Annotated in this window: 55 protein-coding genes, 2 pseudogenes and 1 other annotated feature (2 of these 58 cut by a window edge); of the genes and pseudogenes, 20 read left to right on the top strand and 37 right to left on the bottom strand. The window is 62.1% G+C overall.

Translation table 11 applies throughout. The annotated features are described in order from the left end of the window. The 3 genes from KZ686_RS24720 to KZ686_RS25540 all read right to left on the bottom strand — a co-directional run. Window positions 1–64 carry the 5' portion of a DUF411 domain-containing protein gene (locus KZ686_RS24720; protein WP_053823085.1) on the bottom strand. It extends 353 nt beyond the left edge of the window, so the window shows 64 of its 417 coding nt (coding positions 1–64); its start codon is at window positions 62–64; the stop codon falls past the left edge of the window. A 64-nt stretch (window positions 65–128) separates the two neighbouring features. Further along, entirely contained in the window at window positions 129–2570 is a 2442-nt protein-coding gene (locus KZ686_RS24715; protein WP_082371460.1) for a heavy metal translocating P-type ATPase, read from the bottom strand. A 13-nt stretch (window positions 2571–2583) separates the two neighbouring features. Continuing rightward, window positions 2584–2730, bottom strand: a complete 147-nt coding sequence (locus tag KZ686_RS25540; protein ID WP_240805082.1) for a DUF2933 domain-containing protein — start codon at window positions 2728–2730, stop codon at window positions 2584–2586. Between the two features lie 304 nt (window positions 2731–3034). Here KZ686_RS25540 and KZ686_RS24710 point away from each other — a divergent pair, with 304 nt between their 5' ends. Next, entirely contained in the window at window positions 3035–4300 is a 1266-nt protein-coding gene (locus KZ686_RS24710; RefSeq protein ID WP_053823084.1) for a hypothetical protein, read from the top strand. On the opposite strand, the gene KZ686_RS24705 is transcribed toward KZ686_RS24710, so the two are convergent. From KZ686_RS24705 to KZ686_RS24675, 7 genes are all read right to left on the bottom strand, one after another. Beyond that, the gene (locus KZ686_RS24705; RefSeq protein WP_082371458.1) at window positions 4265–5077 is read right to left on the bottom strand and encodes a phosphatase PAP2 family protein; all 813 of its coding nucleotides are present in this window, start codon (window positions 5075–5077) and stop codon (window positions 4265–4267) included. The genes KZ686_RS24710 and KZ686_RS24705 overlap by 36 nt on opposite strands. 7 nt (window positions 5078–5084) lie before the next feature. Beyond that, entirely contained in the window at window positions 5085–6821 is a 1737-nt protein-coding gene (locus tag KZ686_RS24700) for a phosphoethanolamine transferase (RefSeq protein ID WP_115737204.1), read from the bottom strand. Window positions 6822–7122: 301 nt separating this feature from the next. Further along, complete coding sequence (locus KZ686_RS24695) at window positions 7123–7359, bottom strand: hypothetical protein (protein ID WP_252251971.1); 237 nt, start codon at window positions 7357–7359, stop codon at window positions 7123–7125. A gap of 129 nt (window positions 7360–7488) precedes the next feature. Beyond that, complete coding sequence (locus KZ686_RS24690; RefSeq protein WP_082371626.1) at window positions 7489–7974, bottom strand: CzcE family metal-binding protein; 486 nt, start codon at window positions 7972–7974, stop codon at window positions 7489–7491. Window positions 7975–8309: 335 nt separating this feature from the next. After that, window positions 8310–9077, bottom strand: a complete 768-nt coding sequence (locus tag KZ686_RS24685) for a class I SAM-dependent methyltransferase (protein ID WP_227311959.1) — start codon at window positions 9075–9077, stop codon at window positions 8310–8312. Window positions 9078–9370: 293 nt separating this feature from the next. Then, window positions 9371–9769 (bottom strand): hypothetical protein, encoded by a 399-nt coding sequence (locus KZ686_RS24680; protein ID WP_144200244.1) that lies wholly within the window; start codon window positions 9767–9769, stop codon window positions 9371–9373. Between the two features lie 179 nt (window positions 9770–9948). Beyond that, window positions 9949–10251 (bottom strand): hypothetical protein, encoded by a 303-nt coding sequence (locus KZ686_RS24675; protein WP_035862553.1) that lies wholly within the window; start codon window positions 10249–10251, stop codon window positions 9949–9951. A gap of 974 nt (window positions 10252–11225) precedes the next feature. On the opposite strand from KZ686_RS24675, the gene KZ686_RS24670 reads away from it, so the two are divergent. The 7 genes from KZ686_RS24670 (at window position 11226) to KZ686_RS24640 (ending at window position 19250) form a co-directional block, all read left to right on the top strand. After that, window positions 11226–11444 carry a hypothetical protein gene (locus KZ686_RS24670; RefSeq protein ID WP_116359815.1) on the top strand — a complete coding sequence of 73 codons (219 nt, stop codon included), beginning with the start codon at window positions 11226–11228 and terminating at the stop codon, window positions 11442–11444. Window positions 11445–12045: 601 nt separating this feature from the next. After that, a complete protein-coding gene (locus KZ686_RS24665) occupies window positions 12046–12243 on the top strand; it encodes a hypothetical protein (RefSeq protein ID WP_053821766.1) in 198 nt (65 codons plus the stop codon). Window positions 12244–12403: 160 nt separating this feature from the next. Then, entirely contained in the window at window positions 12404–12802 is a 399-nt protein-coding gene (locus KZ686_RS24660; RefSeq protein ID WP_116359814.1) for a copper resistance protein, read from the top strand. A gap of 73 nt (window positions 12803–12875) precedes the next feature. Then, on the top strand, window positions 12876–14183 hold the full coding sequence (locus KZ686_RS24655) for a TolC family protein (RefSeq protein ID WP_116359813.1): 1308 nt from the start codon (window positions 12876–12878) through the stop codon (window positions 14181–14183). Beyond that, window positions 14180–15748 carry an efflux RND transporter periplasmic adaptor subunit gene (locus KZ686_RS24650; RefSeq protein ID WP_053821765.1) on the top strand — a complete coding sequence of 523 codons (1569 nt, stop codon included), beginning with the start codon at window positions 14180–14182 and terminating at the stop codon, window positions 15746–15748. Before KZ686_RS24655 ends, KZ686_RS24650 begins: the two co-directional genes overlap by 4 nt. After that, window positions 15745–18915: an efflux RND transporter permease subunit gene (locus KZ686_RS24645; protein ID WP_053821764.1), complete on the top strand. Its 3171-nt coding sequence runs from the start codon at window positions 15745–15747 to the stop codon at window positions 18913–18915. Before KZ686_RS24650 ends, KZ686_RS24645 begins: the two co-directional genes overlap by 4 nt. Next, entirely contained in the window at window positions 18912–19250 is a 339-nt protein-coding gene (locus tag KZ686_RS24640) for a copper-binding protein (RefSeq protein WP_053821763.1), read from the top strand. The genes KZ686_RS24645 and KZ686_RS24640 overlap by 4 nt, the downstream gene beginning before the upstream one ends. A gap of 711 nt (window positions 19251–19961) precedes the next feature. Here the strand turns inward: KZ686_RS24640 and tnpC (KZ686_RS24635) are convergent. Both tnpC (KZ686_RS24635) and tnpB (KZ686_RS24630) read right to left on the bottom strand, forming a co-directional pair. Then, window positions 19962–21551 carry an IS66 family transposase gene (tnpC, locus tag KZ686_RS24635; protein ID WP_034021473.1) on the bottom strand — a complete coding sequence of 530 codons (1590 nt, stop codon included), beginning with the start codon at window positions 21549–21551 and terminating at the stop codon, window positions 19962–19964. A 31-nt stretch (window positions 21552–21582) separates the two neighbouring features. Further along, window positions 21583–21801, bottom strand: a complete 219-nt coding sequence (gene tnpB / locus KZ686_RS24630; RefSeq protein ID WP_265633958.1) for an IS66 family insertion sequence element accessory protein TnpB — start codon at window positions 21799–21801, stop codon at window positions 21583–21585. A 42-nt stretch (window positions 21802–21843) separates the two neighbouring features. Between tnpB (KZ686_RS24630) and KZ686_RS24625 the strand changes: the two genes are divergently transcribed. Further along, a protein-coding gene (locus KZ686_RS24625) for an IS3-like element ISRme15 family transposase (protein ID WP_085960508.1) occupies window positions 21844–23093 on the top strand; the annotation gives its coding sequence in 2 pieces (ribosomal slippage) (window positions 21844–22138 and window positions 22138–23093; 1251 coding nt in all). Continuing rightward, window positions 22137–22253: a sequence feature (AL1L pseudoknot), on the top strand. (Overlaps the previous gene by 117 nt.) A 30-nt stretch (window positions 23094–23123) precedes the next feature. Here the strand turns inward: KZ686_RS24625 and tnpB (KZ686_RS24620) are convergent. From tnpB (KZ686_RS24620) to KZ686_RS24575, 10 genes and pseudogenes are all read right to left on the bottom strand, one after another. Then, window positions 23124–23261 carry an IS66 family insertion sequence element accessory protein TnpB gene (tnpB, locus tag KZ686_RS24620; RefSeq protein WP_265633957.1) on the bottom strand — a complete coding sequence of 46 codons (138 nt, stop codon included), beginning with the start codon at window positions 23259–23261 and terminating at the stop codon, window positions 23124–23126. Next, window positions 23261–23725 (bottom strand): IS66-like element accessory protein TnpA, encoded by a 465-nt coding sequence (gene tnpA / locus KZ686_RS24615; protein ID WP_017514071.1) that lies wholly within the window; start codon window positions 23723–23725, stop codon window positions 23261–23263. The genes tnpB (KZ686_RS24620) and tnpA overlap by 1 nt, the downstream gene beginning before the upstream one ends. Window positions 23726–24148: 423 nt before the next feature. After that, complete coding sequence (tnpC, locus tag KZ686_RS24610) at window positions 24149–24493, bottom strand: Tn3 family transposase post-transcriptional regulator TnpC (protein WP_053821762.1); 345 nt, start codon at window positions 24491–24493, stop codon at window positions 24149–24151. Continuing rightward, window positions 24486–27485: a Tn3 family transposase gene (locus KZ686_RS24605; RefSeq protein ID WP_053821761.1), complete on the bottom strand. Its 3000-nt coding sequence runs from the start codon at window positions 27483–27485 to the stop codon at window positions 24486–24488. Before KZ686_RS24605 ends, tnpC (KZ686_RS24610) begins: the two co-directional genes overlap by 8 nt. Window positions 27486–27626: 141 nt before the next feature. Then, window positions 27627–28343, bottom strand: a pseudogene (locus KZ686_RS24600) (DUF4158 domain-containing protein); the annotation flags it as partial. 90 nt (window positions 28344–28433) lie between these two features. Continuing rightward, window positions 28434–28998 (bottom strand): annotated as a pseudogene (locus KZ686_RS24595) (recombinase family protein). A gap of 255 nt (window positions 28999–29253) precedes the next feature. Next, window positions 29254–30048, bottom strand: a complete 795-nt coding sequence (locus tag KZ686_RS24590; protein ID WP_053821759.1) for a sulfite exporter TauE/SafE family protein — start codon at window positions 30046–30048, stop codon at window positions 29254–29256. 11 nt (window positions 30049–30059) lie between these two features. Further along, a complete protein-coding gene (locus KZ686_RS24585) occupies window positions 30060–30497 on the bottom strand; it encodes a DUF6691 family protein (protein ID WP_053821758.1) in 438 nt (145 codons plus the stop codon). Between the two features lie 10 nt (window positions 30498–30507). Next, a complete protein-coding gene (locus tag KZ686_RS24580) occupies window positions 30508–30939 on the bottom strand; it encodes a YeeE/YedE family protein (protein WP_053821757.1) in 432 nt (143 codons plus the stop codon). Window positions 30940–30951: 12 nt separating this feature from the next. After that, entirely contained in the window at window positions 30952–31260 is a 309-nt protein-coding gene (locus tag KZ686_RS24575; protein WP_053821756.1) for an ArsR/SmtB family transcription factor, read from the bottom strand. 124 nt (window positions 31261–31384) lie between these two features. Here KZ686_RS24575 and KZ686_RS24570 point away from each other — a divergent pair, with 124 nt between their 5' ends. From KZ686_RS24570 to KZ686_RS24555, 4 genes are all read left to right on the top strand, one after another. After that, window positions 31385–32134, top strand: coding sequence for an MBL fold metallo-hydrolase (locus KZ686_RS24570; protein ID WP_053821755.1), 750 nt, complete (start codon window positions 31385–31387; stop codon window positions 32132–32134). A gap of 28 nt (window positions 32135–32162) precedes the next feature. After that, the gene (locus KZ686_RS24565; protein WP_053821754.1) at window positions 32163–32591 is read left to right on the top strand and encodes a beta-lactamase hydrolase domain-containing protein; all 429 of its coding nucleotides are present in this window, start codon (window positions 32163–32165) and stop codon (window positions 32589–32591) included. A gap of 201 nt (window positions 32592–32792) precedes the next feature. Continuing rightward, entirely contained in the window at window positions 32793–33467 is a 675-nt protein-coding gene (locus tag KZ686_RS24560; protein WP_226994866.1) for a TlpA family protein disulfide reductase, read from the top strand. Between the two features lie 562 nt (window positions 33468–34029). After that, a complete protein-coding gene (locus KZ686_RS24555; RefSeq protein ID WP_144425790.1) occupies window positions 34030–34485 on the top strand; it encodes a hypothetical protein in 456 nt (151 codons plus the stop codon). Between the two features lie 71 nt (window positions 34486–34556). On the opposite strand, the gene KZ686_RS24550 is transcribed toward KZ686_RS24555, so the two are convergent. Together KZ686_RS24550 and KZ686_RS24545 are read right to left on the bottom strand one after the other, a co-directional pair. After that, window positions 34557–35471 (bottom strand): prepilin peptidase, encoded by a 915-nt coding sequence (locus KZ686_RS24550; RefSeq protein WP_053821752.1) that lies wholly within the window; start codon window positions 35469–35471, stop codon window positions 34557–34559. Between the two features lie 336 nt (window positions 35472–35807). Next, window positions 35808–36095, bottom strand: a complete 288-nt coding sequence (locus KZ686_RS24545; RefSeq protein WP_265633955.1) for a hypothetical protein — start codon at window positions 36093–36095, stop codon at window positions 35808–35810. A gap of 119 nt (window positions 36096–36214) precedes the next feature. Between KZ686_RS24545 and KZ686_RS24540 the strand changes: the two genes are divergently transcribed. Beyond that, a protein-coding gene (locus tag KZ686_RS24540) for an IS3 family transposase (protein ID WP_390885778.1) occupies window positions 36215–37404 on the top strand; the annotation gives its coding sequence in 2 pieces (ribosomal slippage) (window positions 36215–36503 and window positions 36503–37404; 1191 coding nt in all). Here the strand turns inward: KZ686_RS24540 and KZ686_RS24535 are convergent. The 9 genes from KZ686_RS24535 to merT form a co-directional block, all read right to left on the bottom strand. Continuing rightward, window positions 37390–37563 (bottom strand): hypothetical protein, encoded by a 174-nt coding sequence (locus KZ686_RS24535; protein ID WP_265633954.1) that lies wholly within the window; start codon window positions 37561–37563, stop codon window positions 37390–37392. The genes KZ686_RS24540 and KZ686_RS24535 overlap by 15 nt on opposite strands. Window positions 37564–37582: 19 nt before the next feature. Continuing rightward, the gene (gene traW / locus KZ686_RS24530; RefSeq protein WP_208579254.1) at window positions 37583–38680 is read right to left on the bottom strand and encodes a conjugal transfer protein TraW; all 1098 of its coding nucleotides are present in this window, start codon (window positions 38678–38680) and stop codon (window positions 37583–37585) included. 299 nt (window positions 38681–38979) lie between these two features. Further along, window positions 38980–40458 carry a SulP family inorganic anion transporter gene (locus tag KZ686_RS24525; RefSeq protein ID WP_238512085.1) on the bottom strand — a complete coding sequence of 493 codons (1479 nt, stop codon included), beginning with the start codon at window positions 40456–40458 and terminating at the stop codon, window positions 38980–38982. 291 nt (window positions 40459–40749) lie between these two features. Beyond that, a complete protein-coding gene (locus KZ686_RS25535; protein WP_003132006.1) occupies window positions 40750–41739 on the bottom strand; it encodes a DUF3330 domain-containing protein in 990 nt (329 codons plus the stop codon). Next, the gene (gene merE / locus KZ686_RS24510; protein WP_003132004.1) at window positions 41736–41972 is read right to left on the bottom strand and encodes a broad-spectrum mercury transporter MerE; all 237 of its coding nucleotides are present in this window, start codon (window positions 41970–41972) and stop codon (window positions 41736–41738) included. The genes KZ686_RS25535 and merE overlap by 4 nt, the downstream gene beginning before the upstream one ends. After that, window positions 41969–42334, bottom strand: coding sequence for a mercury resistance co-regulator MerD (gene merD / locus KZ686_RS24505; RefSeq protein WP_000995360.1), 366 nt, complete (start codon window positions 42332–42334; stop codon window positions 41969–41971). The genes merE and merD overlap by 4 nt, the downstream gene beginning before the upstream one ends. Window positions 42335–42351: 17 nt before the next feature. Next, window positions 42352–44037 (bottom strand): mercury(II) reductase, encoded by a 1686-nt coding sequence (gene merA, locus KZ686_RS24500; protein WP_003156770.1) that lies wholly within the window; start codon window positions 44035–44037, stop codon window positions 42352–42354. A 71-nt stretch (window positions 44038–44108) separates the two neighbouring features. Beyond that, window positions 44109–44384 carry a mercury resistance system periplasmic binding protein MerP gene (gene merP, locus KZ686_RS24495; RefSeq protein ID WP_003131987.1) on the bottom strand — a complete coding sequence of 92 codons (276 nt, stop codon included), beginning with the start codon at window positions 44382–44384 and terminating at the stop codon, window positions 44109–44111. Between the two features lie 12 nt (window positions 44385–44396). Then, on the bottom strand, window positions 44397–44747 hold the full coding sequence (merT, locus tag KZ686_RS24490) for a mercuric ion transporter MerT (RefSeq protein ID WP_003131974.1): 351 nt from the start codon (window positions 44745–44747) through the stop codon (window positions 44397–44399). Between the two features lie 71 nt (window positions 44748–44818). Here merT and KZ686_RS24485 point away from each other — a divergent pair, with 71 nt between their 5' ends. Further along, window positions 44819–45253: a mercury resistance transcriptional regulator MerR gene (locus tag KZ686_RS24485; RefSeq protein ID WP_003131969.1), complete on the top strand. Its 435-nt coding sequence runs from the start codon at window positions 44819–44821 to the stop codon at window positions 45251–45253. A gap of 465 nt (window positions 45254–45718) precedes the next feature. Continuing rightward, on the top strand, window positions 45719–45970 hold the full coding sequence (locus KZ686_RS24480; RefSeq protein WP_144425785.1) for a hypothetical protein: 252 nt from the start codon (window positions 45719–45721) through the stop codon (window positions 45968–45970). Between the two features lie 250 nt (window positions 45971–46220). On the opposite strand, the gene KZ686_RS24475 is transcribed toward KZ686_RS24480, so the two are convergent. Genes KZ686_RS24475 through KZ686_RS24465 form a run of 3 tightly spaced genes read right to left on the bottom strand, consistent with a single transcriptional unit; the run spans window position 46221 to window position 50659 of the window. Then, window positions 46221–47642 carry a hypothetical protein gene (locus KZ686_RS24475; RefSeq protein ID WP_174107778.1) on the bottom strand — a complete coding sequence of 474 codons (1422 nt, stop codon included), beginning with the start codon at window positions 47640–47642 and terminating at the stop codon, window positions 46221–46223. 2 nt (window positions 47643–47644) lie between these two features. Then, on the bottom strand, window positions 47645–48625 hold the full coding sequence (locus tag KZ686_RS24470) for an ATP-binding protein (RefSeq protein ID WP_053821748.1): 981 nt from the start codon (window positions 48623–48625) through the stop codon (window positions 47645–47647). 3 nt (window positions 48626–48628) lie between these two features. Then, entirely contained in the window at window positions 48629–50659 is a 2031-nt protein-coding gene (locus KZ686_RS24465; protein WP_174107777.1) for a hypothetical protein, read from the bottom strand. A 361-nt stretch (window positions 50660–51020) separates the two neighbouring features. On the opposite strand from KZ686_RS24465, the gene KZ686_RS24460 reads away from it, so the two are divergent. The 3 genes from KZ686_RS24460 (at window position 51021) to KZ686_RS24450 (ending at window position 53168) form a co-directional block, all read left to right on the top strand. Further along, window positions 51021–51611: a hypothetical protein gene (locus tag KZ686_RS24460; protein WP_174107776.1), complete on the top strand. Its 591-nt coding sequence runs from the start codon at window positions 51021–51023 to the stop codon at window positions 51609–51611. Between the two features lie 329 nt (window positions 51612–51940). Further along, complete coding sequence (locus KZ686_RS24455) at window positions 51941–52612, top strand: helix-turn-helix transcriptional regulator (protein ID WP_226105647.1); 672 nt, start codon at window positions 51941–51943, stop codon at window positions 52610–52612. Further along, the gene (locus tag KZ686_RS24450; protein ID WP_149320254.1) at window positions 52602–53168 is read left to right on the top strand and encodes a DUF6036 family nucleotidyltransferase; all 567 of its coding nucleotides are present in this window, start codon (window positions 52602–52604) and stop codon (window positions 53166–53168) included. The genes KZ686_RS24455 and KZ686_RS24450 overlap by 11 nt, the downstream gene beginning before the upstream one ends. Window positions 53169–53372: 204 nt before the next feature. Here the strand turns inward: KZ686_RS24450 and KZ686_RS24445 are convergent, their stop codons facing one another. Further along, on the bottom strand, window positions 53373–54842 hold the full coding sequence (locus KZ686_RS24445; protein ID WP_407648635.1) for an HdeD family acid-resistance protein: 1470 nt from the start codon (window positions 54840–54842) through the stop codon (window positions 53373–53375). Window positions 54843–55054: 212 nt separating this feature from the next. On the opposite strand from KZ686_RS24445, the gene KZ686_RS24440 reads away from it, so the two are divergent. Continuing rightward, window positions 55055–55905, top strand: the 5' portion of a protein-coding gene (locus KZ686_RS24440) for an MASE1 domain-containing protein (RefSeq protein WP_265633949.1). Its footprint extends 379 nt past the window's final position; the window shows 851 of its 1230 coding nt (coding positions 1–851); the start codon lies at window positions 55055–55057; the stop codon falls past the right edge of the window.

Below are 55905 nucleotides of genomic sequence, written 5' to 3'. Positions count from 1 at the left end.
GCGAGGCCGCTTGCGCGCCGGTGGCGGCCGCGAGCAATGCGGCAGTGGCCAAGAAATACTTCATGGATTCTCCGAAAAACATCATGTCAATAGACAAGTCAGCACCGGTCGAGTGCCTCATCGCCAGCTTAAATCTCTGCCTGCCGCAGGCGTAGCGCATTGGAGATCACCGAGGCCGAGCTCAGGCTCATTGCCAACGCGGCAATCATAGGCGAAAGCAGCAAACCGGTGAACGGGTACAGCACCCCTGCCGCTAACGGTACCCCGAGCGCGTTATAGATAAACGCGAAGCCAAGGTTTTGTTTCATGTTGCGAATGGTTGCCTCGGATAGCTCGCGTGCGCGCGCAATGCCACGCAGGTCGCCTTTGACCAACGTCACCTGCGCACTGTTCATCGCCACATCGGTGCCGGTGCCCATGGCGATGCCCACATCCGACTTGGCCAGCGCCGGGGCATCATTGATGCCGTCACCGGCCATGGCGACCACCGCTCCGCTTTGCTGCAGTTGGCTCACCAGTTGAAGCTTGTCCGCGGGCTTCACTTCGCCGTGGAACTCCGCAATGTCCAGCCTTGCGGCCACCGCCTTTGCCGTGGCCACGCCGTCGCCGGTGGCCATGACCACGCGGATGCCCTCGGCCTTCAGGGCCGCCAGCGCTTCGGGCGTTGAGCCTTTGACGGGATCCGACACCGCCAGCAGGCCGGCCAGACGGCCCTCGACGCCAAGATACATAACGCTCGCGCCTTGTGCGCGCAGCGTATCGGCTTGGGCGCGCAGCGCCTCGGTGTCGATGCCGTCGGCTTGCATCAGCGCCGTGTTCCCAATGGCGAGTGTCTTCCCACCGACCGTACCGCGCACACCGATGCCCGTGCTCGATTCAAAGTCCTGTGGCTTCTCCAGCGCCAAGCCACGAATGCGGGCCGCCTCCACCAGCGCCGCGGCCAGCGGATGTTCGCTGCCCTGGTCCAGGCTCGCCGCCAGCCGCAGGACCTCGTCGTCGGCATAGCCATTGGCGCCAATTGCACGCTCGAAGGCTGGCCGCCCCTCGGTCAGCGTACCGGTCTTGTCGACGATCAGGGTGTCGACCTTGCGCAGGTTCTCGATCGCGGCGGCATCGCGGAACAGCACGCCATTGGTGGCGCCCTTGCCGCTGGCAACCATGATCGACATCGGCGTGGCCAGCCCCAATGCACAGGGACAGGCGATAATCAAGACCGCAACTGCATTGATCAGACCGAACACCCAACTCGGCTGTGGACCGAACAGGCCCCAGGCAAAGAACGTCACCACGGCGACGCCGATGACGCCGAGCACGAACACGCCCGCGACCTTATCGGCCATGCGTTGCATCGGCGCCTTTGAGCGCTGCGCCTGCGCCACCATCTGCACGATCTGGGAGAGCACCGTTTGTGCGCCAACCTTCTCCGACCGGATGATCAGGCTGCCTGAGGTATTCATGGTGGCGCCAATAACGCGGTCGCCTTCGCGCTTGGTGACCGGCATCGGTTCACCGGTGATCATCGATTCGTCCACCGAACTGCTGCCTTCGGTCACGATGCCGTCGACGGGCACCTTTTCCCCGGGCCTGACGCGCAATAAATCGCCGACATGCACATGAGTGAGAGGCACATCCTCCTCGGCGCCATCGCGCCCGATGCGGCGCGCCGTCTTGGGCGCGAGCCCGAGCAACGATTTGATCGCCGCGGAGGTTTGCGATCGCGCCTTGAGTTCAAGCAGCTGGCCGAGCAGCGTCAACGAGATGATGACGGCCGCGGCCTCAAAGTACACGCCGATGCGGCCGTGGGCGGCAAAGGTCTGCGGGAACGCATCCGGTGCCACGGTTGCGACCACGCTATAGGCATAGGCCGCACCCGTGCCCAGACCGATCAGCGTCCACATATTGGGGCTGCGATGCAGAAACGACTGGATGCACCGCACGAAAAAGGGCCAACCCGCCCACAGCACCACCGGCGTCGACAGGACCAGTTCGACCCAGCTCTGCGTCGCCGCCTCCATCCACCCAAATCGATGCCCGAGCATGGCCAACACCGTGGTCACCACCGTCAACGGCAGCGTCCACCAAAAACGGTGCCGAAAATCCACCAGCTCCGGATTCTCGGTCTCGTCCAGGTCCGGCAACAGCGGCTCCAGCGCCATGCCGCATTTCGGACAGTTGCCGGGATGATCCTGCCGGATCTCGGGGTGCATCGGACAGGTGTAGATCGTGCCGGGAGGCCCCGATTCCGCATCGGGGGCGGCTGAAGGGGCCGCGGTAGGAGCCGCCGGAGCCGCGGCGTGCTTGGCCGGGTCCGCCTCGAACTTGCGCTGACACGATGCGCTGCAAAAATAATAAGGGTTGCCAGCGTGTTGGGTCTGGAATGCCGAGTCAGCCGACACCACCATGCCACAGACCGGATCTTTGGCCGTGCCGACACTTGACACAGGGCTCTCGTGCGGCGCACCGTGGCCATGGGAATGGTGCTGGTCAGCATGCGCGCCATGACCGGGGCTTGTTGCGTTGTCATGGTGGCCCGCTTTCGGTGGGTGGCGCTGGCTGCTGGGTTCATTCATGGAAGGCCTCCTGTTAGTCGTGGCGCTGTCCGTCCACTGGATCGCCGCCCTCTTTCGAAGGCGCGCTGCGCCCGTGGCCGCCATGGAATAGATGCATCAACGGGCACAATAACACTAGCGCAAACGGCAACCAGGAAGCAACCGCACTCCAACGCGGCATCCCGAGCGCGATGGCGGCGATCATTGCCACGGCAGCAAGGACGATCCCCCAACGCAGCGACCAGCGAAACCGACGGACTTGGCCGGCGTTGGTGCCGTGATGCGTCGATGGGGAATGACATGCTTTCATGACAGACTCTTTACTTGACCATGACGGGAAGCTGACCGGCAGTCAATCGCCGCGCCCAGCTTTCTTGTGATAACGGTAGAGCTTCCGATAATGGGAAGGTCAAGCCGGTTCGCGTCAACATTGCGCCAGGTCAAAAGGCCTCACGGTGATACACTGCCCGGCAAAAATGCACACCATGACCGACACCATCCGCATCCTCATTGAGCGCTGGAAGACCGATCCCGCCGGCGCCTATCAAACCTGGTTTCTTTGGCCGGAGCGGCTGAAGAATTTCCGCTCGATTCGGCGTGGCATCGGCGCGGTGGTCGACGAGATCCAGGCCGGTACATTCGGCAACGCGTATCGGGGGTCATCGCTCGAGACCGTGGTGTCTTCAATCGCAGAGCAACGGCAGATTTTCAAAGGCGCGGATCACGCCTTTCTGTGGAAGCCAAAACTGCGCATTCCAGACATCTATGAGCATGCCGACAATCAGCGTGCTTTTGCCAGACTGCTCCATACCTGCAACTGCTGTGACACCGAATCCGAAGTCCTTGATGCGATTCGCCAGCTGAGCAGCCTCGGCATCAAGGGTCTCGGGCCGGCGGCGGCCAACCTGCTGTATTTCATTCATCCCACGCTGGTGATGCCATTCAATACCGCGATTGTCAATGGCTATAACGCCCTGACCGGATCGGCGGTCAAGCTTGGCAAATGGGATCACTATCTGGCGATGCGCGAGGGGGTGCTCGCCCTGAATCAGCGTTATCGGGATTTGCTCTCCAATGACCTTGGCGCGATCGCGGGCCTGCTGTTTGACATCGGCATGCAGCGCTATCCGCTGCCACCGCGGCAAGCGCAGGCCCACGATGTGGCCGTCTGGCAGCAGGAACTGGCCAAGGTGCGCGAGCAGGCTGCCGCGCTTGCCAGGCAGATTCAGCTGGGGCAGGCCGAAGACGCCACCCATACCGAAGTGCAGGGATGGCTGCGCGATCTCGGCAAGTCGCTCGGCTTTGCCGTTTGGATTGCCACGAACGACCGAAGTCGGCTGTACAACGGCGAGCCCTTGAGCCAGGGCTGTCTCTCAACGTTGCCGCCGGCGCTGCTGGTGGCGGGAGGCGATACCGTTCCATGGATTGACACCGTCTGGCTAAATGCCACCACCCTTGAGGTCGAAGCCGCCTTTGAAGTCGAACATACCACCTCGATCTATTCCGGTATCGTGCGCTTGCTGGATCTGGCCCTCGGCTCCGACCCGTCCGCCCGCAAGCATCTGTTCCTGGTCGCGCCGGATGATCGCGAAGACGACGTGCGCGCGCAATTGAGCCGCCCGGCTTTTAGCCGCGTCTCGGCACTCAATATCCGCTATGTCCCCTATTCCAGCCTGCGCGAGCATCGCGAAAGCATTGCGCGCTTTGGCAGTGGCTTAAAGCCGATCGAGGCCATCGCGAGACAGTTGTGAGTCCGGTCCTGGCGGTGGTCGGCGACGGCGCGAGCAAGCTTTCGGGCCCTGGTGCGGCGCGGCGCTGCCTAGCCGCACGTCGGCCCGCAGCCCCCACGCGAGTAGCAAGCTGACCGCCCACGCCACCCAGAGGGTTGCGAGCGTGTGCGACAGGAAGTGCGCGCCCTGCGCCATGCGCGCCGCGCCAAGCGTGCCGCCCAGCAGCAGTCCGCCAGCCAGCCCAACCCACGCCCAGCGACGGCCGGCAGGACGCAATGCGATCCCCCAGACGACCCAGAGAAAGCCGGTGGCCGCATGACCGGCAGGAAAGCATTGTCCCGGCTTGACGTCTGCCGGCAGCGGATCCAGCAACCGCATATAGGGCAAGCTGCCGCCGAATTGAGCCATGTCCCAGGGACAGTGGCGTCCCGTCATGAGCTTCAGGAGCGTGACGCTCAACGGGATCACCACCATGCCCGCACCGGCAAGCAACGCATTGCGACGCGGCAGCCAAGGCAGACGCCCCCGCCAGCCCAGCCAGCAGACACCCATGGCCGCGGCTACGGCGACGTAAGTGAGCCACTTCGCGCCCTTGTGGAGCACCGCTTCAAATAGCCAGTGCTGGCGCAACGGGAAGACCGTCCGACCGACATCGTAGAAACGGCCCTCGAGCCAGAGGTCGAGTTCGGTGCGCTGGAACACGTAGGCCAGCACCAGCGCGGCCGATGCCAGCATCCACCATTGCTGGCGCAGCCAACGCTGACTGGCGGGCGTCTGAACCAACGGCATTTCTCTCATGGGGGCATTATCCGTTGCGGCAGCGTGCCGACAAATCCATGGTGGCATCCCGGGTCTGGGTGCGGATATCCAGCAGGCCCAAGACCGTGGAGAATAAGTGGTCATGCGTGGCGGGTTCGCGCGCACGCGCCCGCAGGCAGGAGACATCGAGCCGCATGCGCTGGGCGAATGAGGCGGAGAACCACATCACCATCGGTACCTCGGTCTGCTCCCGCGGAGCAATCGCGTAAGGCATGCCATGCAAGAACAGTCCGCGCTCTCCCAGCGACTCGCCATGGTCTGATACATAGATCATGGCCGTGTCATAGCGCGCCTCGAGTTGTTCGAGCCAGTCGATGGTGCGTGCGAGCACATGATCGGTGTACAGCAATGCATTGTCGTACGCGTTGCGAATTTGCTCTGGGGTACAGCGCGAGAGATCATCGGTGTCGCAAGTCGGACCGAACTGCGCGAATCGGGCCGGATACCGCCGGTAGTACGCGGGACCATGATTGCCAAGTTGGTGCAGGACCACGACCAAGCTGCCAGGTAGCTGGTGCCGCAATGCTTCCGCCCCGGCTAACAACACTTCATCCAGGCAGCGGTCGCGATCGCATAATGCCGACATAGCCTGAGGATCCGGCTGCCACGTGGGCACACCTGTACAGACGCCTTTGCATCCTGATTGATTGTCTGCCCACCCCACCTTCATTCCCGCTCGTCCGATGACGTGTAGCAAAGACTCGCTGGCCTTGATCGCATCTTCGTCGTAATTGCGCCGTCCCTGGGGCGAGAACATACAGGGCAACGAGACCTCGGTATTGGTGCCGCAACTGGTGACTTGAGCGAAATTGATCACAGCGCGCTGCGACAGGTTCGGCGTCGTGTCATGGGGCGACCTGCCACTGAGCCCCCAGTCCGCCGCTCGTGCGGTTTCTCCCACGACCACGACGAAGAGCAGGGGCTTGTTGTGCTCGCTCCAGCTAGCGCCGAGCCGGGCGTCGGTGCCAACCGGCCGGCGCGGCCGGTTCGCGGTACTGGCATCGCGTGCCAGCGCCCCGGTGAAGGCGTACACCACATTGACCGGCGCGAGCAGATAGCGGATCTCTTTATGATTGCGCATCTGGGCTGCGAAGTCCTTAAACACCAAGGACAGCGTCCCCACGCCGGCAACAATCGCCACCAAAATCGCGACCACGCGCAGGCCGACGCTTCGTGTCAGTGAGCGCTGGCGCAGCGTCACCCAGGGCAACAACAACAATGGTGGTAGTGCCAAGAGCGCGATGCTGCACATCATACGCAGCGTTAGCAACTCGCGAGCTTCCGCCACGTCGGTGCGCAGCACATTGCGGGCCATGCTGGGGTCAAGGTAGATGCCGTATTGACCCATGAAATAGCTGGCACCGGCGGCCACTACGACCAAAATTGTCAGCAACGGTTTGGCCGTCCAGCGGTTTATGAACGGCGCCAGCAGCACAAAATGCGCCGTGACCAGCGCGGTGCCCACTGCCACGCCGTAGCCCAGATCACGGAGCCCGCTCAACGTCCGTTCGGCGAATAGCGCCCGCCAGAACGGACCGTTCAGGACGAGAACAAAGTATAGGCAGAAGCCGAGTAGCAAGGTCTCGACGCCGACCTCCAGACGCCAGGGGCGACCCACCTTTGCGCGCGCGCCGCTTGGTGGTGTGTCGGGCGAAGCCGGGTCACGGCGCGACCGGTTTAGATTCGGTTCCATCATTGGCGCATGGCGCGAAAGGCGGGACATTACCAGCCCCAGGCGTTGCAGTACGCAACGCTGTGTTGAGCCAGTGGTGGACAAAAAGAATCGCGCCGAAGGCGCGATGATGACTCGCTGGGCTGGGTGCGGTCCGACCGCTGCAGCCTATGCCGTCTGCCTAGATCAGGGCCTGGTCCGACCCGAGCCGGCGCATCGGCAAGGCTGAATCTCGGCGCGTGCGCAAGCACGATAACGGGTATCGGGACAGTTTCCCCGATACCCGCCCCGCGTCAACGCACCGGCCCACCGAGCGGCCCATCGCCCCGGCGAGTCGGCGCGTTGCCGAGATTTAGGCGCCGTCGCTGAACGTGTCGCGAGGGCCTACGGCGTGGCTACCGTCTGTGAACGGGTCCCGCGTGCCCATGGCGTGACTGCCATCGGTGAACGGATCGCGCGTGCCCATGGCGTGCCCGCCGTCGGTAAAGGGGTCTCGCGGCGAATTGACGCCAGCATTCGCGATGCCCGCGACGCCACCAAGGGTTGCCACGGTCAATGCCACCAAGGCAGTCTTCTTCAATGTACGCATTCTATTTCTCCTTGTTTCGATAGTGGCTCAGTGAGCCTGCACTTGCAGTGTAGAAAGATGTACCCCACCAGGGCCTGACGACAAAATTACAAATGTGTCATGTTTTCACTCCTGGCAAACCGGCCTTTCTTAGCCACCGGTATAGAGCTTGCTGCGCTCGATATAGACGCGCACGCCTTGGGCGTTGGGCATCGCTGGGAACAGGACGCCAAGATCCACGGATTTTCCTTGAACAAGCTCGGCGAATGTCCAGGTGGCTTCCTGCGCGCCGCTGCGAAAAGTAACGGTGTCGCCGGAGGCCACATTGACAGACTTCAGGCCGGGAGCGAGCGTCACCGCGCGTGCAGCCGTGTTCGCTGGCGCCAGGCTACCGAAGAGCGTCGCCTGCGGCCCCAATGGAGTAGCAGCCTGCGCTATAGCCATCGCGCTGGGCACTGTGAGCGGTGCCGATGAGCTGGCTTGGTCGGCGGCTTGCCGCCGCACGTGCTCCGCCCAGTTGTCGCCCGCATTGGTTCTGGTCTGGTCCGCACTCCACGCCGGTGAACTGGATAGGACGGAGAGGGCCGCCAGCGCCAATGCAGTCAAAGCGGTCAAAGCGGTCTTCTTGGTGTTCATGATGCGCTCCATAACGTTTCGAGGCATAACCTCTTAGGTGTCATGGTAGGCGGCTGGGACTCACGACGACGTTACTCGCGAATTACATCCCCGTAAGCTTTCCCGCATCCATCTGCGTTGCAGAAATGGGTACGTCGTCGCGGTTAACGACCTGGATTGTCAGTCGCGAGGGCCGCGCCTGCGACGCTTGCCCTGACGGCAGCGCGAGCCAAGGCATTCCGGAAGAAGGTCCGCTCTTGCGCACAGACGAGCCTGGCGAGCGCTTGAGACGCGGCCCGCGGCGTCCTCGTCGTTGACGCTAAACGCCGCGATGGGCCCATGCGTGACTGCGCTCTCTACAAAGAACATCCCTTCTTCCTGGCCACCAGCAACAGCGAGCCGCCTGCCGGGAAACGCAAGCCGGCCCGTATTAGGTTGTGCTCGAGGGTGCAAACACACCCGAGCGTGCCGTTCATGGCCGCCCCAATGCGAAACCCGTCGTCCATGGCATCGCCGGGCGGCTTGGCGCGCTGCCACAACCGGGAGATGGCCATCGCAGGCAGCAGCAGCGTCATGAAGGAGGTGACGTCCACGATTTCGAATCCGGCCGCCTCCACTTTCTTCACCAGTTCTTGGCGGGTATAGCGCCGCTTGTGCTTGGCCGCATCGTCCATATGGCTCCACAGCGACGGATGCTGGGGCACTGTCAATACGATTCCCCCATCATTCCTGCAGGCACGGTACATCTCCGCTAGCACTTGGGCGTCGTCGTCGACGTGTTCGATGACGTCAAACGCCCCGAGGACATCGAAGGCGTCGCTGTAGGGAATTGCGCGGGCATCCATCTGCAACAACTGAGCTTTGCATTTGCGCTGCCCCTTCATCAGTGCGCGCAACGAGGCCTCGCCGCCGACCAGGCGTGCACGCGGGAAGCGGGCCTGGACTGCGCGCAGGTTCTCCGCGGTCCCGCAACCGACGTCCATGAACGAGCGCAAGGCCGGAAAGTAGCGCTGCAGTGCGTCCAGGATCAGTTTGCGGCGATAGACGAACCAGAAGTGCGTCGCTTCGAGCTTCTCATACTCGACAAAGAGCGGTTCGTGAAACCCATCATGGTCGACCATCATGGCAGGTGCCAGGCAGAGCACGCCGGCGAGAACACGGGGCTGCCAACCGCACGCGGTGCACGCCCACACGTCAATTTTGAGCGGGGCCTTACATTGATTACAGATGCGCATCGCTGTCTCCAATATCGTGCTGCGCGCGCGACCGCCAGGCGACATCGCACGCCGCACCATAATTGCCCTGCCTTGCTCTCGCACAGGGACGAGCGCAGGCAGGTTTGTTTCGTCTTCGGTCAGGCCGAAGGACGACATCTACGAAGGTGGAGGTAGCCAGCCCAGGAGTTGCGTGGGCGGCGTCAGAGATGGCGGGAAGGCGGGCGCAGCAACGTCTCAGGCGTTGTGCTGGCAAATATCCACAGAAGAGACGCAGGTAGTGCGCCGTTCATGGGCAACGCTTGGGTCCCCAAGAAGGCAAAGATGGCAAGTGGCGAGGCGGCCGAGCAGGCAGAACACGCCTGACAACCGCGCGCCTTGCCGCGCGCTTTGCTTGCTGGACAGTGATGCGACCTCGGATCGCAGTGTGCGTCGGCCTCGTCGGCGCTCGCCTCGTCAGCGACGTCGATGGTGGCAAGGGTGGCAAAGAGACCGGCGCCCTGCCGCAGCTCGGTCAGCTCGCCGCACGAAAGAGTAGCCGCTGCGCCGACGTTCTGCATCGGCAATGCAAATACAACGAGCCAAAGCAATAGGTGGCGCAACAGCCTTCTCATCCGGCGGCATCAAGCATCAATTGAGTCGGGAGTCTATACGAGCCGCCTGTCAGTAGAATGACGGGGACATGACAGACGCAGCGCTTCCCCTGACTTTTTCCAACGGACGCCGGCGTCACTACCGGCGTCGGCACGCCTGCGGGCAATCAATATGACAGGCGAGTGCGTCAGTGGCCGCGTGAACCGTGAGCGGCATTGTGCCGGCGGCGCTCAGGCTCACGTCGCCCATGTTCGATGCCGTGGCGCGGCTGGCGATGCGCCTCGCGCAGCGCAGTGCCATGCCCGTACGAGGGCTGCGCATCATGTACCACCGCAACCGCGGGCACGACGTGCACAGCGGCAGGCGCCGGCCGTGACGGGTAGAGGCCTGCCCGACCATAGCCATCATGCGTGTAGACATGCGTCTGCGCATTGGCGTAACTGAACCCGATGACCAGCGCGGTGCCGACCAGGATTGGAAGCTTTTTCATGTTTTCTCCTTTGCATGTGTAGAGGGTGGGAGCATACGACTTCTGCATTGCCGGCAGTGTTCGCGTTTCCCTACAAATGTGAGCGCTTGTAACGCTATTGCCCTGGCAATGACGCGCGAGTCGAATTTGATGACTGCCGCGTAATGCTCGGGTAATGATGGCGGCAATTTCCAAACGGAAACGCTTGCTGCCAGGCCAAGACAACACAGAAAAAATTTCCTGCACGTAATGGTCGCGTAATACGAGCTGGTCGTGAATGTCAGCCGAGGAACATCATTGGGACGAAAGCCCAACCGAACATGGATGACCAGCTTGAAATGGTTGGGTAATTGCATAGCAATCTGAAGTAAGGTCGCTGAAAGATGGCCCGCAGCGGGCCATTCTGCAAAGGCAGATCTTGGTGCAAAAGCAATCAGAACCTAGATTCACGATAACGGCATCGCCGTTTGCACACCGCTTCGCTGGTTCCCGGTCGTGTCGCGCCCTGGACCACCGCAACGGACTCCCTTCATCTAGGAGCAAAGGAGAAATTCATGCGTGTCTTATTACTCATTACCGTCATGTTGTCCGGGTGCGCGACCGTCGCTGAACGTACCGCGCACGCCGAGCGCGATATGGAGACCTCATTACGCGTTGAGGGGCCTGCTTGCGAAAAGCTCGGCTATCAGAAAGACTCGGATCCGTGGCGTGACTGCGTGTTACGCCTCAGTGCCGGAAGTGGACCGTGTATGCATCGACGGTTTTGAAACGCATGCGCCGCGAATGCCGGGGCGATTCACGGCGGGTTCGCTCTCTACACCAGCCTGACGCCTAGCGCCTGCGCATGGGTGGCGCTTACCGGTCGTCTTCAATCGACGCGCGACGCCAGCCTACGCACTGCTTGACCTTACCCCCGTGGGAAGGTCCATAGTGCAAATGAGGACGGCATCGCGGCGATCACGCCTTGGCCGAACCACGCATCCAGCGGGGAATGCATGACGACTGCAACGCCAACGTTATTTGATGACGTGTTCGCCGCGTTCCGTCTGGCATGCGCACAGCAGCAGTACGGCGTGGCCGAGCACCTCCTGGCTGCCCTGGAACAATTGGCCGGCGACAAGCATCGCATGCTCGACGAGGTCTACCTGTCGTTCGCGTCGAACTGCCCTGCGGGCAGCGCCATGTCGGACTCAACCGTGTCTCGCGCAAGATGAAGTTCCATACTCAATATGGTTCCCGCGACGGCGCTACCGCACGTCGGCTCGGAGGGGCCCAATGTGTAAGCCCATGAATCGCCTTTGGCGTCTCGTCGTGCTGCTGACCCTGGCGCTGGCTTTGCCCCTGCGGGCTCAGGCCGGGCCGTTGGACAGCTGCTGTATCGCTGGCATCGCTCAAATGCCAGCACACATACCTGCTCAAGCGGCGCAAGCCAGTGTCGAGAGCGGCAGTCCCCATGACTGCGTCAGTCAATTCAGTTGCGCCGATGACCGACATGTCAGCGGCCCATCTCGTCTTCCCTGCACGATTTCCGCTTGTGCAATCCTCGCGGGCACGCCGTTGGCCACCGCCGCCGCCACGGATGCATGGACCAGCGTGTTGGTCGCGCATCCGGAGTTCGCATATCGCTCCGTCGTTCCGCCTCGCCTCGAGCGCCCGCCCAAACGGTTCTGTCTGTAGGGCGGTCCCGCACGGCAGGGTGCCGCACTGGGTGCCATCGCACCAACGTGCTCCTGTCTGATTTCGACATTTGCAGTGTCGCCTGCCGCTCGCTGGTGGGTTTAGGCGGCGCGCTGCATACCCAGAACGAGGAACATCATGAAATTCTTTCTTCACGCGCTAGGGGGCGCCGTCGCCCTGGGGCTCTCGCTGTCAGCGGTCGCCGGTCCGGACTGGTATGTGATCGAAAAGGCTCGTAATGCCAAGCGGGCTGAGGCGCAACAACAAAAACAGCAGACGGAGGACCACGCGGCGATGATGCAAAAGTGCCGCGAAATGTTGGGGCAGCCCAAGTAACCGAGCCTGGAAACCGGCGAGCTAGTTTGCGTGGCTCGCCGGAACGCTCCCCGGATGGGCTACCCCGTCTGCATTTGATCTGCGGCAAACGGCCGCGAGGGCAAAGTGCCGAAAGCGGCCAAACGCTGCTACCATTCGGCTCAAATCGGACATCTTCAACGTGCGTACCCGTTTTCGCCGGCTTTGGCTTGCCGCCTTCCTGCTGAGTACATTCCTGACAGTTCAGCTGGCAGCGGCCGCCTACGCCTGCGCGGGCAGCCGGTATTCGATGGACGGCATGGCGGACATGGCCGGGATGACGGAGTCCTGTCCCGAGATGACGCAGAAGGCCGAAGCGCCGGCTGCCCATGATGGCTTGTGCCTGGAGCACTGCCAGCTTGGCTCCAAGTCGGCCGACCACCCCAGCCCGCAGATTCCTGCGTTCCAGCCCGTGCTTGTCAATCTGGTTGAGCCGGCGATGGTGCCGATATTCGTCAGCCAGCGAGCGGTCTACGCCGACGCGGTGCCGCGCGCGCCCCCTCGCCCCCTGCCCATTCTCCACTGCTGTTTCCGAAACTAGCCTCCGAAGCAATGCTTGCTATCGTGCCCTGAAACCATGGTGTTCAGGGTGGTCGTTGCTTAGCGGAGGCTTTATGCATTTGCGTTTTCCCTTTGCGTATGGGTGCCATCTGACGCTCGCCCTTACGCTGTTCGCCGCTGCCCATCCCGGATGGGCGCAACCCGCGGCCGCACTCTCCTTGCAGGAAGCCGTGGCGCTCGCGTCTTCCCACTCGACGGATGCCGAAACATCGCACTCGGCGGTCCAGTCCGCCATCGAGATGGCGGTGGCTGGCCGGCAGTTACCTGACCCAGTCCTGAAGGTTGGCGTCAATAACGTGCCGGCGAACGGACCCGACCGGTTTTCCCTCGGCACGGAATCGATGACGATGCGCTCGATCAGCCTGATGCAGGAGTTCACGCGATCGGCCAAGCGTGAGGCTCGCGCCCAGCGCTTCGAAGCCGAGGCGTCTTCGGCAGAGGCCCAGCGTACGGCGGCGCTGGCGACGGTGCAGCGCGGCGCCGCGACGGCCTGGCTGGACCGCTGGAACGCCGAACGTGCCTACAGCGTGCTCAATGAGCAAGCGCAATCCATCAAGCTGATGGTAGACGCGGCGCAGGCCGCCTATCGCGGCAACCGCGGCTCCCGTGCCGACATCCTGGCCGCCGAACTGGAGCTCCGTCAACTGCAAGATCGCGAAGACGAGGCCCGCGCCGCACTGGTATCAGCCCGAGCGATGCTGCGACGCTGGGTGGGCGAGGCTGCAGAACTTCCCCTGGCCGAACCCCCTGGCTTTGAGGCGCCGGCCTGGCTCAATACCTTGGATGCCGGCGGCGTGGCGCAACTGCCGGAGGTGGCGGCGGCCGAGGCACAGGTTGGCGTCGCCGAGGCGGAAAGCCGGGTCGCTCGGGAGAACAAGATCCCGGATGTGAGCGTGGAACTGATGTACAGCCAGCGCGGCCCCGCCTACTCCAACATGGTTTCGCTCAACGTCTCACTGCCGCTTCCCTGGGACCAGAAGCATCGCCAGGATCGGGAACTGGCCGCAAAGCTTGCGCAGGCCGACGCCGCGCGCGCGCAAGCCGAAGTCGTACGCCGCGGCTTGCTCGGGCAGTTGCGCGGCAAGCAGGCAGAGCTGGCGCTCAGCCAGGCGCGGCTCGAGCGCTATCGGAGCACCACGGTGCCGCTGGCCAAGGCACAGACCGAAGCGGCCCTGACTGCCTATCGAGCGGGTGCCGGCACCCTGACCGCCGTGGCCGATGCCAGCCGCAAGGCGCTCAATATTTCGCTTGAGCGCCTCAAACTTGAGGCCGCCACCGCCCGACTCTGGGCGGACCTGACCTTCCTGATGCCGTTACCCACCGCAGTCCAGCCCACGTCACTGCAAGGAGCTCAACCATGAACAAGACCACGATTGCACGGACGGTGGCAGGCCTGATGGTGGTGGCAAGCGTTGGGGCTGCCTATTACCTCGGTCAACAGCAAGGGCGCCAGCAGTCGCCCGCGTCGGCAACCTCTGGCAGCAGCGCCAGCGGTGCCGCCCTCAAGGCTGGGGACATTGACCCGAAAACTGGCAAGCGCATTCTCTACTGGCACGACCCGATGGTGCCCGGACAGCGCTTTGACAAGCCGGGCAAGTCGCCGTACATGGATATGCCGTTGTCGCCGGTGTACGAAGAAGCCAGCGGCGGCGCGGCCGTCACCATCGACAGCCGCGTGACACAGAACCTTGGCATCCGCACGATCGAGGTGAAGACCGGCCGACTCGAGGCCGCACTTCAAGTGCCGGGCAATGTCGCGTTCAATGAACGCAGCATCGAAGTGCTGCAGGCCCGCACCAGCGGATTCGTGGAGCACGCGTACGCTCGGACCACCCTCGATCCGGTCAGCAAAGGTCAAGCGTTGGCGCAAATCTATGCGCCGGAATGGGTCGCGGCGCAGGAGGAATATCTGGCCGTGAGCCGGATGGACGGCAGCCTCCAGCGCGAGCTGCGCGAGGCCGCCATTGCGCGCATGCGTCAGGTGGGCATGACCGAGAGTCATATCCGGTTGGTGCAGTCCACCGGCAAACTGCAGCCGCGGCTGACGGTCACCAGTTCGGTCGACGGCATCGTCACCGAAATCGGTGCGCGCGATGGCATGACGGTTTCGCCGGGAACGACCCTGTTTCGCATTGCGAGCCTAGCAACCGTTTGGGTGATCGCCGAGGTGCCTGAGAGTCAGGCCGCCCCGTTGCGGCCCGGCCAGACCGTGTCGGCCACCGCGGCAGCCTTGCCCGGCCAGACGCTGTCGGGCAAGGTCGACGCCATCCTGCCAGATATCAGCGCCGGTACCCGCACGGTCAAGGTGCGCATCGAATTGCAGAACAAGGCCCGTCAGCTCTTGCCCGGCATGTTTGTCTCGGTGCGCTTTGACGCCGCTCCTGGGCCGGATCGCCTGCTCGTGCCCACCGAGGCGCTGATCCGTACCGGCACACGCACGGTCGCGATGGTGGCATCCGGCCAGGGCGGGTTCAGCCCCGTGGAGGTCAAGACCGGCGCGGCTGCAGGCGGCCAAACCGAAGTCATTGAGGGCCTCAAAGCGGGCCAGAAGGTGGTCGTGTCCGGACAGTTCCTGATCGACTCGGAGGCGAGCCTGCGCGGCACCGCGCAGCGCATGACCGCGCCCACGGCCGCCTCTGCAGCCGGCGCGTCGGCGCCTGGCGCCGCTGCAGCGCCCGGGCCGGAACATCAAGGCGTCGGCCGGATCGAGACCGTCACCGAGCAGAGCATGACGATCTCCCATGGCCCCATTCCGTCGGCGCAGTGGGGCGCCATGACGATGGAGTTTGCCGCGCCGCCAGCCGGCATGCCCAAGGGATTCAAGCCAGGGGATCAGGTCCGGTTCCGCTTCGGACTGGACAAGGACGGCGTGGCGACCCTGTCCGCGGTCGAGTCGGCCGCCGCCGTTGCAGGAGCGAAGCCATGATTGCCCGGCTCATCCTCGCCTCCATCCGCAATCGCTTCCTGGTGCTGCTCGCCACGGTCATGGTGACCGCCTGGGGGCTTTGGGCGGTACAGAGTACGCCGCTTGACGCGCTGCCAGACCTGTCCGACGTGCAAGTGATCATCCGCACGCCCTTCCCTGGCCAGGCGCCGCAGATCGTGGAAAACCAGGTGACCTATCCGCTCACCACGACCATGCTATCGGTGCCCGGCGCCAAGACCGTGCGCGGCTACTCGTTCTTCGGTGACTCCTATGTCTATGTGCTGTTCGAAGACGGCACGGACCTGTACTGGGCGCGCTCGCGCGTGCTCGAGTACCTGAATCAGGTGCAGTCGCGGCTGCCGGCGGCAGCCAAGCCCGCGCTCGGTCCCGATGCAACCGGCGTCGGCTGGATCTATGAGTATGCCTTGGTGGACAAGACCGGCCAGCATGACCTCAGCCAGCTACGGGGGCTGCAGGACTGGTTCCTGCGCTTCGAGCTCAAGTCCCTGCCCAACGTCGCCGAAGTGGCCTCGCTCGGCGGCATGGTCAAGCAATACCAGATCGTGCTGATGCCGGATCGACTGCGCGCCTATAACCTATCGCAGGCCAAGGTGCTGGCAGCGCTCAAGGGCGCCAACCAGGAAACCGGCGGCTCGGTGCTGGAGTTGGGCGAAGCGGAGTACATGGTGCGGGCGACCGGCTATCTGAAAACGCTGGACGACTTTCGCCAGATTCCGCTGGTCACCAGCGACGCCGGCATCCCGGTACGGCTGGGTGACGTTGCCACTGTGCAGCTCGGCCCCGAGATGCGGCGTGGCATTGCCGAGCTGAATGGCCAGGGCGAAGTGGCCGGCGGCGTCATCGTGCTGCGCTCGGGCAAGAACGCCCTGGAGACCATTGAAGCGGTCAAGGCCAAGCTCGCCACCCTACAGAAGAGCCTGCCCAAGGGCGTCGAGATCGTTACGACGTACGACCGCTCGGCACTGATCAAGCGGGCGGTGGCCAATCTCACCACCAAGCTGATCGAGGAATTTGCGGTCGTGGCGCTGGTCTGCCTGGTGTTCCTGTTTCACCTGCGCTCGGCGCTGGTGGCCATCGTCTCGCTACCGCTGGGCGTGCTGGCCGCCTTCCTGGTGATGCGCTACCAGGGCGTCAATGCCAACATCATGTCGCTGGGTGGGATTGCCATCGCCATCGGCGCGATGGTCGATGCCGCGGTGGTCATGATCGAGAACGCGCACAAGCATCTCGAGCACTGGCATGCCGACAATCCGCAGCGCGAACTCAGCGCCCATGAACACTGGCGCGTCATCGGCAAATCTGCCGCCGAGGTTGGGCCGGCCCTGTTCTTCTCGCTGCTGATCATCACGTTGTCGTTCATTCCGGTGTTCACGCTGGAGGCGCAGGAGGGCCGGCTCTTCTCGCCGCTGGCCTTCACCAAGACCTATTCCATGGCAGCCGCTGCCGGATTGTCCGTCACCTTGGTACCGGTGCTGATGGGTTACATGATCCGCGGAAAAATTCCGTCGGAGCAGGCCAATCCGCTCAATCGCTGGCTGATTCGCGGCTACCAGCCATTGCTCGGCAAGGTGCTCACGTATCCGAAGACCACGCTGGCGATCGCCGCCGTGCTGCTGATCGCCACCGCGTGGCCCATTATGCGCATTGGCGGCGAATTCATGCCGCCCCTGGATGAAGGCGATCTGCTCTACATGCCCTCCGCGTTGCCAGGTCTCTCTGCAGGCAAGGCCTCCCAGCTCCTGCAGCAGACTGATCGGCTCATCAAGACAGTGCCAGAGGTCGCGACGGTGTACGGCAAGGCGGGCCGCGCCGATACCGCCACCGATCCGGCGCCGATCGAGATGTTCGAGACCACCGTCCAGTTCAAGCCCAAGGACCAATGGCGTGCCGGCATGACCACCGACAAGCTGGTGGAGGAGCTCGATCGGGTCGTCAGGGTGCCAGGGCTGTCCAACATCTGGGTGCCACCGATCCGCAACCGCATCGACATGCTCGCCACCGGCATCAAAAGCCCGGTGGGGATCAAGGTCGCCGGTACGGACCTGAAGGAAATCGATCGACTGGCCACGCGCATCGAGGAGGCCGTCAAGTCGGTTCCCGGAGTCACCTCCGCGCTGGCCGAGCGGCTCACTGGCGGGCGGTACATCGACGTCGATATCGACCGGGCGGCTGCGGGCCGGTATGGCCTGAACATTGACGACGTTCAGGCGATCGTCTCGTCGGCCATCGGTGGCGAAAACGTCGGCGAAGTGGTCGACGGGCTTGCGCGCTTTCCGATCAATGTCAGGTATCCGCGCGACTATCGGGACTCCATCGAGCAACTGCGCAGACTACCGATCGTGACCGACAAGGGGCTGCAAATCACGCTGGCCGACGTTGCGCGCATCCAGGTTGTGCAAGGGCCGCCCATGTTGCGCAGTGAAAATGCGCGGCTCTCCGGGTGGATCTACGTCGACATTCGCGGCAGGGACCTGCGCTCTGCCGTGCAAGACATGCAGGTGGCAGTCGCCAGAGCCGTCCCGATGCCAGCCGGGTACTCCCTGAGCTGGTCGGGACAATTCGAGTATCTCGAGCGCGCCACCGCGAAGCTGAAGGTAGTGGTCCCGTTCACCCTGCTGATCATCTTCGTCTTGCTCTACCTGGTATTCGGCCGGCTGGATGAGGCGCTGCTCATCATGGGCACTCTACCGCTGGCCTTAATCGGCGGCTTCTGGCTACTCTATCTGCTGGGATACAACCTGTCGGTGGCCGGGATTGTCGGCTTCATTGCACTGGCCGGGGTCGCTGCGGAATTCGGCGTCATCATGCTGCTCTATCTGAAGCATGCCTGGCAGGAACGGCTCGAGGATGGGCAAAACAGTCTTGCGGCCCTGCTCGATGCCATCCAGGAAGGCGCCGTGCTGCGTGTGCGCCCGAAAGCGATGACCGTAGCTGTAATTCTGGCCGGCCTGCTTCCGATCATGTGGTCGCACGGAACCGGCTCAGAAGTGATGCAGCGCATCGCTGCACCGATGGTCGGCGGCATGGTGACGGCGCCGCTGCTGTCCATGTTTGTGGTCCCGGCGGTGTATCTGCTGCTACGCCGCCGTCAGATCAAGCAGGCTTCCCTTTCCCCCAACCTCACACCTCAGGAGGAATCACAATGAAACACCTCAAGACCCTCGCCGCCGCCCTGGCCATCATTGCCGCGCCGGCCGTGTTCGCCGCGGGTTCGATGGACGGCATGGACATGAAGGCGCCCGCCGCCTCGCAACAGGCAGCTCGGCCGGTGCCCGCAGAAATCAAGAAGATTGATGCGCAAACCGGGAAGGTCACGCTCAAGCACGGCCCGATCGAGAATCTGGGCATGCCCGGCATGACCATGGTGTTCCCGGTCAAGGATCGCGCCTCGCTTGGCAAGTTCAAGGAAGGCGATGCCGTGTCGGTGACATTCGACAAGGTGGATGGCGCGCCGACGGTCGTGGATATGCAGCGCAAGTAATCGCCCCATGCGCGCACGGGTTCGCCGCCGGCGGCCGTGCGCGTCACGGCATGGCCTAGCAACGTCACGCTGGCAGCCATGGGCGCCACTGCGCAACGATCCTGGCAAGCCAACTCCGAATCGAATCAGACCGTGCGCCACAACCCTTTTGATCTGCCCCACGATGTCCTCGTCGTCGTCCTGAGCTCACTGGCCATCCTCCTTTGTATGCTCGGACTGTTTGCTTGGTATCTGCGACGACGGCACGGCCCCCGGCGAATTCGCGACCAGCATGGCACGGTCTCGCGCAAGCGCACCAGGAAGTCGAGCAGACGGAGCAAATAGCGGTCGGAAAGGGGGCGTCCACTGGTTACCTCCTTGCAATGGCTCGCACGGCTGGGGGCTTCCATTCCGGTGCCCAGGCGCCGCTACGTTGCTTACCCGGACTAGCAACAGCTCAGACCGCCCATCATGCGCTGATGCATCAAAAGCATCCCTACCACACCAAGGATGGCAATCACGCCGACGGCGGCGCACACAATCAAGATGACTTTCCAAATTGACGATTTGTTCATACTCTCGCTCCTAGCGGCCTGTGTACGCTTTCGCGCCAATTGATGTGCCGCACCTGGTGCTGATCGTCGCCCCTGATTTCCTTGACAAGGATCTTTTGTATGACTGTTTGGTAAGCGGTCTTTTGAGGGCGTCCCTTGCGGCCGCCGGCGGTATCCGCTAGGCGTCTGAGGACTTGAGCGTCCAGGGCAGCAGAGCCTCGTAGTCGTCGGCGGTCTGTGCGTGTGGCAACGCCTTGAACAAGGCAACGAGATACTGATACGGATCGACGTCGTTGGCCTTGCAGGTTTCCACCAGTGAGTAAAGACTTGCGCTGGCGTTGGCACCGGCCACGGTGTCGCAGAAGAGGAAGTTTCTCCGTCCGATCACGAATGGCCTAATCGCGTTCTCGCAGGGATTGTTCGAGATCGGCCAAGTTCCGTTCTCGATGTAGCGCACGAGCTTTGGCCACTGCCCATGCAGGTAGTGCAGCGCCTTGCCGAACAGGCTTTGCGGCAGTACGGTATGCAGGTGTTGCAGCAGCATCGTTTCGATCTCGGCCAGCAGCGGCTGGCTTTGTTCGGCGCGAACTTGCTGCCGTTGTTCCGGCCTCATCTCGAGCGTGTGGCGTTCGATGGCAAACAGCTTGCCGATGCGCTGCAGGAATCCGGTGACCGTGTGGTCGGCGCGCTTGTCCTTGGGCAAGGCTTGCTCCGCCTCGACCAGGTAGCGCCGCGCGTGCGCCCAGCATCCGAGGTGCACCAACTGATAGGTGTTTGCGACGTCGTCGTATGGTGCATAGCCGTCGGTCATCAACACCGACCCAGGCTTGATGCCGGCATAGAGAGCCGTAGCCTGCTTTGTCTCGCGTGTGGGGCTATAGGCAAACAACCGTACCGGCGGGCCCGTGCCATTCATCTGCGCCCATAGGAAGCTCTTTCTCTGGGCAGGCCTGCCGGACTCCTTGAGCACCTGTACCGTTGTCTCATCACCGTACACGACGTCTGCTTCCAGCAGATGGTCACGCAGCAGGTTGATGATTGGCTGCACCGCTTGGCCTACTCGCACTATGCTTGCGGCCAGGGTGCCGCGAGAGAGGTCCCCGCCGAAGCGATGCAGCAGCGCTGCCTGGCGGTACAGCGGCAGGCCATCCTGATACTTCGAGGTGATGCACCAGGCCAGCGCCGATTCGGTAAGGAGTCCCTTGGGAATAATGCGTGCCGGTGCCGGCGTCGTCTTGATGCCGCCGTCGCAGCATGGGCAGGCGTACTTGACCCGCTGGTGCTGGATCACGCGGACCTGTTGCGGCACGATGTCGAGCTGTTCGCTGACCTCAACGGCAATCTCGACCAGAGTCTGGCCATCGAGGGGGCAGACGCGTTCCGATTCGGGTAGTTCGTGACGAACCTCGACACGGGGCAGCGCCGGGTCGAGCGGCTTACGGCCACGCTTCTTGCGTGTGTGCCCGGCCACTTCGGTCTCGGGCGTACCTTCTTCTTCCTGCGCCGGCTGCGCGGCCGCTGCCGCCATGGCTTCGGCCTCATTGAGGAACAAGTCCTTCTGCTCCGAGCCTCGCGCCTCGCTCTTGGCGGCGAACAGCTTACGCTGGAACGCCTTGAGCTGTTCCAAGAGCAGGTCTCGCTGGACCGTCATCACACGCAGCTCGCCCTTGATTGCCTCGCGTTCCGCGAGTATTGCCTTGAGCTCGCGCTCGGCGTCTCGCAACAGTTGCAGCTCGGCGGCGGTAACGGTGACGGGCGTGGATGGCATGGCGGGTTAGACCGCTGCCGCCAAGCAGCGTTCACGCAGCGCGATGGTATTCTCGGTGCGGGTGCCGGCGCATCGCCTCGATGTCGATTCCCTCGAGCAGCCAGTGCAACTGTTCGACCGTCAGCGTGGCCACCGACGCCTCGCGTGGCCAAGCAAACCGGTCCGCCTCCAATCGCTTCAACAGTAGCCAGAAGCCGTTGCGATCCCAGCCGAGAATCTTGATGCGATCGGCCCGCTGGTTGCGGAACACTGAATCGCCCCGGGTTTTGCGGAGGCTCTCACTCTTGAGAGAATGCGAGCCATGAGCAAGAACAACGCAAACAAGTTTTCCCCGGAAGTGCGCGAGCGCGCCGTGCGCCTGGTGCAGGAGTCGCGCGGCGAGTACCCGTCGCTGTGGGTGGCGGTCGAGTCCATCGCGCCCAAGATCGGCTGCTCGGCGCAGACGCTGCTGACCTGGGTCAAGCGCCACGAAGTCGACAGCGGACAGCGCGAAGGCGTCACCACCAGCGAGCGAGAACGCATCAAGGAGTTGGAGCGGGAGAACCGAGAGCTGCGCCGCGCCAACGACATCCTGCGCACTGCCAGCGCTTTTTTCGCGCAGGCGGAGCTCGACCGCAAGCTGAAGTCGTAAACACCTACATCGACCGGCACCGGGAGGTTTACGGGGTCGAGCCGATCTGCAAGGTGTTGCAGGTTGCCTCGTCGGCCTATCGGCGCCATGCCGCACGGCTGCGTGATCCGTCACGGCGCAGCGACCGTGCGCGTCGTGATGAACGGCTCATGCCGCAAGTCCAGCGAGTGTGGCAGGAGAACCATCGCGTCTACGGCGCCGACAAGGTCTGGCGGCAACTGAACCGCGAGGGCGTGACGGTTGCCCGCTGCACGGTCGAGCGATTGATGCGCGCCCAGGGACTGCAAGGTGTGCGGCGCGGCAAGCGGCTGCGAACGACCATCGCTGACGACGCCGCCAGTCGCCCGGTGGATCGCGTCAACCGGCAGTTCCGGGCCGACCGTCCCAATCAGCTCTGGGTCTCGGACTTCACCTACGTCTCGACATGGCAGGGTTGGCTGTACGTGGCCTTCGTCGTCGACGTCTACGCCAGGCGCATCGTCGGCTGGCGCGTGAGCAAATCCATGACGACGGACTTCGTGCTCGATGCGCTGGAGCAGGCCCTATACGCTCGCCAGCCTGGCAACGACGGTTCTCTGACCCACCACTCCGATAGGGGATCGCAGTACGTCAGCATCCGCTATAGCGAACGCCTGGCCGAAGCCGGCATCGAGCCGTCGGTCGGCAGCCGTGGCGACAGTTACGACAACGCCTTGGCCGAGACGATCAATGGCTTGTACAAGGCCGAGCTGATCCATCGCCGCGCGCCTTGGAAAACCAGGGAATCCGTCGAACTGGCAACACTGGAATGGGTCGCTTGGTTCAACCATAAGCGCCTGCACTCATCCATCGGCTATATCCCGCCCGCCGAGGCTGAGGCAAACTACTACAACCAACTCGGCAAAACCGCCGACGAGGCCGTTTTACTTTAACCAAACAGCCTCCGCGAAAACCGGGGCGATTCACACAAATACAGCAGATGCAAACGGATCCAGCCCGAGCGCCTGCTCGACCAGCAGTGCCAGGCCGTTGATGTTCTTACGGAAGTCCACAGCGTCGCGATGCAGGTACACCCGCAGCCCAGCGTCGAGGCGGAACATCAATGGCCTCCATTCAGGGCTTCGATCATTGCCCTTACGAGCGCCACGTGTCGCTCGTCGCATTCGAGCTCGAGTGATACCCCGTTGGGTAGCTTCGCGCTCAAGAGTGCCAGCGGTAGCGCTCGCTGCGGTGGCGAATCGGCAGTCGCTGAGGCCGCTTCGCGGCGAGGCACCACGACCTTTGCAGGTGTCTCGATCGGCCGCGAATCCAGAACCTCCTGGACAACCGGCACGAATGCCGGCAATGCACCTCGCGCCTGCGCTGAATCTCGGTACTCCCGAATCCATTTGCGCAACTGATTAGCGTTGATGCCAGCCTTGAGAGCCGTGCCCGAAACCGATGCTCCCGATTGAAGGCAGAACTCAATCAGACGCCGCTTGGCCGCTGGCTCGTAGTCGCGCTTCCCATTGGAGCGGACTCGCACCGCCTGCAGCGGAAATAGGTCAATCTCGTCTTGGATCATGTTTGCGTCCGCAAAGTCTTTGCGGACGCAAGCCTGCCAACGTTCAGCCTTCAATACCAGACGTCGTCAATTGAGCGCTTACACTGTTTGCCTGGTATCCGCGACGCCCACAAGCCCGACCGAAGGCTGCCCAATCAATGCGGCGCCGACTCACTGGCGCGCACCAGAAAGTCAGAAAAATAGCTGCAATTTCCTACACCAACCTCGACTGTACACATCTGATGATGTCCGAGCTTGTTCGCCTGCCATGCCCGACAGGCAATGTACTGCCAGTTGATCGCATCGCTGCAAGCGGAAAAAGTGCGCCGAAGGGCCTAATGGACGCGGCTAAGTTGCTCCGGCTATCGTACTGACTTTTGTCCTGCTGCTTCGTCGGAACCGGCCTCACATGCGCCGTCTCGACGCGCAAGCGACCTAGCCGAGTCAGCTATCGTCGCGAGGGCGAAGCGGCTCCAGCGGGCGCAGCGCTTGAACGGCGCGCTTGAGCAGCAAGATCCAGTCATCCAACTCCTCTATGATGGCCTCGGTTTCGTCCACGAGGGTCGGGCCAGTGGTTGGATACGACAATGCGGCGCCGTTGATCAGAGTATGTGCCATGCCGTGCAAGCGCAGCAGATCGTCGCGCAGTCCGGCTGGCTCACAGCAACGCGCGCGGATCGCATCGAGTTGTTCCACCACGCGCAGGATGGTGGTCGTGTCGAACGTGTCCCGAAGCGCTTGCAACGCCTCAGCGTCGACCCTGCCGTAAGGTGTATCGGTATCAGGCATGGCGAGGCTTGCGGACGGAATGGGCGGGAGCGGCAAAGAGGCTGTCGCGAATCCAGGCTTCCGGCACCCGCTCCAGGTTGAGTTTATAGTCGCCGAAGCGCTTGATGTTGCTAGTGAGGTAGGGACTCAGGAAGCCGATGTCGGCCACGTCGACTTTGATCCCTTCCTTCACCATCGCGCGCAGGGCCTGCATCATGTCCGCCGTGTTCTGAAGAATCACGGCCGAGGCGATCAAGTCGTTGTAGCGCAGACGCTTCTGCTGCTCATCGGGATCGTTCTCGGCCAGCACATCGCCGCCGAACGAGAACCATTTGGCAAAGCCATTGTAGGACTCGATCTTGTTGGTGGTGGCGGTGATCTCCTGGCGCAACTCGCGGCTGCCAATCCATTCGAGCAGGAACGCCGTGCGCACGACCTTGCCGAGTTCCTGCGCCGCCAGAAACAGGCGGTTGCGGCGGCTTTCCGAGCCGAACCGGCGCAGCAGGAGCGGCGAGGAGATTGTTCCGGCCTGAATCGATAGCGCCACCTGCATCAGGTCCTTCCAGTGGAAGGCGATCAGGTCCCAGTCCACGGTGTCCGAGAACAGCCGGTCGATGTGCTTGTATTTGATGTTCGCATCGGCACGGTAAAGCTTCAGATCCTGCCAATTGCGGATGCGCGGCATCAGGTTGATGCCCAGCAGATGCGTGAAGGCGAACACCGCGGCCGACTGACCCTGGGTGTCGGCATGCACGGTATCGGCCTCGACGCTCAAGCCGGCCTTGAGCAGACCCTCGATCACGTAGATGGCTTCCCACACGCCGGGCGGAATGAAATGCCGGAACACCGCGATGTAGTTGTCGGCCACATGCCGGTAGGCCACCGCGCCCATCTTGCGGTACCGAAAGTGGTAGCCGGCCAGGAGGTTGTTGTCGTAGAAGTCGTACTGGGTGCCGTCAGCCGCGACGGTCTTGCCATCCCCCCAGTGCTTGGGCAGGTCGAGCCGCAGATACAGCTCGATCAATTCCCGCTGCGCGGTTTCGAGACGCTCCAGGCTCAGATGCCGGCGGTTGACGAACGACATCATGTGCGGCGTGACCCGTTCCCCCATATGGCGGGCCGCCTGGGTGGGTCCCAGGTTGCAGCCCATGGCGAAGATGGTCAGCAGGTAGCGCTCGGCCGCATTGCGGATCTTCGGGTCGCTGCCGGAGAGCGGGCCGAAGTGCCGTGTGAAGCGGGTCCAGTGCTCGATGTTGGCCAGCACGTCCAGCAGGTTGCGCGTCGGCATACGTCGGATCAGCGCCTGCTGCAAGGCAACGGCGCTGGCCGGAATCTCCCGGGCGACGGTGCGCTTGAGCACCGGCTCGCCATCCTGGCCGATGGTGACGTGCTGGCGCTTGTCGGGAAAACCGGCATCCAGCGTGCGCGCCGTGTCGGCGAGCCACTGGCGCAGATACACCACGAAGTCCTGCGCGTTGGCTGGCATGTCCAGCTTGGCGCAGTATTCCGGCAGGCGCCGTTCGCATTCGCGCCAGGGCAGCAGGTGCGCACGGTAATCGGCAAAGGCATCCGAACCCACCACGCACAAGTCGCCGGATCGCAGCTCGTTGACCATATGCGAGAGCACGCACAGTTCCAGGTAGCGCCGGTTGGTAGGGGCGCCCTGGTCGTGGGGGCGACGCACCAGCTTTCGCCAACGTTCCGAGGCGAAGCTCACATCGACGTCGGCGGCGATCCATTCGCGATGCAGGGATTCATTGTCCAGCACTACCGCAAGTGCCGCCAGCAGCGTGCGCGACTGGCTGGTCGACTCCCATTCCAGCACCTGCGCCAGGCGCAGCATGACGGAGCGATGCGCGCGGAAATGCCGCCATAGTAGTGGCAGGTAATTGTTGCCGCTGAAGGCCCGCACCTCGGCGCAGCTCTCGCGCAGCGGCTCCAGATCGCCGGACGGCGCGAGGAAGCGGCGCACCTGCCGGCCGATCAGCGCGTCGTCCTGGCCATCGGCGACGATATCGACCACGCCGTCGAGCAAGCTGACCAGCTTCTCCATCTGGGCGCGCTGACGGGACTGGATGCGCTCCATCTCGTCGCGCGCTCGCTTGTGGATGGAGCCCATGCGACGGATGAACATTTCCGCGAGATCGTCGCGGGTGGGCACGCGCATATGGTTGAGCAAGGCAACGATCAGCGTGTAGCGCTTCTCAGGTAGAATCTCCCTTAGATTGGCCGCGTCCAGGCTCATGGCCTGGCTGGCCAGCGAGCGCAGCTTCGAGGCTGGCACGCCTGCGATTGCGCGAGAGAAATCGCCAAGCCCGTCAAGTAAGGTCAGGTGTTCTATGAGTAGGTTGAGATGCTTGCGTGATGGACGGCGCGCGTGGCGCTTGATGTTGTTGTAGGCGGTAAGTCGGTTGGTGAATTCCCGGGTGAGAAGCCGGTCCAGCCGCTGCCGTTCCTCGTCCGACAAACGCCTTGCAACGCTTCGAAACAGTGCGGTCTGCGTGCGGGTGTGAATCTGCTCGGCAATGTTGTCTAGGGTGGAGAACGCTGGCAACTCGACCTGGCGCAGGATCAGCGCATCAATGGTGGCATTGATGATGTCCACTTGCTGGTCCATAGTTTCCGCGGCTTCGCGCGCGGCGCGGATCGTGACCTCGTTGCCATCGGTGCCGATATAGGGCTGGACGCCGAGAAATTCGCGTACCGCCGTGTAATGCCGGTACAGCGTGGGGGATAGCTTGCGGTCATAGCCAAATGCGGCATCTGGCGCCAGACCAGCGCTGGCGCGCACGTGGTCAATCACGACGACGGGAATGCTGTCCAGGTTGGGGAAGTAATGCAGTTGCTGGAAGACCTTCAGCAGCACCAGCAAGCCAAGTCGCGGCACTTGTCCACGTGTTGAGCGGGTGGCCCACTCCAGTTCCTCGGCATCCGGCGTGTAACACGCCTGTAGCTCCTTAGTGGAGAAAACCTTCGGGAAACGCGGGTAGGCGGTACGCTCGACGGTGGCCATACAGGATCTCGACAATCTCTGAAGGGCCAGCCAGTCTAGCCGAGGACGATGGCAAAGTTCTAGACCAAAGTTATAACTAAAGGGAATGTTTCTTCTTGTTTATATAACCCAGCGGCTTATGATAGCCGATTGCCCGAATCTTGGCATGACCCCCGACTGGAACACTTTGAGGCGTTCGATGTGCTCGCGCATGTAGCGGGAATTGGGCTTGAGCGGCGACTGGCGGAGCCACACGAGCCAGGTAATGCTCATGTCAGGCGCGACGTTGAGCAGGTTGTCCAGGGAGCGCTTGTGGTGGCGCTCCAGCGGCTCGATCAACGTGCGATAGAGCCGCCGGTTCGCCCTCGTCACGGCCTCGGCGCAGGCGCGCTCGATGACGGTCAACGCCGGCAGAATGATGCGCTTCTGGCGCAGCGTTTCGAGGGAATGCGCAGCCAGGATCATGGCCTTGTCGGTCTGCATGGCGAGGTCAGCCAGGCTGTGTACCAGCTTGCGGAAATCAGGCAGGCCAAACACGGACAGCCCGAGGTAAGCGCGCAGCTCGTGCAGGTGCTCGTTGCGCGTTTTCTCCCGTCCGCCATATTCCGGCCAGGCGCCGGCGTCGCCGCGCACCTGCTTGGCAACCCAATGGATCACAGGATCTGGCAGCATGGTGTCGCTGGCCAACGCGTAGCCAGGGTAGCGCAGCAGGCACATCTGCACGGCGAAGCCGAGGCGGTTTGCGGCGCCACGGCGTTGCCGGATCAACGCCAGGTCGGCGTCCGTGAAGCTATATTGTTGGATCAGATCATCCTGACTTTCGGGCAACACGAGCAGGCTGTCGCGTTCAGTATCGGAAAGCAGTGAGCGGCGTGGCATTTGTTCGATTTCTTGGAAATCTGATGAAAGAGAAGCACATGGAGCAGAGAATCCGGGCTCAGGGCTGTCCGATCATGAGTGCATGAACGTTCATACGGTGCGCGTTTTTAGGTACTGGTAGAGGGTTTCTCGACTGATGCCAAGGTCGCGGGCCACGACCGCTTTCGGCTCGCCGGCGGCGACCCGAGTGCGTAGCTCAGTCACACGCTCGGGCGCGAGCGCTTTTTTGCGGCCACGGTAGGCCCCACGTTGCTTGGCCAGCGCGATCCCCTCGCGCTGCCGTTCACGGATCAGGGCGCGCTCGAACTCGGCAAAGGCGCCCATGACCGACAGCATCAGGTTCGCCATTGGCGAGTTCCTCACCGGTAAAGGCCAAACACTCCTTGGCGAACTCGATGCGTACGCCGCGCCTGGTCAGGCTCTGCACAAGGCGCCGGAGGTCATCCAGGTTGCGGGCCAAGCGGTCCATACTGTGCACGACCACGGTATCCCCCTCGCGCACGAAGCCCAGCAGCGCTTCCAGCTGCGGCCGTTGAGTGTCTTTGCCCGATGCCTTGTCGGTGAATACCCTGTCGACTTGTGCATGTTCGAGCTGCCGGTCCGGGTTCTGGTCGAAACTACTGACCCTGACGTAACCGATTCGTTGGCCCTTCAAGGAACCTCCTTGTTGTGAATGTCAGGCTGAAATCTATGAGCCTTCCGGTCAGGTGTCAATAAAATGTTTATATGACTCTATCCTGACGCATTTTGCAGGGCCCTCCTGACGCCTAATTGGGGTGTAGCCTAAGCTCACATGCTTAGGTGACGGCGAAAATGCGAACGGGGTTTCTTAATGCTGTTCTACGAACGAGTGATTCTCTGGCCAAGAGAGCCAGCAGGAGCATATGGGTTGTGTTATCGATCGTTTCCTCTACAGTGATTTAAAAGTCATCATTGCAGCGACCCCGAGACATATCACCCCGAAAGCAGCTTTCAGATACTTTTGCGGAAGCCGCGAGGTGAGCACACTGCCGACTCCCATCCCGACTATGCTTCCTGCTGCGAACGGGAGCGCGACACCAAGGGGAAATTTTCCTGTAGATAGGCTGGCCGCTACGCCAGTTAGCGAAACAAGTGCGATAACACCGAGCGAGGTAGCGACGACCGATTGCACCGCTAAATCCGTGAAACGCTGCAAGGCCGGCACCATGACGAACCCGCCGCCTACCCCGAGCAAACCGGACAGAATGCCCGCAATGGCACCTGCGATCGATAAGGCGCCGGCGCACTTGCTCGTCCAGATAAACCGTCCACTCATGTCGTCCCGAATGCAGGGTCGATCCAGAGTAAGAGAGGTGGACTCGACACTGCGGCCGACGATTTCACGGAAGGTTTTATATGCGACCCAGGCGAGAATAGCGGCAAACAACAGGCTGAGCAGTCGCGTGTCCAAACGGTGAGCCAACCATACACCGAGTGGCGCGAGCAGGATGCCAGTGCCGGCAATGAGCACGGTCGCGCGGTAGCGCACAATCCCAGCCTTTAAGCCCATCAAAGCACCTGCTGCGGCAGAAACACCGACGGCGAGCAGGCCAACGGGGCCGGCTTCGGCGATCGTTAAGTGCATGCCGAAGACAAGAAGTGGGACCGCGAGAATGCCTCCCCCAGCTCCTGTCAGACCCATGACAATACCTACCACCGCCCCCAAGAGAAGACCCGTAATCATCACAGCCCCGGTTACGCGGCCGGTGATGCGGCTTTGGCTTTTGCTCGTTCGAGCAGTTCAAACAACGCCATTCCGACCAGCATGGCGATGAAGAACAGCAAGGGTTTGGCGCCGCCTTGTGCGAGCGATGCGAGCGCAGGACCGGGACAATAGCCGGCCAGGCCCCAGCCGACGCCGAACGCGAGTCCGCCGAGCACGAGACGGCGGTCAATTTGCGTAGCCGTCGGCAAGCGCATGGCGTCGCCCAGGATCGATCTCGGACGTTTGGCCGCGAACGGAAACACCAGCGCGCCGACGACTACAGCGCCGCCCATCACGAACGCAAGCGACGGGTCCCAGTTTCCGGCCAGGTCCAAAAAGCCGAGCACCTTCGCGGGGTCGCTCATGCCGGACAAAATAAGCCCCAAGCCGAACAACAGGCCGACCAACAGCGACATGAAGATTTTCATTTTTGCTCCCTTAGCCGACAAGATGGCGAACAACGTAGACGGTCACGAATCCGGCGGACATAAAGGCTACGGTAGCCACCATCGAACGCGGGGAGCGACGCGACAGCCCGCACACGCCATGTCCGCTAGTGCAGCCCGAACCGTAACGGGTACCGATCCCTACCAGCAGTCCGGCCAGGATCAAGACCGGGTAACCGGCCTCGATGTGCACTTGGGGCAGGGGAGCGATGCTTGAAAACACGAGAGGAGAAAGCACTAGGCCGCCCACGAACGCAAGACGCCAGGCGATATCGCCCCTTGCGGGCGTTAACAGGCCACCCACGATGCCACTGATGCCCGCAATTCTTCCGTTAAATACCAAGAACAGTGCCGTGGCTATTCCGATCATCAGCCCACCCGCCAGCGACGTCCAGGGCGTGAAATTGTTCCAGTCAATCATCATTACAGCCTCCTATTACGTTGGGCAGTAAAGTTGGTACAACACCTGTAGCACTGCCAGTGCCTCACTACTGGAGATGCTGTAGAAGATCTGCTTGCCCTCACGGCGCGTATTCACTAGTCGCTCTTCGCGGAGCACGGTCAGCTGCTGTGAAAGCGTAGGCTGCAAGATCCCAGTGATGGTTTCCAGCTCTTTGACCGAGAACTCGCCCTGCGTCATCTGGCATAGCAAGAGCATACGGTCGGGGTTGGACAGTACCTTCAGAAGCTTGCTAGCCTCCCCAGCTGCGGCATGCAGTTTCACTAAATCAATTTGCTTTGGCATGGCCACGTAGATCCGTTTAAAAGTAACACTTTACACGAACATTATACCATAACATAATATATTAAACGTAGAGACGATGATCCATGTGTCGAACTCTGATCACGACGACTATTAAGGAGCGCCCATGATTTTTAGACAACTGTACGAACCCCTGTCGAGCACTTATACCTATCTGCTGGGGGACGAGGACACGGGACAGGCAGTCCTCATCGATCCCGTGATTGCGACCATGGATCGGGATCTGGCCGAGGTGCACAGGTTAGGTCTGACCTTGGCTTACACGGTCGATACCCATATCCATGCCGACCACATCACCGCAGCTTTGGAAATGAAGCGTGCCGTGGGTAGCAAGATTGCCGCGCCTGCCTACGATCAGTTGTCATGTGCCGATGTCGGCATCGAAGAAGGCAGGCCATTTCAGGTCGGGGGTATTACTTTGCAGCCCCTGCATACCCCCGGCCATACCGACGGGCACTTTGCCTATCTTTTAAATGACCGCGTATTCACAGGCGACGCCTTACTTATCGAGGGGTGTGGCAGGACTGACTTTCAAAACGGTGATGCCGATGCGCTCTACAAAAGCGTGCGAGAGAAGCTGTTTGCTTTGCCCGACGAAACCTTGGTCTACCCGGCGCACGACTACCAGCAGCGTTTTGTCTCCTCGATCGCGCAGGAAAAGAAGCGTAATCCCCGCCTGGGCGGGGAAAAGACGCTCGAAGAGTTCAGGGACATCATGGCCAAGCTGAACCTTCCATACCCTAAGTTCATTGACTACGCTGTCCCGGGGAATAAGCAATGTGGCGTCTGTCCCCCAGACCTGCCAGAGAACTTGGCCAGCTATTGCCGCCAGATGACCCAGAGCCCGCAGGGCTGACGTGCCGCTAACCAACGGAGAAATTGAAATGACAAACTTCAAGCAAATAGGGGATGGCCTGTTCATCGGTCCCCAGCCTTCGGGGCAGGATTTGGTGGAGGCGAAGCAGCAAGGCATTCACACCGTAATTGACATGCGTACGCCTGGGGAAACGGCCACCTCGAACGCCGAGTTGGTCAGGAACAGTGGACTGGATTACTTCAATGTACCAGTCAACAAGACAGCCCTGTCAGAGCAGCAGATTGACGAGTTAAGTCAAGTAATGCAGAGAACACAAGGGCCGCATTTACTGCATTGCGCCACTGGCACGAGGGCCGCGTTGCTGCTCGCGCTTAGTCGTGCAAAGCAGAATGGGTGGACAGCGGAACGCACGTTCGAGGAAGCGCAAACCATGGGGTTCAACCTTCAGGGTTCCGCTGATTTCGCCAGCTTCGTCAGGCAAGTCACGGCCAAATAGATGTTCATTCGCAACTAGAACTGCAAGTTAAAGTTCACAAATTTCGATTCAGGGAGCCACTTTTTGGATGCTGTACGATTTGGGCCGCTCGTCGTCCCTGTACAAGTAGCACTACTCTTAGCAGGCATAACGCTTGCCCATTCTGTTGCCGCGTGGTTCCGCACGAGGCGCGGTGTCGATCCGGGCCCCGTTCTTTGGAAGATGATCGTGTTCGGTTTCCTCGCCGGACGCTCGATCTTCGTATTAAGACATCATGAGATTTATTCCAATGCTCCATTGTCGATCATCGACTTTCGTGATGGAGGCTTCGACAACCTGGCCGGTTTCGCGACGGCCGTTTTGGTTGGCATGGAATTGTCACGGCGCTCGACGACACTACGTAGGCCGCTTCTGACTGCAACCTTGACGGGTTGCTTTGTCTTTTTCGGAGGAAGTGCGCTGAATCATGCCCTTACGCCGGTGGGTGTGCCTGTCCCGACAATTGAGGTACGCCGCCTCGACAACACAACTGTGCCGCTCAGTGCCTTTGTGGGCCGCCCCTTGATTATCAATCTTTGGGCAACTTGGTGTCCGCCGTGCCGACGTGAGATGCCTGTATTAAAGGCTGCACAGCTAGCCCATCCAGAAATCCACTTCGTGTTTGCGAATCAAGGAGAATCAGCAGCAACCGTACAAAGCTACCTCGACGCGAATGGGTTACAAATGCCAAATATCGTTCTCGATCCGGCCAAGCAGGTAAGTGCCCGAACTGGTTCGTCTGGTTACCCCACAACGCTGTTCTATGATGCTCAAGGCCGGCTATACAAGCGGCATATGGGTGAGCTTTCGCGCGCAACACTAACCGAGAAAATCGACAGCTTCTTCGGCTCTCGCTGAGCACTGGGATACCGCTGCTGTTTTATGTCAGCTCTGATGTTCGAGATGATGACATGGCCAGGCTGCCGCCGTTACTGCATGAGCACATCAACATGCTTGGCCAGTATTCCTACTCTGTGTTGGAAGCAGTAGCCAAGGGCTGGCTGCGGCCAATGCATAACCCAGCAAGCAACGAAAAAGTCAGGAGTGGCCTTAACCTGGTTTGCCGTTCCGCTGCACCTCGACCCCTCATTATGTCTTAGCGCCTGATTTTTTCCGTTTTCCCTCTTCACCCCTCGGAAGCCGACAAGCGAGCTTTGGTCGCATACGAACAGCTTGCAGCTCTTGTGCCAATTAGCAGGATGTCGGACCAGCAAGCATGGGCAACCATGCCCACGTATGAGCGTTGGCTGAACGGAGAACGGATGCCGAATCTCATTCCGACGGTAAGGTGAATCGAGGGTCAAGGCGTCCTGACCTGAGCGAGCGGTGCGACTGGGCCACCTCAGAGGTCATCTGCTCGTAACCGCGCGGCCATGGATTCAGCGAGGATCTGTGCCAGCTTCATTTCGAAGGAAGTTCTATGCCACGCAAGCTGCAAGGATTTCATACTGCCTACCCTGACATGGTGTCCAACCCTAATGGGCATCCCCATTCCGACCTCGTAGCTTGCCGGGTCTGCGGAATGTGGATCGCCATGAGCGAGCCGAAGGACATCCGGGCGCACGACGCCGAGCATGAAGCCTTGTCTCACGGTGGAGCACCCCTGGTCGTGCGTGAAATCCTTAAGACAGTGGGCTGGAATCTGGCACATCAGGATCGCCCATTGGATCTCGTCCGTTACACGTCGGATGATGGCAAGCTAGCCGTTGTCTATGGCTGGTGGATGCGTGCGCTCTATCGCGGGGTACCCCACACCGATTTTGATGCCTACATGGCTGAGCATCTACGCCTTGTGGACTCGATGGTCGCGGGCACCGATGGTGACCTAACGCCCCAGCGCCTCGCAACGAAGCGCTGGGAAAGGTATGCAGGTTGATCAGTTGTACGTCCGTGCTTACACGCGTGCGCTGCTGCACGGGTACGCAGCACTAAGGCGATGTCGGCCCTTCACCAGAGGCGGGCGGCGAACGCCGCCATACCTTGCAGAAGCCAGTCGCTGCCGCAAAGCAATACCAACATACCGGCCACAGCAATAGAAGGACCGAACGGAAAAGGAGCGTCGCGGTCTAGACGGCCCAGGAGTACGAACGCCAATGCACAGGCTAGACCGCAGAGCGATGAAATCAGCAGTAGCGCGGGCAAGGCCTGCCAGCCGAACCAGGCGCCCAGCGCTGCCATCAGTTTGAAGTCGCCGTAACCCATACCCTCCTTGCGCCGCAGGAGCTTGAAGAGCCAATAGCCGCCCCACAGCATCAAGTAGCCACCGGCTGCGCCGATAATGGCGTCCTTCGCCGGCACGAAAAAGTCGCAGACGTTGAGGAAGAGTCCAAGCCATAGCAACGGCTGCGTCATTTGGTCTGGCAGCACAAGGCTTTCCGCGTCGATCAGCGCCAGCGCCAGTAGCGACCAGCCAAGCACCATGCCGGCCAAGGCCTGCCAGGTCGTCCCTAGCAGCCACAGTGCAGCCATGGCAACCGCTGCACCCGTCAGCTCGACCGCCAGGTAGCGCCAGCCAATCGGCGCTCTGCAGGCCCGGCATCTACCTCGCAGCAGCAGGAAGCCGATAACGGGGACATTGTGCCAGGGTGCCACGGGAAGGTGGCAATGTGGGCAGTGGGAGCGCGGCACCGCTAGATCATAGGGGGCGGGATAAGGCAGCGGTTCGTTGCGTAGCGACGCAATATAGTTGGCCTCACTCCGTTCCATCATGAGAGGCAAGCGATGGATCACGACGTTGAGAAAACTGCCGACTACCAGTCCGAGCAGCGCGGCCCCGACGAACACAAGCCATGGCGGCAGCGCCGACAGCGCGGAAACGTCCCATGTCCCGTACGCGCCAGCGCCTGGAAAATGTATATTCACCACAATAGGAACTACACCTTCATGCGCGGGCGAGCGCGAGTGTTCGCCACTCCCTCTTCCTCTTGCACAACGGGCTCAGAAATCTGTAGCGGCGGATCGCCATAGACCCGAACACCGCAGCAAGGGTCGAAATCCGGATCGTCGGGCCCTCGCCCACAGGCATCAACAGTGCACGTGGTGTATGCGTACATTTCCGCGCAGTCGCGGCGAAGTCTGTCCAGCGATAGCGTGGGATCCTCCGAGACCGGGTCATACCCGACGGTGTCCACATACCAAGCCACGCATTCGGCCTGGCTCATGGTTGCGAAGTCCGGATTGCTCATTGGTGCTGCTCCTTTACATCCTCAAGGCAGGCACGTCCTTGGTCGCGTCCTTCCAGAACGCACTGAGCTTGCTGAGCTTCTCCTGTGCCGTGCGACAGAACTCACTGAAGTCCCCGGGGGAATGCGCCTCCAGGCGGTCCACATCCACGCGCAGGCGGACGACACCCTGCTCGAAAGCTTCCCGAATACCTTTCATCACGCCGTCGATGGCGCTTGAGGTGTCGTGGCTGATGACACTTGCGGCCTTTGCGCCGTCCTGGATCTCCTGGAGGGCGCGGAAACTGGCCACGAAGGCCTTCACCAGTGCTCTAACGGACGAAGAAGGCGCGCGCTCCCCGGAAACGGAGTGATCCACCACTCTGGCAAAGGCCTGTGCGGTGGTTCAATTTCCTCAGACAGGTCGATAAGTGGAAAATCACGATCGACGAGGAAAAAGACCGAACCATGAAGCAACGCCGCAAATTTGACCCTGCCTTCAAGCTGGAGGTGGTCCGGATGATCCGGGATCAAGGCCTGTCGGTGGCCGAGGTGTGCCACTCGATGGCCATTGGCGAGACGGCCGTACGGCGCTGGCTGGCCCAGTACGACGCCGAGCTCAAGGGCGAGAAGGGGATTGGTAGGCCGCTGACGCCGGAGCAGCAACGCATCCGTCAGCTGGAGGAAGAGAACCGGCGCCTGAAGGAGGACAACCTGATCCTAAAAAAGGCATCGGCCTTCTTCGCCCGCGAACTGAAGTGATGTATCACGCAGTCAGTGGTTTGCAGAAGGAGGCCATTCCCCTGAGCCGCGCCTGCCTGGCGCTGGGTGTCAGCCGCGCTGGCTATTATGCGTTCTTGCGCCGCCCCGGTGGCGACGCCAAGCGGACCAGACAGATGGTGTACGTGCGCGCCGCATTCGAGGCCAGCGGGCGCACCTATGGCAGCCGGCGGGTGGCGCGGGATGTGAGCCGGCAAGGGGTCAAGATCGGCCGGTATCGCGCTCGCACGCTGATGCGTCAGGCCCATCTGCGTCCGGTGTGGAAACGCAAATTTGTGGCAACGACCAACAGCCGGCACGACCGGCCGGTCGCGCGCAACGTGCTGGATCGACAGTTCAGACCCGCGGCGCCCAACCAGGCGTGGGTGTCGGATATCACGTATATCCGCACGCTAGAGGGCTGGCTGTACCTGGCGGTGGTGCTGGACCTGTACTCCCGCAAGGTCGTGGGCTGGTCCATGGCCGCGGCCATGCCGTCCACCCTGGTGGTAAGCGCGTTGCAGATGGCCATTGCGCACCGCAAGCCGGGGCCGGGTCTGATCGTGCATTCGGATCGTGGCAGCCAGTACGCCAGCGACGAGTACCAGAGCTTGCTGGCGCGTCACGGGATGGTCTGCAGCATGAGCCGCCTGGGCGACTGCTGGGACAACGCGGTGGCCGAACGCTTCTTCCTGAACTTGAAAATGGAGCGCGTGTGGCAGCGCCGCTACGCCGACCGGGCCGAAGCCCGGCGCGACATCATGCAGTACATCGTTGGCTTCTATAACCCCATGCGTCTGCATTCGACACTGGGGTATGAGTCGCCGCAGGATTACGAGGACAAGTTCAACCAGACCACCTTAACGACTGTCTGATAAAACTTGACCACCGCACTGAGTTGTGGCCGCTATCGCATCGACCGCCGTCTCCACGCGCCAGAGGCGAAACGCCGCAATCGCATCGGCCGGATCCGGCACAACACTGTTTGACACACCGGCTACCAGACTATGGTTGCTCTCTTCGGCAGTTTTCATGTTGCTTAGGTCCATTGGCCTATCGGGCATTCGTACTCTGAGCGCGCAATAGCTGGGCCTCGATAGACGGGCGCATCTCTACTCGTGTCTGGGCCGCCAACAGCTGGCCAAGAGCTACGCCAACCTTCTCCATCATTCGCAGATTCTGCAGTTGCAACTCGTTGGAGTAGGCCTGCATGAAAACCATCTCGCGCTGCAGCTTCTCCGGGCTCGCCTCCGCTGCCATGGCGATTACCCAGTAGGGGTTACGGAAGCGCCGACCCGACTCGAAGTCCATCATCTCCGCGAGGCTCATCGCGCCATTCTTGGCTTGCTTGGATGCGGTCATGTCGAAGTACTTGGCGGCGTGATCTGCCTTCTTGATCTCCTGCACCAACTGGTTGCTGCCGGGGAAAGGCATCCGAGAGGCGATCAAATCGAACTGGATCTTTTCGGCTGCGCTCATGTTCGCCTGATACATCTTCTGCAGGGCGATATAGCTCTTGCCCTGCTCGCTGGCCGCCTCGGCTTTGGTTATGTTCTGCGGAGGGTGTGGATCGAGCGACAGCCTGGCGTAAGCGCGTGCCGCCTCCTCCTGTTCCGCCGAGAATGTCAGCTCAGGATCCTTGCCCGGCTTGCCGGCCCCCGTGAGGATCGATTCGACGTTCGCGTCGGCATCTGGCATGGTTGAAGCATTACAGCCCGCGTAACCCAAACGCTGTTCAACTGCGTTGCAGTACTTCGCCATATGGATGGCGTGCGACTGCCTACGTGCAACCTCGGGCGACGGGAAAGGATCGTTCAGCGCTTTACTAAGCACGGGGCTCGTTACCGCGGCCCCCCCGCCGCGCTTGTACCCTGACGATTTGCCACCCGTCGCAATCGTTGCCTGGCCCGCGTAGTTACCGCTCGAGTTCGAACATGGGTCAATGGGCAGCTCCGTCTCCCGTTCCACACGCTCCTTCTCGGCTCGTCGGCTCACCTCGACCTCCAGTTCGCGCTGCTGGTTGGCCGATTGCACAACAGCGTCGGAAACCTTCGATCCCACATTCGCCAAGTTGGTACTGAGCAGATTGATGGCATTAGTAATTGTTGCCCCAAGTGAGCTTGACGTACTAGTGATCGTCGTAGAAATCATGGTACTTGCCGCCTGGACTGCACCAACGACGCAGCGGGCGGCACTAGGTAGTCCTCGAAGTCCTTGAACTGGCGCGACCCCTGTAAACCATCGAGTTGTACCCAATGTTCGAGTATGCATGGCTGCCTCCTGAACAGCGTTGTCGCGCCAGCTGGCGGCCGACGGCATTCTAGGTGCAGACGACGGCGCCTCCATGCGGCGAGCGGCCCATGCGGCATAGTCGGCTACGTAATCGGCAAAGCGGGATTGATCCACGCAGGCCAGCACTTTGTTTTCGTTCTTCATGATCGTGTCTCCTATCAATGGCCCATCAGCATGTCGTCGGCACCGTCTTTGTCATGCACGGCGAACTTGTCCACCAGTGTGGCGCTGGCTTCGTTCAGGCCGATGACTTCGACCTCGGTGGCTTCACGGCGGAACTTGATGACCACCTTGTCCAAGGCGCTGACGGCGGTGATGTCCCAGAAGTGGGTGCGGCTCACGTCGATACGCACCTTCTCGATGACTTCTTTGTAGTCGAAAGCATTGATGAAGCGTTCCGACGAGGCGAAGAACACCTGGCCGGTGATGGTGTAGGTGCGCACGCGGCCTTCGTCTTCCGTGCGAGAGGTGACGCGCAGAATCTGGCCTACCTTGTGCGCGAAGAAGAAGCCCGACAACAACACGCCGACCAGCACGCCCTTGGCCAAGTCGTGGGTGCCGACCGTCACCACCACGGTGGCCAGCATCACCATGCTGGAGCTTTTTGGGTGCTCGCGCAGATTGCGGATAGAGGCCCAGTTGAAGGTGCCGATGGACACCATGATCATCACCGCGACCAATGCGGCCATCGGAATGCGGGCCACCCAGTCACCGATGAACACCACCATCAGCAGCAAGAACACGCCAGCGGCCAGCGTGGAGAGACGACCACGGCCACCGGATTTCACGTTGATGACCGACTGGCCGATCATGGCGCAGCCCGCCATGCCACCCAGGAAGCCGGTAGCAATATTCGCCACGCCCTGACCCACGCATTCGCGGTTCTTGTTGCTGTTGGAGTCGGTCAAGTCATCGACGATGGAGGCCGTCATCATGGATTCCAGCAGGCCGACGACCGCCAAGGTGGCCGAGACCGGGAAGATGATTTTGAGCGTTTCGAGGTTCAGCGGCACATCGGGCAGCAGGAACACTGGCAGGCTGTCGGGCAGTTTGCCCATGTCGCCCACGGTGCGAATGTCGAGGCCAAGGAAGATTGCCACGCCGGTCAGCACGACGATGGCGACCAGCGGCGACGGCACGGCCTTGGTGATGTAGGGGAAGCCGTAGATGATGCCAAGGCCTGCCGCCGTCATGGCATAGACATGCCAAGTCACATTGGTTAGCTCGGGTAACTGCGCCATGAAGATCAGGATGGCCAGCGCGTTGACGAAGCCGGTGATGACCGAGCGAGAGACAAAGCGCATCAATGCACCGAGCTTGAGCCAGCCCGCGAGAATTTGCAGCACGCCGGTCAGCACCGTGGCAGCCAGCAGGTATTGCAGGCCGTGGTCTTTGACCAGGGTCACCATCAGCAGCGCCATCGCACCTGTGGCCGCAGACACCATGCCAGGGCGACCGCCTGCAAAGGCAATGATCGCGGCAATGCTGAATGAGGCGTAAAGGCCGACCTTGGGATCGACGCCTGCAATGATCGAGAAGGCAATTGCCTCGGGGATCAGTGCTAGCGCGACGACGATGCCCGCTAGTAAGTCGTTTCGGACATTGGAAAGCCAGTCCTGGCGTAAGGATTTCATCATTCTTCTATTCCGTGTGGTTGCCAGCCAGTGGTGGCAGTTGGGGCGAACGCAAGCGCGTCTTACCGGCCAACGGAATAGAGAACGAACCCCGAGTGATCCGGGGCCAGCAAGACGCAGTGAATCGGACGTGCAGCCTCGTGCGAGCGTGTGTGTATTTGAAGCTGGCTCGCAGCGAGAAAGAGGCTTACACGGGTAGGAACTCCGATAGTCGGTTTGCTGGTTCTTTTGGGAGGGGACATTTTACCTTCTTTGCGGCGGTGCAGCAACAATAATGTCAGTCTGAGCTATGCCTCAATCTGACGGTAGCGAGTCGCAGGCGTTCGGATCGGCATCGGTTTCGTTCCCTGTCTTGGCACGCGCTTCGAAGCGTTGATAACACTCCAACCCGCAGAAGTGCTCGACGTATTCCGCGCCTTCCGGGGTGAAGGCGGCATCGAGCGGGATTTCCTTGCAGCACACGCAGCAACTGGTGGTGGTCGAGTCACTTGCATTCATGGTGGCACCCCTCCATTGACTGACGAAGACGGCGAATGCCGCCGCCGGCATTGGCTTCGCGAACAGGAAGCCTTGTCCTGTGTCGCAGTCCGCTTGTCGCAATAGATCAAGACTCGCCGATGTTTCCACGCCTTCAGCCACCACATCCATGCCCAGCCCGTGCGCAAGCTGAATCACGGTGTGCACGATGGTTTGGTCGCGGCGGTCGTTGGCGAGCCCGGCGACAAACGATTGGTCGATCTTGAGCGTGCTGATTGGGCAGCACTTCAGATGTTGCAGACAGGAATACCCCGTCCCGAAGTCATCGGCGGCGAAGCGCACACCGATCTGCCGCAAGGCGTCCAGGGCGGGGAAGATCGCCGGATCACCAAACGCGACCGATTCGGTCAGCTCGATTTCGAGATACTCGGCGGGCAACTCGGCATCAGCCAGCACGCCCTTTACCCACCCGTCGAAGTCCGGTCCCACTTGGCTCGCCGAAACATTGACGGCCAGCCGGAACGGTCGCCATGCCAGCATTCGCCAGTCACGCATCTGGCGGCAGGCTTCGCCCAGCACCCAAGCGCCGATTTCAGGCATCAGGCCGGACGATTCGACCACGGGCAGGAACTGGCCCGGTGGCAATAGTCCAAGCGTCGGATGACGCCAGCGCAACAGGGCTTCCGCGCCGACAATCCCACCACTGCGCAGATCGACGACGGGCTGGTAGTGCAGTTCAAGCTGCCCGCGCTCGACCGCTTGGGCCAGTTCCGGCGTCGTCCATCCATCCGGCCGGAAAGCGCTCATTCTCTTTCCCTGAATGCCCGCAACGCCCGCGACAGGGACAGAAGGAACAGGCCGGTCAAACCGAGCGCCGCGATGACCCAATGCTCGCCGAGGAAAGCACCGGCGGTTGTGCCGGCCAGCACGACAGCGAGGATGGGCAGGTGGCAGGGGCAAGTCAGCACAGCCAGTCCGCCCCACAGGTAGCCGGTGATCGGTTTGTGCGTCTCGGACGGCAAGCGCTCGGGGTTGTTCATGGCAGACTCTCCGCGTGCTGTGCCGGCTCGGTCGGCAGGGTGGCCAACTGCACTTCCAGATCGGCCAACGCTTCGCGCCGACGCTCGACGAACTGACGCAGCAGGGCAAGCTGCGCGGCCGCTTCGTCGCCGTCCGCCGCATCCAGCGCCCGGCACAGCCGCGCCAGCGCGTCGAGGCCGATGCCCGCCTCGAAGGCCGCCCGCACGAAGCACAGCCGTTGCAAGGCGGCGTCATCGAACAAGCCGTAGCCGCCTGGTGTGCACGCCACCGGGCGCAGCAATCCGCGCAGCAGGTAGTCGCGCACGATATGCACGCTCACCCCGGCATCAAGAGCCAGCCGGGACACCGTGTAGGCGTTCATTGAACACCTCCTTTTTCTCACCCGGCGCAGCAGGAAAGCTGCTTCACATCCTTGTTGAAGGTCTGCGCCGCGAGCTTCAACCCCTCGACCATCGTCAGGTAGGGGAACAACTGGTCGGCCAGTTCCTGCACCGTCATGCGGTTGCGAATGGCCAGAGCCGCCGTCTGGATCAGTTCACCCGCTTCCGGCGCGACCGCCTGTACGCCGATCAGCCGATGGCTGCCTTCCTCGATAACCAACTTGATGAAGCCGCGTGTGTCGAAGTTGGCGAGCGCACGCGGCACGTTGTCCAAGGTCAAGGTGCGGCTGTCGGTCTCGATCCCGTCGTGGTGGGCTTCCGCCTCGCTGTAGCCCACGGTCGCCACTTGCGGATCGGTGAACACCACGGCCGGCATTGCGGTCAGGTCGAGCGCCGCATCGCCGCCGGTCATGTTGATCGCGGCACGGGTGCCGGCCGCTGCCGCCACATAGACGAACTGCGGCTGGTCGGTGCAGTCGCCGGCCGCGTAGATGTTCGGGTTGCTCGTGCGCATGCCTTGGTCGATGACGATGGCACCTTGCGCATTGACAGTGACCCCCGCTGCGTCCAGCGCGAGGCTGCGCGTGTTCGGTGTCCGACCGGTGGCAACCAGCAGTTTGTCGGCGCGCAATTCACCGTGCGTGGTGGTCAGCACGAATTCACCGTCCATATGGGCGACCTGGCTGGCTTGCGTGTGCTCCAGCACCTCGATGCCCTCGGCACGGAAAGCGGCTGTCACCGCCTCGCCGATGGCCGGGTCTTCACGGAAGAACAAGGTATTGCGCGCCAGGACCGTGACCTTGCTGCCCAGCCGGGCAAAGGCTTGCGCCAGCTCCAGCGCCACCACCGACGAGCCGATTACGGCAAGGCGTTCGGGAATGGTGTCGCTCGCCAGGGCCTCGGTGGAAGTCCAGTAGGGTGACTCTTTCAAGCCCGGAATCGGCGGGACCGCCGGGCTGGCACCCGTGGCGACCAGGCAGCGGTCGAACATCACGACGCGCTCGCCACCCTCGTTCAAACGGACGGTAAGGCTCTGGTCGTCCTTGAAGCGCGCCTCACCGTGCACAACGGTGATGGCCGGATTACCGCCCAGGATGCCTTCGTACTTGGCGTGCCGCAGTTCGTCGACGCGGGCCTGCTGCTGGGCCAGCAGCTTACTGCGGTCAATCGTAGGCACAGTTGCCGCAATACCGCCATCGAACGGGCTTTCCCGGCGCAGATGGGCGATGTGGGCGGCGCGGATCATGATCTTGGACGGCACACAGCCGACATTGACGCAGGTGCCGCCGATGGTGCCGCGCTCGATCAGCGTGACCTGCGCGCCTTGCTCGACGGCCTTCAGCGCCGCCGCCATCGCGGCTCCACCGCTGCCAATGACCGCTACCTGCACCGGGGGCTCGTTGCCACTGTGCTTTTCGGCGGCGGCCATCCATCCCCGCACCTTGTCGAGCAGTCCGACGCGGTTGTCCGCCAGTGGCGCATCGGCTAGCGTTGCCTTGTAGCCCAGTCCGGCCACGGCGGCAGTCAGCGCGTCCGGCGATGTGCCCGGCACGATGGCGAGTTGCGCTGTGCCCTTCGGATAGGACACCAGCGCCGACTGCACGCCTGGCACTTTTTCCAGCGCTTCCTTGACGTGCGCCGCGCACGAGTCGCAAGTCATGCCGGTGATTTTTAGATGGGTCATGCAACAGATCCTTTATCGTTTGTGGCGCCAGACAATGACGTCCGTTGTGCTGCGGTGCCGTTTTCAGTGACTCACTGCTTGACGCTGGACGGATAGCCCGCGTCTGCGGTTGCCTTGGTCAGCTTCTGCACGCTGGTCTTGGCATCGTCGAAGGTGACGACCGCTTGGCGTGTCTCGAAAGTCACGTCAACTTTGCTGACGCCTTCGACCTTGGAAATCGCCTTCTTGACAGTGATCGGGCAGGCGGAGCAGGTCATGCCCGGTACGGACAGCGTGACGGTCTGGGTGGCGGCCCAGACGGGGGCAACAACGGCGGCGAGGGCGAGGGAGGCAAACAGTTTCTTCATGGTGAACTCCGATCAGTAGAAAAATGGCATGACGTAGGGAAATCCGAGCGCGACCAGAACCAGCGCGGCCACGATCCAGAAAATGAGCTTGTAAGTAGCTCGCACTTGGGGAATCGCGCAGACCTCACCCGGTTTGCAGGCCGCTGCCTGCCGGTAGATGCGCCGCCAGGCGAAGAACAACGCCACCAGCGCCACGCCGATAAAGATGGGGCGATAGGGTTCCAACACCGCCAAGTTGCCGATCCAAGCGCCGCTGAACCCCAAGGCGATCAGAACCAACGGCCCGAGGCAGCAAGCCGAGGCGAGGATGGCGGCAAGCCCTCCAGTGAAGAGCGCGCCGCGCCCGGTTTTTGGTTCAGACATGCGCTTGTCCTTTCGAATTGAAATTGGATAGCGTAACCTTACTTCCGTACTCATGTACGGAGTCAAGCGATATGGAAAACAATTTGGAGAACCTGACCATTGGCGTTTTCGCCAAGGCGGCCGGGGTCAATGTGGAGACCATCCGTTTCTATCAGCGCAAGGGCTTGTTGCTGGAGCCTGACAAGCCCTATGGCAGCATCCGCCGCTATGGCGAGGCGGATGTAACGCGGGTGCGCTTCGTGAAATCAGCCCAGCGGCTGGGCTTCAGCCTGGATGAGATCGCCGAGCTGCTGCGGCTGGAGGATGGCACCCATTGCGAGGAAGCCAGCAGTCTGGCCGAGCACAAGCTCAAGGACGTGCGCGAGAAAATGGCTGACCTGGCGCGCATGGAGGCCGTGCTGTCTGAGTTGGTGTGCGCCTGCCATGCGCGAAGGGGGAACGTTTCCTGCCCGCTGATCGCGTCACTACAGGGTGGAGCAAGCTTGGCAGGTTCGGCTATGCCTTAGCGTGCTTTATTTTCCGTTTTCTGAGACGACCCCCTGACGGCAGCCCGGCGCTGGGTACAGTGGCGTAACCCCTTGCTAAGCCCACCGGAGGCCGGGATTGCCGCTGACGGCATGAGCGCGCTTGCCCCGCTTGGCAACGGGGGCACGGTATAGTATCGACGGGGTGGCAACGTCGGGAGCATCGGATGCGAACAAGAATACGGAAGTCGGGCAAGGGCGCCTCGCTCCGGCTCCCGGCCGAGATCGTGGCAGCGACCAGGGATGAGTATGACGTAGAGGCTCTGATCACCGGCATCACACCTGAAAACCGCCACGGTGAAGTGGATTTCGGCCCGGCCGTGGGCCAAGAACGGCAGACATCCGGCCATCAAACGACGTCTGCCAAGCCCCATTCACCGAGCAGACGCCGGCCATGATGGCTGCGGGCACAGCGGCTCCTCTTCCAGGCTGCTATACAATCGATGCATGAAACCCGTGGATGGCTCGCGCATACGCTATGGCGACCAAGTGCGCCTTGCGTTGATTGATGGCCATCACTATTCGATGGCTGAGGCGACGCGCGCTTGTGGTTTGTATGGTCGGCTGATTGAAACAGGGCACCGCCTCGCCAGCCCGGCGTCACTCGTAGCGGTGCAGATCGCGCGCCGCGACCGCGCTGCCGCCAGTGCCCTGCAGCTGGAACGGCGCGTCAAGGCGCCTCCGCGTCGACCGTTTTAGCCCGCCTGCCGTCACAGGCGGCTTTTTTGTCGCCCCACCGTACCGGCAGCCGATCGGTGCGCTTCATCCCTGGCCGCACCAGCCTACTCGCTACGGCCGGCTGTCCCAGAACATCCGCGGAACGCGACCACGATGCCCAACTGATAGCTGCCGGCCCGGTCGGTGCCCTGATTTCGGGCTGGGATTTGACCGTAGAGGGTTGGCGGCCGCCGGCGGTCCCTCGTGCGCCCGGCCCGCCAGCGCCGCCCCCTCACCCTCGACCCCGGTGGTCGGCCGATCGCCAATGCAGAAGCGACGCCCCCTGTTCATCGCTGCGCAAGCGCACACAGTAGAGGGGGTCCTGGCGGTGGGAAGGATGGCTGCCGGCTTCAATATCGTCCAGCCAGCGCGTGATGGCGCGATGCTCGCTGTCGATCTCCCAACGCGCGGCAGTCCGGAACAGTTCAAGCAAAGGGGAGTCCCGATTCCATTCGCAGCAGGGCCATACCGATTGCATGGTGTATAGGTAACCGTCTGGGGACACCTGCGCCCCCTCCTTATAGGAAAGCACGCCAGCATCGCGCATCGCATGCGATTCCTTTAGAAAGCGATACATCTCTTGCTGCGCGAGCCGCGAGGGCAGCGCCCTGCCCCGGCTTCCCCAGTCTAGCTCTAGGTCCTGCACCGCCACTTCAAACGGGCATTGCACCGGCTCTTGCCCCAACTCATCAGGCTGGGTCTTGATCCAACAGAACGCGCCGAACCCGGCCTTGACGCGCTCCCACCGACACCCGCAGGTGCCATGGCGCTGCCTGATCTGCTGCTGGACGGACTGGCAGTACCACGCTGGAGAGCCTTCGGACGTATCGCCGGTATCCTTATAGAAGGCAAACAGGGAGTCAAACCGCAAGCCACGCCCGCCAAGACGTGCCAGCTCGCGACTGACTGCGCCCGGAAATCGGGTCTGATGGACGATCCAAGTGTCACCGCAGTCGGCAAACAGCGGCTCGAGCTCGGTGGGCAGCGGGGCCAGCGTGCGCAGCTGGCCAATGGCCTGGGCCATCGCGACTTTGCCACGATGCGTACCTGCCTCGGACCGCCACAGCTCGCCAGCCTGCATCCGCTTGGCGGCTTCGCACGCGTCGTGCACCCACGATGCCAGCATCAACAGAGCGCCGGGCTCGCGCGTCGGGAATGCCGGCGCGAAGTCCGGCCAAGCGGCGCAATGCCCTTGCATCAAGCGCTTTAACTCCCGTATGCGGCGGGCCCCTATGGTGCCGGTCCCGTCGGCCGGCACTGTGGTCAGCGCCACCCGATGTACGGGGCAGTTGGCCAACCACGGCATCTCGTGCAGGTAGCTGTGATAACCATGTTGCGCACAGGCTGCGCAATACCGAACGCTCGCTTCGTGGCTGTCGACCGGAGGGGGCGCATAGGTGCCGCACTCCTGCAAATCGAGCGTCTGTTGGAGTACGTCGGCCAACCGCGCCGGGTTCTCGCGCAATAGCGATGACACCCGCGCGACGTCATCATCGGAGGGAAATCCCGGATGGTGTGGCTCGATTCCCAGGAACGCGGAGCCGGCTCGCGCGGAAATGCGATTGAACGCGCAAAACCTGGCGACCAACGAAAGCGCCGACTCGTAGGGCCGCAGATTATCTGGCCACCAATTGATCGAGGGATAGCTCGCCACCGCTAACTGCCCGCGGCGATGATTCTCATGTGGTCAGAGAAGTTGGTCTTGGCCAATTCTCTGAGCCAATTCTCGTAGCAGGTCGCCTCATCCCAGTCCATGCCGCGGGCCAGTTGGAACAGCACGCTCTCGGTCGCCTTGGCAACGTGTTGCATCGGAAACTCATGCCGCCGTCGCGCCTGCTGCGGTGACAACTCGACCAGGGCGTTCCAGAGAAGCTTGGCGCTGCCGGCCAGCCGGCGCCCGCGGGCAAAGTCCTCTGGCGCAAAATACGCCAGAAACGGCACCCCGCTGTCGACCGGCCATTCGGAGTCGACGTCATAGCCGTTCAGCACATACTCGATCTCCTGCACCGAGCGCAGACCGTGAAAGCGCGCATGGGCTGCCATGAAGCGGGCGGCCACATGCGCGTTGCCGGTGCTGGCCATGTATTCATGTCGATAGTTCAATTGATGCGTGCCGACCGAGAAGACGCTGAGCAGGTAACCGTCGTAATCGAGATCGTTCTGCAGGCCCACCAGCCACTTCCACTCGCGCAGCGTCAAATCCTGCGCTTCGTCAATCAACAAGACGACATAGTTGCGACACGCATTGTTGGCGATGGCAATGAAGCGTTGCCGACAGAGATAGGCCGCCTCGACCCGCTTGGGCACCTTGGCCGGGTTGACGAACTCGAAGTGCGACGCCATCAGAATCTGATGCCAGAACGCCGCTTCGTTGGAATGACTGTCGGGGCGTCGGCTCCATACCACCAGGGGCACGACTGCGCTAAATCGCTCCTCCAGCACCTTGCCGACATACCACTGCACGCAACGCGACTTGCCGAGCCGCGACGCACCATAGATATAGCCGCCCGGGCGCTGCTGATCGATCCATTCGCCCATCTGCTCGATCATGGCATGCATCGGCGGCGTGTAGATCGCATACTGCTTGGTCACAATGCAGTGACGCGGATCGATGCGCTCGGGCAGCGAGAACGACACGTTCTACTCCGTTCGCGCCATGCGCCGCGGGGGAAGCTCACCCTTCCCATCCGTGCCCGGGTCACCGGTTGTGTCAGCCCGTGTCACGGCCGGCGCGACCTCGGGCGCCTCCCCACCTCGGGATGACCCGCCGCGACCGCGCTCCAGCGCGGCATCAAGCATCACGGCGCCAATGGAAAGCTGGGAGGCCGCCGCCAAGATGCGCCTGGCTTCCAGGTACGCCGGATGAACCGGGAGCTTCTTGTGCGGCTGCGTCTCGACGTACTGGATGAAGGCTTCGATCGCATCGCCGCCGGGGGAAATCGCAAACTGGCCTCTGGCACAAGCGCGGCAGATGGCCGCGCGTACCGCCAGGCTATGCGGCGATAAGTGCCATGGCGGCGCTGCGCGCAGCACCCCCAACGGCACACCATCGAGCGTTGAGGCCAGCGCAACGCGGCAATCGTCCTCTTCATGGCAGATCACCCAGATCTCGGTGCCCACCAGATCCTGCCGGTTGTGCAGTACCTCGTTGCTGTAGCGGCCATAATGGAAGGTCACGTACGGTGCCCGCCCCACCGCCGCGCCGCCCCTGACCACACAACGCCTTCTCACGCTAAACAAGCCTTGCATGGCGGCGGCATCCACCCGGCGCCACGTCTCGCCGCCATGCCGATGCAGGAAGGCCGCATACTGCAAGGGCGTCCGGTTGCCAATGCCGCGGTGAGGGGTAGCGTTATAGTTGGCGATCAGCACGCCCAACAGCTCTTCGGCATATTCGTACTGGAAGCGGCTGGCCAGCGCCACGCCGTCTGGCTCACGGCCCTGCCGATCTTGCGGCTTCGCCCCGGTCGTGTTGGTCAAGCGCTGAAAGCCACGTCCGGCGAGGTTGCGGAAAAACGACTCAATGAACGGGCGATCGTCTTTGCTTCGTCGTGCCGCGAACGAATTGCGCGGCTCCAGCAGGGTCGAACCCACGGCCTGTTGGAGCGCAGCGCGAACGTGCTGGCAGGTTTCCGCCAGTGCGCCGTCGACGCTGGTTTCATCCCAACACAGCCCCACAAATTCCTCGCCGAGCGAGCCAAGCAGCCCTGCATCAGGCAAGTATGGGGTGTCGGAAAAGGTCACGGGACGCAGCTTCGGCCGGCTCAGTCCGGTCTTGATTGCCCGCAGGACATCGTCTTTCGAGACTTCTCGCCCGGTGCTGAAGTAGTAGCCAACCACCGCGCGCGAGACCACCTCGAGGATCACAATCACCCAGAGCCGGTGCACGATCTTCTCCGTGAAGCCGCCGCCGGCGAGCGGCAGCGACACGCAGAAGCGACCGTCCAGTTTGTGCGCGTCCATTTCGACCCGCTGCATGAACCGCAGGGCCGGCCGACCGGATCCATCGCCGGCTTTCAGCTTGCGCACCAGATCGGCTCCCCCGATGCTGGCTGCGAGCGATTTCGGGTCCGAGGACAGCACCTGTTCAACGAAGCGACAGATCGTGAAGTAAGCGCGAGTCGATGTATTGAACGGCCAGTCGCCGCGCGCCTCATAGCCGCGCTCGCGCAGTTGGTCAAGAAACCACAGCCAATGCCGTCGGGGCGATCGCCTGGCCTCGGATAACCGTTTGGACGATGGGCTAGAGCGAATCCGGGATTCGAATGACAGGCGCAGTTCCGGGTGCGCATCCAGCGTGGCTTGCAGCGCTCCGGCTGCCCCGCCGCCGAACCGGTCGACACGGATTTTCGTGCGGCGGCGGTATGGCCGTACTCTTAGCCACGGCACCAAGCCACGCCAACCATACGGCTGGCCATCTGGATGCGCCTGAAGACAACGCTCGGAAATCAAACGATAAACTTGCTTGTCACTGAACGAGGTCAGACGCTTGATGGTGTGGGCGTCGGCGCCGGAAAGATAAAGCTGGACCGCGTGTTTTCTGGAAAAGTACAAGGCGCGCCGCGGATCGTCGAGCGCGCCCTCGTCTGGCGTTGGCCAACCCGACGTGTCGACGCGTTGGCCACGAACGACTCGCCCGCCGCCGTAATGTTCATCGTTGCCTGGATCCATGAAGCGGTCCTCGACTTGGCAGGACGGGCGACATTGCCTAGGAAAACGTTTGAACGATAGAAGGCTTGCACGAGAATGCAAGCGACGCATCGGGCCAGGGCTGACACGCAGTCAGGCTAGGCGCGTCTCACAGGAGAAGTCCGTAGTGAACTTGCTACAGCCTTTCCCACCCCGTCTGCCGACCGTCGCTGCGGTCCTCTTCCCGACAGTCGCGCGAGGCTGGCAAACTTCCCCAGGACACCAGCAAGCGAGCGTCGTGCCGGGCGGATACGCCCAGTTCATCGCCTGCCGCTCGATCTCTGCACAGATTTGTTACAATTTTTAACTCGATGAGCCAGCCCTCTTTTCATTGTGAGCGGCAATGGGAAACCCCGACGAACTAAGCAGAGAAGAGCTGTTGCTCCGCCTCATCGAGCGCTACGTCATGATTGGTGGCCGTTACTACCGTGACATACCGGCGGAGCAACAGGCGCAATACCTACCCGACGTCTGCGAGAGCGAATCGTATCGATGTGAACGGTTGCGACAGCTGCTATATGAGCACGGCGCATTTCGAGGAGTGCCCTTCCGAAAGGGACCGATCGAGGTGATGGACGCCTTTATCGCCGAGGGTCCGCAGCGGCTTGCGGCAGAGCGCGAGAGACAGCGCGCCAGTGCCGAAGAAGACGAGCAAATGCGGAACCGACTTCTTGCACGGCAAAGAGAGCGCGAACCTCAGATTGACAAGACCGCAGACAAGCACCGCCGGCTGAGCTGGCTACCTTATGAGTCGGGGCCCAAAGGCCAGATTCTCGACCTCGTCAGTGCAAGCGTCAAGAAGTTGCACGCGGTCCAAATCGCCAAGCAGCTCGAGATGGAAGTAGCCGATGTTCTGGAAGGACTGGCGTCGCTGATCAGGTCAGAACGCATTATTGCGAGGGGCGACGGCACGTTTAAACTGGCAGACGAATAACCTGCCGGGGAGACACGCCCCTTCGCACGCTACCTGACAGACTGAAGATGTAACATGGCCGCCGTACATCCAAAGAACACTTTAAGTTGAACCGTTCAACGGAGTAACAATTTTCTGCAACGTTTGTTCAACTAAATTTGTTACTAGGCAAGCGACAAGCAGCGTCACGCCGTCAGTGCGTGAGTAACAAAATTACGCAAAACAACGGTTGGACGCAGATATGCTGGCTACCGCCATAGGGACTCCAACCGCGCACGATACCGAGCAGCGCCGACAAAGTTTGTCCGGTAAAATGCTCAAAAGCGCCAATGTTGTCTAGAATACTGAACATGCCATCCTTCACCGATACCACCTCTGTTCTGGAACGTCACTTGCTGTTGCAGCTCGGCGATCGCATCAAACGCTTGCGCAAGGCACAAGGCGTCAGCACGGTCGAGATGGCAAAGCGCGTTGGCATCTCCCGGACCACTCTCGCGGCCGTTGAAGCGGGCGACCCGGCGCCTTCCATGGGCACGTATCTTCGCGTCATGTCCGTTTTGGGCGTGGCCGCCGATCTTGCCCTGTTGGTTAGCGATACGTTCCAGCCGCCACCGGAGCACTCCGCGGCCGCGTCATCCAGGCGTCCTGCGCCACAGGTCGAAGTCCGGGTCCGGACGGACTCCAGCCGTCACGAGGCGCAGGACCTCCAAAGCATGGCGCTTCACAAGGAAGCGATCCGGCTGATACAGGATGACCCCGCTCTACTAGCTCGGGCTCAGGAAGTCCTCCAGCGATGGCGCGCACAGGGTGGGTCACGGTCCGATTCACTGTGGTCCGAGTGGGAATCGATCCTTGCGAAGCGATCCTGGCGCAAAGCGCTTGGCCGGACGCGGCGTGCTCAGGAACTCCGCCAGGCCTCTCCTCTGCCCACGGTGTTACCAGACGACGTGCGGCGCAATGTGTTAGCGCAGGTCCAAGCATTGAAGACCGGCGTTATCCTCGGAGAGACGCATGAACCGTGAAGATCTGGAACACATCATCCGAGCGGCTGCCGACATCACGAACGAGTACGAGTTCGTCGTTGTTGGCAGTCAATCGATTCTGGGCCCGATCCCTAATCCCCCGGCGATTTTCACCATGTCGGCGGAGGCTGACATCTACCCGCTCAATGCTATCCACAAGGCGGATGAAATCGATGCCGCCATCGGCGAAGGCTCCCGCTTTCACGAGACTTACGGATACTACGCGCAAGGAGTCGGACCAGAGACAGCGTGTCTGCCGGCCGGATGGCAGAGCCGGTTGCAGCGCATCCAGACGTCCGGCACCAACGGGCGCGTAGCCTATTGCCTGGACGTCCTGGACCTTTTTATGGCCAAGGCTGCCGCGGATCGCGACAAAGATCGCGTCTTTTGCATGGCCTTGATTCAGCACGGCTATGTTTCGCCGGACGCCGCTATCAATCGCGTCAACGACATGCCGATGGAAAGGGCTGCTCAGGGACGGCTACGTGCCCGCATCAAGCGCTGGACAAAGGCCTTGCGCGAACAAGGTCATGAGATTCCCGGCGACGCCGCCTAGATTCCACCATCAGGCAATGCGCTGTGAACAAGTGCGGCTTCGCGCCGGCGCTCCGAGGCCGGCGCAATGGGCAAGCAACATGCTTGTCCCGTGCTGACGTGTGGCGCTACCGCGGACGTTGATGCCGGCGAACGGGCGGGCCAGGACGCAGCGCTGCTGCACGAGCCATCGGAACATCGCACCGGGGATCGACAATGCATTTCATCAGCGCCGCTCATCCCCGCGCCGCTCGTCCTCCTCGCGCCATTGCCGGCGCTGCCGCCGCAGTCGCCTCAACGCCGGCATGCCAAGCCGCCATGCGCGCCGGGCTTGTCCACCCGGATGCGGATCGACCAGCAAGCTCAGGGCGCGCGCGTAGTCGCGCACCAGGCCCGGCGTCCATGCCATGGTCTTGGCACGCTTGCGGATCTGCGCGGCGAGCCATAGTTCGGGCGTCAGCATCGTCGTGAGCAGCAGGCCCCAGCTGTGGCGATGGCCGTGCCGGCGCATCAGCGCGCCCTCCAGTGCCGCCTCCAGCCCCCGTGCCACGCTGACCGCGCAGTTGCGATATGTCAGGTTGTAGGTCGTGTCCGAGCGCCACGCATTCCAGAACCGCTCGAGCCGCGCCGGATCATAATTGCGCAGGTGCACGCGCGCCGTGGAATCGCCGCGGCGAGCGGATTCCGTTACGTAGTCAGGTTCGAACCGCCCTGGCACATCGTTGTCGCTGGACGCACGCAGCGCTTGCGCGACGCGATCGGGGGTACGGTTCAATGGCGTGGCCGGATCGAAGCTGATGTAGATGCCTTCCGGCGATTCCAGCGCGGCATGGCCGGTCCAGATCGCGCCATTGGCGTCGACGGCGGCGATATAGCGGTCGACCACCGGGCGCCGCCGCAGCGGACGCTCGACCGAGCCGGATGGCGTCCAGACATGGACCGTCAGTGCGGGGCCATCCCTGGCGGGAAGCGTCATGGACGGCTCGGGCTGCGAAAACAGCAGCGTCTTCGTGACCTTGTGCACCGGCTCGTGCTGCGCGCCATCACGAACCGGCGGAGAACCGGCTTTCGTCCTACCGCCCTCCTCTGCCCCGGCGCGCCGCCGTCGCGGACCATGCATGAGGCTTTCGATCGTTGCGCTCTCGGGAACGCGCATCGCGCGGTAGGCCAGCATGACCATGCTCCAGCCGCCGAACAACAGCCACAGCGACAGTGCGTAAGGCACGGTGCCCCGATAGTTCGTCGGATAAGGCTGAAAGAAGAACATCGCGATCAGGATCTCGATCGCCCCCATGCCCACGGCGATGCGCCAGCGCGGAAACCGCACCACGCTCGCCGAGACGCATTGCAGCAGGCCATCGAGCAGGAACAGCGTGCCGAAGAGCATCGACAGCCAGAAGTGGCCATGATGATGGCCTGCCAGAACAAGGGAGGCCGCGATTATCAGGGACAGTCCCTTGAACACGCGCATGCTGCGCATGCCGCCCGCGCCGACGAACGCGACCACCAGCGTACCGATGCCGCCGGCCATCAGCAGCAGCGCAAACAGCTCGAGCGGAAAGTAGACGGCGCCGTCCAATCCGTCGATGAACAGCACGATGCCGGCCAGTAGAAAGGCGATGCCGAGCCAGAACATTCCGCGTGCCCGTTGGCGCAGATAGTCGAATCCCAGCATGATCAGCGCGAGCCGGATCATCGTTCCCCCAAGGACGATATGCTCCACGGGGATTCTAGTCACTATGTTGCGCCTGCGCGACCTTGTACTACTATCCTCATCGACGCATGCCGGCCGCGTCCGCGGCCCGCTCCGGCAGGGATTCGGATCTATGGGGGATACCGATGCAGTCTGCAGGCACCCGCTTCATCGTCGTGGCGATCCTCGTCGCCATTGCCTATCTGGCCGTGGGCATGCTGTCGCGCGCCATGGCCGCGAGCGAAACACAGGCTGTCGCCGTATGGCTGGCTTGCGGCGTCAGCTTCGGCGCCTGGCTGGTGAGCCCGCCAGGCATGCGGGCGGCAATACTGGCCGGTACCGTCGTTGCCGCCGCCATCTGGGGCATCGCGGGACACGCCCTGCCCTTCGGCGCCGCGCTCGCATTCTCCGCGATCGAGACTGCCAGCATTGCGATCGGCGCCTGGATCGCCTCGCTTCGCCAACATGCCGCCCGGCCGCTGCAGGCCGCGGCGCTGCTCGTGGCAGGCGCCATCGTCACCAGCGTGGCAGGCGCGACGCTCGCCGTGGAACTCTGGCGCTGGCTGCAACCGGGGGGCGCTATCGACCTGGCCCGCGAATGGCGCGCCTGGGCGTTTTCCACGATCGTCGGCATCCTGCTCGTCGCGCCCGTGATCGTCGGCTTCAAGGGATTTGCCGTCAAGCGTTCCGGGGGCATGCCGATGAAGCAGTTCGGCGCCGGTGCGGCCATGTTCGCGCTGTTCCTGCTGACGACCCTGATCGTCTTCGATCGCAGCGTGCATCAGCGCTTCGGCGACGTGGCGGCGACGCTCACTTACCTGCCGATGCCGTTCCTGCTGCTGGCATCGATGTTCTGGGGCCCGCGCGGCGGCGCCGTTGCCACGCTGGTGGGCGCGCTGCTGATCATCTGGCTGACCGCGCACGGCGGCGGACCGTTTGCGATCCGCGAAGGTTTTCCGGGCGAGTCGGTGGTGGAGGTGCAGGCTTATGTCTGGGTGTGGGCAGTGCTGCTTCTCGCCGGTCGCGCGCTCAACGAGGCGCGACGAACCGCGCTGGCCAAGGCACG

This window comes from Cupriavidus cauae (assembly GCF_026210475.1).
GTDB classification, from domain to species: domain Bacteria; phylum Pseudomonadota; class Gammaproteobacteria; order Burkholderiales; family Burkholderiaceae; genus Cupriavidus; species Cupriavidus cauae.
This window is presented reverse-complemented; position numbering and strand designations above follow the sequence as displayed.

Coding starts and splice junctions, on each gene's coding strand:
- KZ686_RS24715 (WP_082371460.1), bottom strand. CDS start 2,570: ATGAATGAACCCAGCAGCCAGCGCCACCCACCGAAAGCGGGCCACCAT.
- KZ686_RS25540 (WP_240805082.1), bottom strand. CDS start 2,730: ATGCCGCGTTGGAGTGCGGTTGCTTCCTGGTTGCCGTTTGCGCTAGTG.
- KZ686_RS24710 (WP_053823084.1), top strand. CDS start 3,035: ATGACCGACACCATCCGCATCCTCATTGAGCGCTGGAAGACCGATCCC.
- KZ686_RS24705 (WP_082371458.1), bottom strand. CDS start 5,077: ATGAGAGAAATGCCGTTGGTTCAGACGCCCGCCAGTCAGCGTTGGCTG.
- KZ686_RS24700 (WP_115737204.1), bottom strand. CDS start 6,821: ATGTCCCGCCTTTCGCGCCATGCGCCAATGATGGAACCGAATCTAAAC.
- KZ686_RS24695 (WP_252251971.1), bottom strand. CDS start 7,359: ATGCGTACATTGAAGAAGACTGCCTTGGTGGCATTGACCGTGGCAACC.
- KZ686_RS24690 (WP_082371626.1), bottom strand. CDS start 7,974: ATGAACACCAAGAAGACCGCTTTGACCGCTTTGACTGCATTGGCGCTG.
- KZ686_RS24685 (WP_227311959.1), bottom strand. CDS start 9,077: ATGATGGTCGACCATGATGGGTTTCACGAACCGCTCTTTGTCGAGTAT.
- KZ686_RS24675 (WP_035862553.1), bottom strand. CDS start 10,251: ATGAAAAAGCTTCCAATCCTGGTCGGCACCGCGCTGGTCATCGGGTTC.
- KZ686_RS24670 (WP_116359815.1), top strand. CDS start 11,226: ATGACGACTGCAACGCCAACGTTATTTGATGACGTGTTCGCCGCGTTC.
- KZ686_RS24665 (WP_053821766.1), top strand. CDS start 12,046: ATGAAATTCTTTCTTCACGCGCTAGGGGGCGCCGTCGCCCTGGGGCTC.
- KZ686_RS24655 (WP_116359813.1), top strand. CDS start 12,876: ATGCATTTGCGTTTTCCCTTTGCGTATGGGTGCCATCTGACGCTCGCC.
- KZ686_RS24650 (WP_053821765.1), top strand. CDS start 14,180: ATGAACAAGACCACGATTGCACGGACGGTGGCAGGCCTGATGGTGGTG.
- KZ686_RS24645 (WP_053821764.1), top strand. CDS start 15,745: ATGATTGCCCGGCTCATCCTCGCCTCCATCCGCAATCGCTTCCTGGTG.
- KZ686_RS24640 (WP_053821763.1), top strand. CDS start 18,912: ATGAAACACCTCAAGACCCTCGCCGCCGCCCTGGCCATCATTGCCGCG.
- tnpC (WP_034021473.1), bottom strand. CDS start 21,551: ATGCCATCCACGCCCGTCACCGTTACCGCCGCCGAGCTGCAACTGTTG.
- tnpB (WP_265633957.1), bottom strand. CDS start 23,261: ATGTTCCGCCTCGACGCTGGGCTGCGGGTGTACCTGCATCGCGACGCT.
- tnpA (WP_017514071.1), bottom strand. CDS start 23,725: ATGATCCAAGACGAGATTGACCTATTTCCGCTGCAGGCGGTGCGAGTC.
- tnpC (WP_053821762.1), bottom strand. CDS start 24,493: ATGCCTGATACCGATACACCTTACGGCAGGGTCGACGCTGAGGCGTTG.
- KZ686_RS24605 (WP_053821761.1), bottom strand. CDS start 27,485: ATGGCCACCGTCGAGCGTACCGCCTACCCGCGTTTCCCGAAGGTTTTC.
- KZ686_RS24590 (WP_053821759.1), bottom strand. CDS start 30,048: ATGATTACGGGTCTTCTCTTGGGGGCGGTGGTAGGTATTGTCATGGGT.
- KZ686_RS24585 (WP_053821758.1), bottom strand. CDS start 30,497: ATGAAAATCTTCATGTCGCTGTTGGTCGGCCTGTTGTTCGGCTTGGGG.
- KZ686_RS24580 (WP_053821757.1), bottom strand. CDS start 30,939: ATGATGATTGACTGGAACAATTTCACGCCCTGGACGTCGCTGGCGGGT.
- KZ686_RS24575 (WP_053821756.1), bottom strand. CDS start 31,260: ATGCCAAAGCAAATTGATTTAGTGAAACTGCATGCCGCAGCTGGGGAG.
- KZ686_RS24570 (WP_053821755.1), top strand. CDS start 31,385: ATGATTTTTAGACAACTGTACGAACCCCTGTCGAGCACTTATACCTAT.
- KZ686_RS24565 (WP_053821754.1), top strand. CDS start 32,163: ATGACAAACTTCAAGCAAATAGGGGATGGCCTGTTCATCGGTCCCCAG.
- KZ686_RS24560 (WP_226994866.1), top strand. CDS start 32,793: ATGATCGTGTTCGGTTTCCTCGCCGGACGCTCGATCTTCGTATTAAGA.
- KZ686_RS24555 (WP_144425790.1), top strand. CDS start 34,030: ATGCCACGCAAGCTGCAAGGATTTCATACTGCCTACCCTGACATGGTG.
- KZ686_RS24535 (WP_265633954.1), bottom strand. CDS start 37,563: ATGAAAACTGCCGAAGAGAGCAACCATAGTCTGGTAGCCGGTGTGTCA.
- traW (WP_208579254.1), bottom strand. CDS start 38,680: ATGATTTCTACGACGATCACTAGTACGTCAAGCTCACTTGGGGCAACA.
- KZ686_RS24525 (WP_238512085.1), bottom strand. CDS start 40,458: ATGATGAAATCCTTACGCCAGGACTGGCTTTCCAATGTCCGAAACGAC.
- KZ686_RS25535 (WP_003132006.1), bottom strand. CDS start 41,739: ATGAGCGCTTTCCGGCCGGATGGATGGACGACGCCGGAACTGGCCCAA.
- merE (WP_003132004.1), bottom strand. CDS start 41,972: ATGAACAACCCCGAGCGCTTGCCGTCCGAGACGCACAAACCGATCACC.
- merD (WP_000995360.1), bottom strand. CDS start 42,334: ATGAACGCCTACACGGTGTCCCGGCTGGCTCTTGATGCCGGGGTGAGC.
- merA (WP_003156770.1), bottom strand. CDS start 44,037: ATGACCCATCTAAAAATCACCGGCATGACTTGCGACTCGTGCGCGGCG.
- merP (WP_003131987.1), bottom strand. CDS start 44,384: ATGAAGAAACTGTTTGCCTCCCTCGCCCTCGCCGCCGTTGTTGCCCCC.
- merT (WP_003131974.1), bottom strand. CDS start 44,747: ATGTCTGAACCAAAAACCGGGCGCGGCGCGCTCTTCACTGGAGGGCTT.
- KZ686_RS24485 (WP_003131969.1), top strand. CDS start 44,819: ATGGAAAACAATTTGGAGAACCTGACCATTGGCGTTTTCGCCAAGGCG.
- KZ686_RS24480 (WP_144425785.1), top strand. CDS start 45,719: ATGAAACCCGTGGATGGCTCGCGCATACGCTATGGCGACCAAGTGCGC.
- KZ686_RS24465 (WP_174107777.1), bottom strand. CDS start 50,659: ATGGATCCAGGCAACGATGAACATTACGGCGGCGGGCGAGTCGTTCGT.
- KZ686_RS24460 (WP_174107776.1), top strand. CDS start 51,021: ATGGGAAACCCCGACGAACTAAGCAGAGAAGAGCTGTTGCTCCGCCTC.
- KZ686_RS24455 (WP_226105647.1), top strand. CDS start 51,941: ATGCCATCCTTCACCGATACCACCTCTGTTCTGGAACGTCACTTGCTG.
- KZ686_RS24450 (WP_149320254.1), top strand. CDS start 52,602: ATGAACCGTGAAGATCTGGAACACATCATCCGAGCGGCTGCCGACATC.
- KZ686_RS24445 (WP_407648635.1), bottom strand. CDS start 54,842: ATGATCCGGCTCGCGCTGATCATGCTGGGATTCGACTATCTGCGCCAA.